Origin of the sequence: Rummeliibacillus pycnus (genome assembly GCF_050459865.1) — a bacterium.
Lineage (GTDB): Bacteria > Bacillota > Bacilli > Bacillales_A > Planococcaceae > Rummeliibacillus > Rummeliibacillus pycnus_B.
The window spans coordinates 1-40,506 of sequence record NZ_JBCMNM010000097.1 but is presented as its reverse complement, the minus strand read 5'-3'; the positions used below and the strand labels follow the sequence as shown (position 1 = coordinate 40,506).

Sequence of the window (40,506 nt, the reverse complement as noted above, 5' to 3'; positions counted from 1 at the left end):
GAGTAGGACGTTGCTAGGCATACTAAGGTACTGCTGATTTTATCGGTAGTATCTTTTTTATATATTTATATAACATAGAAAGAAAAAATTTGGTCTAAAGAATATCAAATCCAAATAAAGATCAATATCTAGTTCTATAGGAATTACATCACTCCAAAACATGTTGAATCTAATTTAACTGAAAATATTTAATATTTTTTATTCAAAATCACTTGCAAGTTTTTAATATCCTGTTATAATAATGAATATATTAATGATAACATCATAATATTGTTCCGAAGTAGCTCAGTTGGTAGCAGCATCTGACTGTTAATCAGAGGGTCGCAGGTTCGAGTCCTGCCTTCGGAGCCATTTTTTTGTCTGTGCTTCCATAGCTCAGCAGGTAGAGTGCTTCCATGGTAAGGAAGAGGTCACCGGTTCGAGCCCGGTTGGAAGCTTAGAAATTTTTAAAGTGTATAAATAATAATTTCTAAAAAATAAATATTTTTTGTTTTAGGGTTGCAAAACTTATTAAAACATGATAATATAATTCTTGTCCTGTTAAAGACATAAATATTCTTAAATGGCCCCTTGGTCAAGCGGTTAAGACACCGCCCTTTCACGGCGGTAACACGAGTTCGAATCTCGTAGGGGTCACCATTTTTAATAATTACATATTAACATTTTGGAGGATTAGCTCAGCTGGGAGAGCATCTGCCTTACAAGCAGAGGGTCGGCGGTTCGATCCCGTCATCCTCCACCACTGTTTTGGAGGGGTAGCGAAGAGGCTAAACGCGGCGGACTGTAAATCCGCTCCTTCGGGTTCGGCAGTTCGAATCTGCCCCCCTCCACCATTTTGGGGTATAGCCAAGCGGTAAGGCAACGGATTTTGATTCCGTCATGCCCTGGTTCGAATCCAGGTACCCCAGCCATTTTTATGTAATGAGTCATTAGCTCAGTTGGTAGAGCATCTGACTTTTAATCAGAGGGTCGCTGGTTCGAATCCTGCATGACTCATCATTCATAAAATAAAACCTTCTTCTAGAATATTAGAAGAAGGTTTTTTTTGTTTTTTGGGATTTTTTTATATTAAAGAATACTTTTGATCCTTTTTGAAAGAAAATTTTAAATTGAATAAAAATACAAAAAAATGTCGTGTTGAGCCATTCGTATTGCTAACGTTACAATGGGGATAGTTAGCAAAGGGGGAAATAATATGGAAACATTTAAAATCTCAATTATTGGAGTTCCTATGGATTTAGGTCAATTACGTAGAGGCGTTGATATGGGGCCAAGTGCCATTCGGTACGCAGGTGTTGTAGAACGTTTAGAAATGATTGGTCATACAGTTGTAGATGAAGGGGATATCTGTATAGACCATTCTAAAAAAGACCAATCTCAGGATACAACATTACGAAATTTAGATGCAGTAGTTGATGCTAGTACAGAGTTAGCTAACAAGGTACATGAAGTAGTAGTGAGAGGAAGCCTTCCATTAGTGTTGGGTGGCGACCACAGTATTGCAATCGGTACATTGGCAGGAATATCAGATCACTATGAAAATTTAGGGGTTATTTGGTACGATGCTCACGCAGATATGAATACAAGTGAAACTTCACCATCAGGGAACATTCACGGTATGCCATTAGCTGTTAGTATGGGACTTGGCCATGAAAGATTAGTTAATATTAGAGAATTTGCACCAAAAGTAAAACCGGAGAATATTGTTATTATTGGTGCACGTTCGATTGACCAAGGTGAGAAAGAGTTAATTCACAAAAAAGGAATAAAAGTATATACAATGCATGAAATTGATCGCCTTGGCATGACGGATGTTATTCAAGATGCCATCATATATTTAAAAGGTCAGAATGTAGACGGAGTTCATTTATCTCTAGACTTAGATGGTATTGACCCAATCTATACACCAGGTGTTGGAACGCCAGTGCCAGGCGGAATTACGTATAGAGAAAGTCACTTAGCGATGGAAATGTTACAGGAATCAGGTTTAATCACTTCAGCAGAATTTGTAGAGGTAAATCCAATCCTTGACGAAAAAAATAAGACAGCTGACGTGGCCGTTGCTTTAATGGGATCATTATTCGGAGAAAAGCTAGTATAAAAAGATAAAAAGATGAGCGAACTGCTCATCTTTTTTTTACCCAATAATTGTACGAATCGCATGTTATATTAACGTTATTTTCCTTAAATGTATCAAAAGTGAAAAAGTTCCAGAAACAAAAGGAAAGTATTGGTATAATAATAAATAATAAGATTATTAAAAATGTGAAATAAAAATGAAACCAAATGAGGAATCCACTCGTATATAATAGGCAGCCGTATGGCGGAAGGGAAGTCACATGGACGCATTAATCAACAAAAGAATAAGGCAAGTGCTGAAAGGTGATCAACATGCGTATTCAGATATTGTGAGCCTCTATCAGCAAAAAGTATATCAAGTATGCTACCGTATGCTCAATAATCAACATGAAGCAGAAGATATAGCACAGGAAGCTTTTATCCGTGCATATACAAATTTGCACACCTTCGATTTAAATAGAAAATTTTCTACCTGGTTATTTCGTATTGCAACGAATTTGTGTATAGACCGTATAAGAAAAAAGAAACCGGACTATTACTTAGATGCAGAAGTTCCAGGTACGGACGGGCTCGATATGTACTCCCAGATTTCTTCATCAGATCGACTCCCTGAAGAAGAGATTGAAAGAATGGAACAGCAAGAAAGAATTCAATATGAAATTAGTTGCTTACCAGAAAAGTATCGAACCGTCATTATTTTAAAGTATATTGAAGAATTGCCACTGCAAGAAATTAGCGAGATTTTGGATATGCCACTGGGTACTGTAAAAACACGTATTCACCGAGGGCGTGAAGCGCTAAAAAAGCAATTAAGCAATGTGTAAGGGGGGTTCACTATGAGTACATGCCCTGAACATATCGTGCGATACATGCATGAATATCTAGATGGGGATATTAGTCGCGAACATGGGCAAGAGCTGAAGGCGCATATGCGAAATTGTGAGGATTGCCAAAAGCATATGCAAGAGTTAACAAGTACAATCGCGTTCGTGAAAAGTGCAGCCGTTATTACAGCACCTCCAAATTTTGTAGAACAAGTAATGCAAAAGCTTCCTAAAAGAAAAATGCGTACTGGTGTACAACGTTGGTTCCGTCGACACCCAATTTTAGTAGCAGCAGCAATGTTTTGCATTTTTATGAGTGCATCACTCTTTTCAGGTTATAACAACGATCAAGAATTTTCATTTACAAAACAACCTAACTTACAAGTGGAAGGTCAAACTGTAATTGTTCCTGAAGGAGAGACTGTAAAAGGTGACATCGTTGTGAAGAATGGTGATATTGTCGTAAACGGTGAAGTTGACGGGAATATAACCGTTATTAATGGTAAATATATGGCTTCTACTGCAAATGTAACCGGGCAAATCGAGATAGTTGACGAAGCTTTTGAATGGCTTTGGTATAAAATTAAAAGTAGCGCAAAAAGTGCTTGGTCTTTTATCGATAAAAATGAATAAACTAATTGAAAAGTCTACTATCTTAATAGTGGACTTTTTTACTTCGGACGGGCAGAAAGTAAGGTAGTTGTGCTATACTTGACGTATACTTACTCGCTAGAAAAGTGGGGGATCCACATGTCTTTTATTAATGAATTTACACAGTTCACCAACAACCAATGGATAAGAATGGTATTAAACGTCATTGATATTTTATTAGTATGGTTGGTCTTTTATAAAATACTTACATTGATTCGAGGTACAAAGGCCGTTCAGCTTTTAAAAGGTATTTTTGTGATCGTAATCGTTCGAATTATAACCGTTTATTTAGGACTAACTACTTTAGGGTGGATGACGAAACAAGTTATTAATTGGGGCTTCATAGCAATTATTATTATTTTCCAACCTGAATTGCGTAGAGGGTTAGAACAATTAGGACGAGGAAAGTTGTTTGCTCGAAGTAATTTACAAGAGGAAGAGGAACAAGCTCGGTTAATTTCTGCCATGTCTAAGTCAGTTAGTTATATGGCAAAACGTCGTATTGGAGCACTTATTTCAATTGAAAGAGATACAGGATTGAATGATTATATAGAAACTGGTATACCAATGTACTCTGAAATTTCATCAGAGTTAATTATCAATATCTTTATTCCAAATACTCCACTTCATGATGGAGCAGTGATTGTACAAAAAAATAAAATAGCAGCTGCTGCCTGTTATTTACCTCTCTCAGAAAGTCCATTTATTTCAAAAGAACTTGGTACACGTCATCGTGCAGCAATAGGTATTAGTGAAGTAACGGATGCTGTAACAATTATAGTGTCTGAGGAAACAGGTGCTATTAGTTTAACCATAAATGGAGATTTGCATCGTGATTTATCAATTGAAGAGTTTGAATCACGATTACAACGGGTATGGTTTGGGGAAACAACTACAGCAATAGCTACCTCCAAATGGAATTGGAGGGGGGATAAGAAATGATGGATAAACTAGTTGACAGTCCATGGTTTTTACGTATTACAGCTCTCGCATTAACATTTTTAATGTTCTTTACAGTACGATCTGAAACAAGTACAGAAAATAATACAACGACAACCTCCGACAGCCAAACTGCGGTAATTCATGATGTACCTGTAAAAATACTTTACGATAATGAGAACTTAGTTGTTTCAGGTGTTCCACAAACGGTAGATGTTTCTATTAAGGGACCATTAGCTCTTGTATATCAAACTAAAGCATTTAAGGATTATCAAGTTTACTTAGATTTAAGTAAAGCTACAATCGGAAAGCACAAGGTAAAATTTAAATATAAGGGCTTTAACGATAAGCTCAATGTTCAAATTGAACCATCAACAATAAATGTATCTATAGAAGAAAAAGTAACAAGGACGTTTAAAGTAGATCCTGACTTTAACGAAGGCCAATTAGCTTCCAATTATTTTGTGAAAGCAATCACTGCAGATCCTAATGAAGTCACAGTTACTGGTGCTAAAAGTGTAGTCGATAGTATTGCTTATGTTAAAGCAATGGTATCAGGAGAATCAGGAGTTACAGAGTCATTTTCTAAGGATGTCCCAGTAAAAGTGCTGGATCGTGATATGAACAAATTAGATATTACAATTAGCCCTTCAACTGTGCCAGTGAGAGTTGACATTGGGGAGTATAATAAGGAAGTGCCGATTTCATTAAATGTAAAAGGTAGTCCAAAAGATAATTTAAGGGTAAAATCGTTGAAACCTGAGACGAGCCATATTACATTGTTTGGAGCAAAAGATGAATTAGAAAAAATAAATTCATTGCCAGTCGATGTAGATGTTTCAAAATTAAATAAATCTGATAATGTCACAGTTAATTTACCGAAACCAACTGGCGTGACGAAACTATCAATTAATCAATTAACAGTCCATGTGACACTAGATGAATCGCAGCTGAACAACAAAAATGAAATTGATGAAACAACAGGTAATCAAGAAACAACTGGTGCAATGGCATCTACAGCTACTGTTGAAAATGTTAAAGTAAATGTAAAAAATCTTGATAAAGAACAATTCGCAATTGACGAAGAAACCAGTTATTATGTTTCAGTATTTGTTACTGGTGATGAGCAAACAATTGCGAACGTGAAAGCATCGGATATTCAATTATATGTAGATGCAACAAATGTGAAAGAAGGAATGAATACCCTGAAGATATTTGGTAGTAGTCCTTCTGGAACGACATGGAAGGCCACTCCAAGTTCTATTAAATTAAAAGTTAGTCAACTTTCATAAAAAAGTTCGTTAAAAAATTGCAAACAGTTTTGAAGGAGAGAATGACAAAATGGGTAAATATTTCGGAACAGACGGCGTCCGCGGAGTCGCCAATAGTGAGCTAACACCTGAGTTAGCGTTTAAATTGGGACGTTTTGGTGGATACGTTTTAACGAAAGAAACCACAGATCGCCCGAAAGTATTAATAGGACGAGATACTCGTATTTCGGGTGAAATGCTAGAGGGAGCACTTGTTGCGGGTCTATTATCAGTAGGAGCAGAAGTAATGCGTTTAGGTGTCATTAGTACACCAGGTGTTGCCTATTTAACACGTGTTATGAGTGCTCAAGCTGGCGTGATGATTTCAGCATCTCACAATCCTGTGGCAGATAACGGCATTAAATTCTTTGGACCTGATGGCTTTAAACTTTCAGATGCACAAGAAGCAGAAATTGAAACTTTATTAGACCAAGAATATGATGATCTACCTCGCCCTACTGGTGCAGATTTAGGCACAGTGAGCGATTATTTTGAAGGTGGTCAAAAATACATCCAATATTTAAAACAAACAGTATATGAAGATTTTACAGGTATCCATATTGCATTAGATTGTGCTCACGGTGCAACATCTTCTTTAGCGACACATTTATTTGCAGATTTAGAAGCAGACTTATCAACGATGGGGTCTTCACCTAACGGTTTAAATATTAACGATGGTGTTGGTTCAACACATCCAGAAAAACTAGCAAATTTAGTAATTGAAAAAGGTGCGAATATAGGCTTAGCATTTGATGGAGACGGTGATCGATTAATCGCAGTTGACGAAAATGGACAAATTGTCGATGGGGATCAAATTATGTATATCTGTGCAAAGCATTTGCATGAAGAAGGCCTACTAAAGCATGATACAGTCGTATCAACAGTAATGAGCAACATGGGCTTCTACAAAGGTTTAGAAGAACATGGCATGCATAGCGTACAAACAAAAGTAGGTGACCGTTACGTTGTAGAAGCAATGCGTGAAGGAAACTACAATGTTGGTGGAGAACAATCAGGTCATATCGTATTCTTAGATCATAATACAACAGGTGATGGTTTACTTACAGGGTTACAATTAGTCAATACGATGAAAGTAACAGGCAAAAAATTATCAGAACTTGCTTCTGAAATGGCGATCTTCCCTCAAAAATTGATCAATGTTCGTGTTACTGATAAGCATGCTGTAACTGAAAATGAAAAAGTAGCAACAATTATTGCGCAAGTTGAACAAGAAATGAATGGTGATGGACGTATCTTAGTCCGACCTTCAGGTACAGAACCATTAGTTCGCGTTATGGTAGAAGCATCATCAAGTGAACTGTGCGAAACATATTGCACACGAATTGCTGATGTTGTTCGTGCTGAAATGGGATTACAAGACTAGTCTATTTATAAATAATTGGAAAGAAGAATCACATAAGATGAGAAATCCATTTATGTGATTCCTCTACATACTAATCAAGAAGAAAAAAGGAGATATTCTCAAAAGAGATTTTGAGGATATCTCCTTTAAAATATATGTTGGTCATTATGGATAAGAATCAACCGTATCCTAAAGTAAAGCCTTATGTATAAAAGTTTCCAAATATGAAATGTTATAAAGTATAGAATTAAAGTTTACTTTTGCCTAAAGCAGTATAGTAGTACAAAGGGCTCTTTTTTATTAAAAAGTGCAACAAAATTGGCATATGTTGCGTATTATATAATGATTTATTATTTTTTGAAATTGTAAACCTTTTCAATGCATGTTTGTAATTGACTATGGAAAGTGTTTTCAGTATGATGAAAATGCTAATGAATTTAATAGGTCTAACCTTTTATTTTGATTAGTAAATTGCTAAGGAGGATCGTAGTGAAGCATTAAATCGGAAAACAGTTATAGCGCCAGTACTGAAGAAATAGAGCGTAGAATCTTCAGTAGACGAGGTGGAGGAGTATCGAATTTTTCGGCGGATACCTCCCGATCGCCCAATGCCCGATCGTAAGCTTACTTTTAAATAACTCAAGTGATTGAGTAGACAGAGAGAGTAAGAAGGCAAAATAACAGCAGCACGATTTGAGTACTTCGCCTATTTGAGGGGAAGGCTACTTTTATGCGGCTAATTTTGCAAAGTTCGGAGGAAAAATAATATGTGTGGAATCGTAGGTTATAATGGCTTTCTTGATGCCAAAGAAATTTTATTAAAGGGTTTAGAAAAATTAGAATATCGCGGATATGATTCTGCTGGTATTGCGTTAAGTAATGCTGAAGGTGTATCCGTTTTTAAAGAAAAAGGTCGTATTGCAGATTTACGTGAAGTAGTAGATACGACAGTAGAAGCTACTGTTGGAATAGGACATACACGTTGGGCAACACACGGTGTACCAAATCGCCGCAATGCTCACCCACATCAAAGTACTTCAGGTCGTTTCACTTTAGTACACAATGGGGTTTTAGAAAATTATCACTTATTACAAGATGAATTTTTACAAGGTGTTGAGATGCAATCTGAAACAGATACAGAAGTGCTTGTACAACTTGTAGAAAAATTTGTGAAGGACGGCATGACTACGGAAGAAGCTTTCCGTCACACATTGTCACTTTTACACGGTTCTTATGCACTTGCATTATTGGATGCAGAAGATCCAGAGACAATCTTTGTAGCGAAAAACAAAAGCCCATTACTTGTAGGTGTAGGTGAAGGTTTTAATGTTGTTGCATCTGATGCAATGGCTATGTTGCAAGTAACAAACCAATTTATCGAATTACATGACAAAGAAGTTGTTATCGTAACGAAAGAGTCTGTAACAATTAAAAAACTAGATGGAACTGTAGTAGAACGTGCTCCATTTACAGCTGAGCTTGATATGAGCGATATCGAAAAAGGCACATATCCTCACTACATGCTAAAAGAAATTGACGAACAGCCAGGTGTTGTCCGTAAAATTATTCAAGCGTATGAAAATGAAAAGGGCGAATTATCCATTCCTTCTGAAATCGCAGCGGCATTACATGAAGCAGATCGTTTATATATTATTGCTGCAGGCACAAGCTACCATGCTGGCCTTGTAGGAAAGCAATATTTTGAAAAGATTGCAGGCATTCCTGTAGAAGTTCATATTTCAAGTGAATTTGGCTACAACATGCCGCTATTATCGAAAAAACCATTCTTTATCTTCATCTCACAATCAGGCGAAACTGCAGACAGCCGCCAAGTGCTAGTGAAGATTAAAGAACTTGGCTACCCAGCATTAACAATTACAAACGTACCTGGCTCTACTTTATCTCGTGAAGCAGATTACACATTGCTATTACATGCAGGTCCTGAAATTGCCGTAGCATCAACAAAAGCGTACGTTGCTCAAGTGGCAGTGTTAGCAATTGTTGCTTATGTGGAAGCCCAATCACAAGGTAAGCAACTAGACTTTGACCTAAAAGCGGAACTTGCAATTGCTGCAATCGGTATTCAATCAATCGTTGATGATAAGGATGGTTTGAAAAAGATTTCAAATGCATTCTTAGCAACAACACGAAATGCGTTCTTCATTGGTCGTATCGTAGACTTCTACGTAAGTCTTGAAGGTGCATTAAAACTAAAAGAAATCTCTTACATCCAAGCAGAAGGATTTGCAGGTGGCGAACTAAAACACGGTACTATCGCGCTAATTGAAGATGGTACGCCAGTATTCGCTCTAATCACTCAAAAAGACGTGAGCCTAAACCTTCGTGGAAACGTTAAAGAAGTCGTAGCACGTGGCGCAAACCCATGCATCATCTCTATGGAAGGTATGGAAGAAACAGGTGACACAATCGTCCTACCACTAGTGCATCAACTTCTAACACCACTTGTATCTGTAATTGCCCTACAGCTAATTAGCTACTATGCAGCACTATACCGTGGCTGTGATGTGGATAAACCACGTAACTTGGCTAAATCAGTTACGGTTGAGTAGTTTGTTTTTTTAAAGCTGATGTTGATTGACAACAAAGTCGGTTACTGATTTGAAAATTGTCGCTCAACAACATTCATAAAAATTTGATCAAGTAAGACTCAATCCAATTTCAGCGATTGGGTCTTTTTTTTTCCATGGATGATAAGGAAAATAGATTGTGGAAGAATGTACTTAAAGTAACGAAGAAGGTTAGTGAAAGAAGGAATTCGCTTTTAAAACTAGAATTCACATTTGCAACCCTTTTTAGGTGAAAATAATCGATATTATATAGATATAACAATTATCGCTCTACATAAATACCGTCCGGACGGTATAGTAAATTTAAAGTGAGTGAATAACTCATTTCCGACTGATAATGGAGGTCATTTTTGATGAGCAACTCAAAACGTAAAGAAATATTAGCAGCTGCTGCTTTTATTATTGAGAATTATGGTATGGAAAAATTGACATTAGAGGCTGTCGCGAAACAGGCTGGTATCAGTAAAGGAGGATTACTCTATCATTTTCCTAATAAGGACGCAATTATAAAAGGTATGATTGATGAATATTCGTCAGCATTTTTAATGGATATTCGGGATAAGGTAAGCAATTCTTCGGAATCCATAGGAAAATGGCATCGTGCTTACTTGGAATCAGCAATAAACGATACGGCTTTATCAAACGGGCTTGTTTCTGCATATATCGCAACTTTGTTTAGTAACCCACTTCTTCTTTCCAAGTTCCAAAGTGATTGTCAAGAATTATTCGAAGAAATGGAAAAGGATGGAATCAATCTAATAAAGGCTACAATTATTAGATTAGCCATCGATGGATTATGCTATTCGGAAATTTTTAAGGTAGGGAAGATTGATGAAGGCTTAAAACAAAAAGTAATTAAACAATTAATAAGTTGGACTAAAGAATATGAGTGAAAAATTAAAGTTGAATATTAAATAATTTCCTTTATAACTTCAAGGAGGATAAAAATGAGAGAAGAACAGACAGGCGGGATTCCACAACCCAAAACATTTGGACCACTCGGCAACTACCTTTTTTCGACATGAGTCAACCTACTATGTTCTAATAATGACTTTGTTGATATTCGAGGAATTTTACAGCTGTGGGTATCAAATGAATTGAGTGAAAAACCGGAATTATTGGGTACCTTCTTCCCAACATTTAGTCGACATGTTTAACTAGTGTATGAGTACAATTTCGATAGGAAATACTAGCTCTTTCATTGTAAACTCTAGTATAGTTATATCGGCATTATTAATATTATGTGTATTTCAAATGAATATAGTTACTTAATGCGAGTAGATAGAGTTTAATTTATATGAAAAAGTGGTGGATTTTATTTTGAATGAGAAGTATTTTAAAATAATCGGATTACTGGTTTATGGCTTAGTTCTAAGTGGAATAATCGGTTTTATATCTTCTGTTTTTTTGATTTTAGTTAATGGCTTGGCAGATTTTTTATGGAATGACCTATCCAATACCTTAAAAGTACCCGCTATTTATACATTATTATTATGTATTTTTGGTGGTGTTTTAGTAGGTGTTAGCAGGTATAAGTGGGGGAACTTACCTAAAACTGCTAATGATGCTATCGTTGAATTAAAAACAACTCAAAGAATGGACTATTCAAATATATATATCAATTTTTTAATTGCTTTTTTAATTTTAATCTTTGGTGCAAGTGTAGGTCCTGCAGCAGCCGTATTAAGTTCTGTTATTGCGTTATCGGTATGGCAGGGAGATAAAATGCGTTACTTTTATTTTTCCTACAACGAATTGAAAAAGGAATCTTGGTTAATTAGGCTAAAAAAATTAGCTTTACCTCATAAATACCTTATTCCCTATAATCCTGATCAGGCTCCTAAAGAGAAAAAACTACTATTATTTAAGAAATTATTCTATATGTTGTTTATCGTTAACGGTATAGTGACCTTTATGTTTTTCATGAAAATATCAGATCAGCCCCCTTTTGTATCAAAGTTAGGGGAAACTAATTGGGGTTTGGATGAATTGTTTCTTTTTATTCCTTTAGTTTTGTTTGGTATTTTGTTTAGTAAACTTTATAAACTAATGGAAATAGCGATGAATAAACTCTTTTCTAAAATAAACAATAAAATTATTTTAAGTGCTGTTATCGGTGGTATTGGTATTGGTTTAATGTCTTTAATCGCTCCTAATCTACTTTTTTCGGGCCAACTTTCTATGCGAGACTTGCCTAGTTTAGTACCGACACTTTCGATTGCTACTTTAATTTTGGGTTCTGTTTTAAAACTGATTTTTTTGGAGTTTTGTTTAAAGTCAGGTTGGGTTGGTGGAAATGTTTTACCAGTTATATTTGCTTCCATTTTACAAGGCTACGCTATCGCGACTATTTTTCCACAACTAGATATGCTCTATATCGTAGCTGTTATAGGTTGTAGTGCTTCGATTGCTATTTTAAAGACACCTTTACTAGTAGGAGTGGCTCTAATGCTATTTTTCCCGAAAGAGTTAGCCCCGGTTATATTAATCATTGTGGCTTTATTTATTTGGTTAAGTAAAATGAGAAAAAAATTGCCGAAAAAAATAACTGCTTAATTTCAGTTGGAGATTCTGGTTCGAACATAGTCTGGATAGTGCGCTCATTATAAAATATTGAATACAACTTAAGTGTGAAGTGAAAAACTGGTTAGAATTTCTAACCAGTTTTTTTATTTTAGTGTCCTATGTACAAATATTTGTAAAAATAAAATTACAAATGTATCTTATTTTAGTTTTTATTGTATACAAAGTGAAATATTTGTAATACAATTGTAACATAAATAAGAGGATTACTTATCTAACTTTAAAAATAAGGTGGAATTTCAATGAATAATTTAACTAAAACAAAAAAGGTATTAATCGCTACTACACTTTCTGTAGCACTGTTAAATGGAGTAAGTAATGTAAGTTTTGCATCTGCTGTTGATCATAAAACTAATAATTCTAATCATCAAACTAAAGAGTCTAAACAAGCAGCTAGTTTAAAACAAGTTATGAAACTAGCAAAAAAAGGTGAAAATAAACACGATAAAGCTGTACTAGCAATTCGTTTAAATACAGTAAAAGAGACTTTAGGAAAACCAGCAAAAGAAATTGAATATAAGGGAGCACATTTTGTTACATATAAAGCTGGAAATTATGAACTAAATTTTGAATTCCCTAGTGTATACAGTTATACGAATGATAAAAATCCGAAAGTAACAAGTTATAATGTCCATCAGACAAAAGCATCTAAACAAGCAGCTAGTTTAAAACAAGTAATGAAACTAGCAAAAAAAGGTGAAAATAAACACGATAAAGCTGTACTAGCAATTCGTTTAAACACTGTAAAAGAAACTTTAGGAAAACCGGCAAAAGAAATTGAATATAAGGGAGCGCATCTTGTTACATATAAAGCTGGAAAATATGAACTAACGTTTGAATTCCCTAGTATATACAGTTATACGAATGATAAAAATCCAAAAGTAGTTAGTTATAATGTCCATCAGACAAAAGCATCTAAACAAGCATCTAGTTTACAGCAAGTAATGAAATTAGCAAAAAAAGGTGAAAATAAACACGATAAAGCTGTACTAGCAATTCGTTTAAATACAGTAAAAGCGACTTTAGGAAAACCAGCAAAAGAAATTGAATATAAAGGAGCACATCTTGTTACGTATAAGGCTGGAAATTATAAACTAACGTTTGAATTCCCTAGTTTATACAGTTACACGAATGATAAAAATCCAAAAGTAGTTAGTTATAATGTTTATAAGTAATAATTTTTAATCAAGTGAAGATTAGCTAAATAAAAATTCTTTAACTAAAAATGAGATGTTTCTTATTAAGAAACATCTCATTTATATTTATCCTTTAATTTTTAGTAATCTTATTGCATTTAAAATAACGATTAATGCAGCACCTGTATCACTTAAAACAGCCATCCAAAGTGTCAGTGAACCTGTAAAGATCAAGACTAGTGCAATGACTTTAATAATGATACTGAACCAAATGTTTTGTTTAATAATTGTTAGAGATTTTCTACTTAGCTTCATTGTGTGAGGAAGTTTATCCAGATTATCTGCCATTAACACGATATCAGCTGTTTCCATTGCAGTGTCAGTTCCTGCACCACCCATAGCTATACCTAAATCTGCTGTTGCGAGTGCTGGAGCATCATTAATACCGTCTCCAACCATTGCCACTTTATATCCTTCGTTTTGCAATTTCTTGATGGCAGATACTTTATCTTCTGGGAGTAATCCAGCGAAATAACGATTCACATTCGCCTCTGAAGCAATCAATTTTGCAGTTCCCTCGTTATCCCCCGTCAACATAACTGTTTGGCTTACTCCACTTTGTTTTAAAGCATTTAAAGCTGAAACTGTTGTTTTACGGATTGTATCTGAAACCGTAATAATCCCGATAATCTCACTCTGTTGTCCTATAATTACAACGGTTTTCCCTTTGTTTTGCATCTCTTGAACTTGATTTTTTAATGAATCACTAATTTTTTCGAATAACTTTAAATTACCAGCGTAATAAATTTCACCTTCAATGGTTGCTTGAACGCCTTTACCAACGATATTTTTGAATGACTCACCATTCTTAGGTTGAATTCCTTTTTCGATAGCATATCGAACGATCGATTTAGCGATAGGGTGTGTTGAGTAATCTTCTAATGTGAATGCTATTGAAAGCAATTCTTCTTCTGTTACCGATAAAGCTTTAATTTCTGATACTTTAGGCTTTCCTTCAGTCAAGGTTCCTGTTTTGTCAAAAGCAATCGCATTAATGACACCTGCTTTTTCTAAGAAAGTACCGCCTTTAATTAAAACCCCGTTCTTCGCAGCGTTACCAATCGCTGATACGATTGCAACAGGAGTAGAAATAACTAAAGCACAAGGACAAGCTACAACTAGTAGTTCTAGACCTTTATAAAACCATTCTCCCCAAGTACCCAATCCAAATAGGGGAGGCAGCACCATCATTACTAACGCTAAAATGAATACAATCGGTGTGTAAATACTTGCAAATTTATCTACAAACGCTTCTGTTGGTGCTTTTTGTTCTTGTGCATCTTCAACCAAATGAATAATTTTTGAAATAGTTGTATCTTCTACTAACTTTGTGATTTTAATTGTAAGGGAACCATGTTCATTGATTGTTCCTGCATACACAGTATCACCAATTGTTTTATCAACAGGAATCGATTCTCCTGTAATAGGAGCCTGATTAATACTTGATTCACCTTGAATGATTTCACCATCTAATGGAATTTTATCTCCAGGTTTAACAATGATCATTTCACCAACTGTAATATTCTCAACAGGTTTTTTGATAATCTCTGAACCCATTTGGACCCAAGCTTCTTGAGGAGCTAAATCCATAAGATTACGAATTGAATTTCTTGTTCGTTCAATTGATTTTGTTTGTAGGAAATTACCGATGGCAAATAACCAGACAACAGTAGCTCCTTCAAACCATTCTCCAATAATAGCAGCACCAATAGCTGCAGCAGACATGAGAACATTCATATCCAGTGAACGACTTTTTATGGAATAAAATGCACTCTTTACAGGTTTAAATCCACTGATGATCATCGCAATGGCATATAGAATTGTGGATATCCATGTAGAAATATTATATAAAGATCCAATAAAACCAAGAGCAATTAAAATACCTGAAAATACGATTAGGTTATTTTCACCTTTAATTTTTTTCTTCTCTGCCACTTTATTTACTGAGGATAATGAAGCCTTGTAACCAATTTTTGATACCTCAGAAATAATGTCATCCACATTACCCGAATGTTCGATTTTCAGTTTCCCAGTTGAAAAGTTAACACTGGCACTTTTTACGTAATCAAGGGTGTTTAAGTGATTTTCAATACTCTTAGCACAGCTACTACAGTCCATACCTGTAATATCATACGTTTTAATATTGCTTTTCTGCTTTAATAGCTCTGCAGAATATCCAAGTTTTTTAATTTCACTCTCAATAGGGATGAATGCATCAAGGTTAGTAGCAGCCACCTGCATTTTGGCAGTACTAAAGTTAACTGTGACCTCACTAATATCCTTTAGTTTACTTAAACCTTTTTCAATGGTTTTAGCACATGCTGCACAATCCATTCCATACACTCTATATGCCATCTTTTCTACAGAAGAAATTGAATTAGAATTTGCTTCTTCTGTAGATTGTTCATGATCACAACAAGAGTTTGATGTTACTGAACAATTATCAATTTCTTGATTAGTCTTAGAAGGGGAAGTGCTACAGCAATTTGTTTTTTCTAATTTATTTACCGAATCCTTTGATGAATTATTGCTACAACAACTATCTCCTTCTTGTTTTGTATTTAATTTTTCAGAAGAGCTACAACAACTATCTTTATTATTATCAGTTGGTTTATTTGAGCCACAACTTTGATCAGCCAATTTAATCACTCCTAGTCTATATGGTGTTTACAACATGCTACATCAGTTTGAACATCCTCAAGAACTACATCGAACATTGTTAATAAATCTCTAATTTCTTGATTTCTTAAACCGTAATAACAATATTTTCCTTCATTTCTTCCAATGATAATTCCACAACCTTTTAAACAGGCAAGGTGTTGTGAAATGTTCGACTGATTTCCTTTAATTTCTTCTACAATTTGAGAAACAGTTTTTTCTTGATTTTTGATACTTTCTAAAATTTGAATCCTTGTTTTATTAGAAAATCCATGAATTAGTTTGGCTTTCATGTCTACATTTGCAGTCTTCATACTTTTCCTCCTAACATATTAGCCAAGACTAATGTGTTTTGTTATTATTATATTAGTTCTGACTAATATGTGTGTCAATAAAAAAAATTATAACTAAGTTGGAAAAGAAAAAAAGAATGAAGGAGCTAAAGAAGGATGAGAAAAGGATACATAACATTATGCCTTTTATTAATTGCAACAGTATTGTTAACTGCGTGTGGTAATAAATTTGAGGCTGAAACAGACTGGAAAGTTGAAAATTTCCACTCTACGAATCAAAATGGCGATAAAGTTTCTTTAGATACCTTAAAAGGGAAGCCTTGGCTTGCAATGTTTATCTTTACAAATTGCGAAACAGTTTGTCCCCCGATGACAGCGAATATGACGGATATTCAAAAAGCATTTGAGGAGAAGGGTTTGAAAGACTATAACATAGTTGGCTTTAGTATCGACCCAGAAAACGATTCACCAAAAGCGTTAAAAAAATATTTGGCGCAGTATCCAGTACCAGATGATTCAAAATGGAATTTACTTACTGGTTATTCTCAAGATGATATTGCTGATTTAGCAAGAAAGTCCTTCAAGACAGTAGTAAAGGATGATCCAAATTCTAACCAGGTAATTCATGGTACGAGCTTTTATTTAGTAAATCAAGAGGGTACAGTTGTGAAAAGCTATAGTGGCTATCAAAATGTAGCTTTGGATACTATTGCAACGGATATGGAAGCATTAATTGAGGATGGAAAATAATTTATATTTTTTCAAATGAACTTTCTAAAAATAACTATTATTAGTCAAACTAACAGGGGGCGTTGATCCAAGAAGGATTAATGCTCTTTTTTGTTAAAGTTATGGAGCTTAAAGGGAGAATAGGTAAATAAGAAGGAATAAAAATAACCCATTCGTTTGAATGAGTTAATTATTTTTCAAATAATATTCCAAAATGATAGGGAGGAAGTTGAACTTGTTTAATTAATTTTAATCCTGAATATTTCCCCCACTTAATAATGTCTTCTGGTTTAGGACGAATATCTAATGATGGACCTCTTGGTGTGTCTTCATAAATCCAATGGATAACTCCAATTTTCCCACCTTTCTTTAGAAGTTTTATAGATTGCCCAATTAATTTAAGGGGTTCTTCACAATGAAGGATATTAAACATGGTGATATAGTCAGCATCTTGAAACATGCTCATCGTGTTATTATCAAAATTTGAAATATCTCCGTTAAATAAATGGATGTTTGCGATATTGTTGTCCTCGCCCCGTTGTTTGCATAAAGTTAAATAGTCTTTGTCAATATCAACACCTATTGCTACTCCAGAAATTATTTTAGATGCAGGAATTAAAAAAGTACCATATCCACAACCTATATCAATAAATTTCTTAATATCATTCGTTACTTCTAATGATTGTAATATTTGTTGGGGGTTAAAAAATTCTTCCCATATTTCTTCATTGGGCATTCCTGATTCTCTATATTTCATATAATTAAACTCCCATCATGTACTATGTATTATTATCTTAATAGAAGTTTGCTGCGTCAAACTTCATTTGTTTTAAGGGTTGCATTTCTAAAAGAACGTTTTTACTAAAACGAGCAGCATAGTTCATTGAATTTAATTTAAAATTTCCTTTACTCTGTACCATAGTACAGGGTTTATAATTTATATGGGGTGATTAGTTGAGGTATCGTATTAGTGAACTTGCTGAGAAGTGTAGTATCAATAAAGAAACAATCAGATATTACGAAAGGATAGGATTACTATCTGAACCATCCCGTACAAATGCAGGTTATAGGGTTTATTCAGATGATACTGTTAATCGAATACATTTTATCAAACGAATACAAGACTTAGGGTTTTCTTTAACAGAAATAAATAAATTACTTGGAGTTGTTGATAAAGATAATGAACGATGTAGGGATATATATGACTTTGTAATCCAAAAAATAGATGAAGTACAAAATAAAATTAGAGATTTAAAACGAATCGAACACATGCTTATTAATTTGAAAGAATGTTGTCCTGATGAAAAATCTCTACATGAATGTCCTATTATTGAAACTTTAATGAGTAATGAGTAAAGGTGGGAGAAAGATGGATTGTTGTAGTAGCAACCTTAAAGAAGCAAAGATTGAAAATGATGGTGTTTGTCCATCATGTAAAAATAAAGCTAAAAATGTAAAATTGATTACACTAAAATCATTGCTTAAACCATCTGCATTAGAAACGTTAAATGCTAAAATGGATTATTATTTTTGTTCGATGGAAGAGTGTGATGTAGTTTATTTTAATGCCAATAATGAAAAGTACCTTGTATCGGATATAAAGGTACCAGTACATCAAAAAGATGCCTCAACAGCTACACCTATTTGCTATTGCTTTGATTGGACAAAAGAGAAAATTGGGGAATATTTAAATCAAGAATTTTCCCCAGATCCAATTGAAAATATTCGAATAAACATAAAGGAAAACAGATGTGGTTGTGAGGTAAATAATCCTCAAGGTAGTTGTTGTTTAGGAAATGTTACAAAGTATGTAAAAAGCATAAAAAAGTAATATGAATTCTCAACTAACCAGCTAATAGAATGTAGAGAAAAACATTTAAAATCAAAAATTATAATCGTAATTAAGGGAATTCACCCCCTAATTACGATTTTTTTATAGAAATAAATAGAGTATATTTTATATATAATTGGAAATCCATAGAAAGTAGGTGGAAATTAAGAATGAAAGTATTAATCATAGATGATGAAGAAAAAATTACAAATGTATTGGCATCTTATTTTGAAAAGAATGGTGATACCATTTATGTTGCGCATACAGGTGAAACAGCAATTCAAATAGTGGATAAGGTGCCTCTAGATATGATTATTTTAGATTTAATGTTACCAGATATGGCAGGGGAGGATTTGTGCGAATACGTAAAGTTGAATTATGAAATTCCAGTCATAATGCTAACGGCAAAAGTCTCAATTGATGATAAATTAAAGGGATTTGAGATAGGTGCTGATGATTATGTAGTAAAACCATTTCACCCTAAGGAAATATTAGTGAGAGCTGAAAGGCTATTACCTAATTCACACAAAAAGCAAATGATCCAATTTGGACAGCTAAAAATTTACAAGGATGAAAGACGAATATTATTAAATCAAGAAAGTATTCAGCTAACACAGCATGAATTTAGTATTTTACTGCTATTAGTTGAAAATCCTAAAAAAGTTTTTAGCCGAGATGATATTATAAAAAAAGTTTTTGGATTTGATACAGATATTAATCCTCGTGTTGTTGACCAGCATATTAAGAATATCCGCAAAAAAATAAAGAATGAATATATACAAACCGTTTTTGGTCTTGGTTATAAGATGGATGAAAAGGTTGTGGAAAATGAAATTTAACATAAAAGTTGCATTCATCATAGCGATTTTCACTTTAAGCATGCTTTTAATTATCACGGGTATTTTGCTTTATAAAGGTCATGAACATTTAATGATGCTCCATATCACTGATTCTCAAGAAGTCATACACCATTTTGACATGGCATTAAGAGAAACTGCATTTTGGTCTATAGCACTATTACTCATCGTTATACTAATTTCTAGTTTATTAATTGCTCGTGCATTAGCAAGACCCGTTCAGGAAATGAATAATTTTGCCTTATTCCTTGTTCAAGGAAAACGTAACTTAAGGATCAACTATACAGTCGATGATCAGATTGGCCAATTAGGACAATCCTTATTAAAACTAGATGAAACATTAAGAACTTATGAGCTTCGACGAAAGGAAATGACCCAAGATCTTGCTCATGAAATTCGAAATCCACTAGCATCGCTTAAAAGTTATTTAAGTGCATTCGAAGATGGTGTTTGGACAGCTACTCCAGAACGTTTGCAGGCTTGTGTTGAAGAAATTGATCGACTCATAATCCTTGTTGGTGAATTGGATACCTTAAACGATATTAATAGCCCTACATTTAAAGTAGTTAAGAAAGAACAAACAATAGCAAATCTAATAGAGAAATCTGTGATTGGAATTGCAAGTGAGTTACTTGAAAAAGAAATACAACTAGAATTGGAATTAGATCAGACTATCCATGCACATGTAGACGAGCTTAGATTGAATCAAATTCTTCATAATATTATTAAAAATGCCATGCACCATGTTCAAAGAGAAGGCTCTATTTTTATCAAATTATATAAAGAAAGGAACTACTTTAAGATTCGTATACACGATAACGGAATAGGTATGGATTTAGAAACAAGTAAAAAGATCTTTGAGCGAAATTATCGGGGGAAAAACCTCTATACTGGCAGTGGAATTGGGATGACAATAACCAAGAAACTTGTTGAGGCACATGGAGGTACGATTTCAGTAAAAAGTCACATAAATGAAGGAACGACTTTTTATATAAAGATGCCTCTTTCTACATAATTTCTACACAACTGTTTTGTATGATGATTGCGAAAGGATGTGTTGATGTATGAAGAAGGTGGCACTTGCGAGTATTATTGTTAGTCTAGGGTTACTCGGTGCATGTAGTCAAGGTAGTGATAATTCTTCCAATAAGGATATGAAGGGAATGGATCATTCCTCTATGAATATGGGCGGGATGAATCATTCTTCTATGGATATGGAAGGCATGAGCCATGAATCAATGACTGAATTAAAAAGTAGTCTGGGAGAAAATGAATTAACTTTTCCGCATGTATTAAAACCAGATCAAATGATTAACAATACCATTTCATATACAATTCGAGCTCAACAAGGTACCTCTGAAATATTTGATGGAATTAAAACAAAAACATATGGTTATAACGGCGATTTTCTAGGGCCTGTAATTCGAGTGCAAAAAGGAATGAACGTTACAATTCATTTAGTGAATGATTTACAAGAAGATACAACTTTTCATTGGCATGGACTTGAAATACCTGGAAACGAAGATGGAGGGCCACATAAAGTATTAAAACCAGGAGAAACAGAGACTATTCACTTTACCGTTCAGCAAGATGCAGCAACACTTTGGTTCCATCCACATCCAATGCATGAAACAGGAAAACAAGTATTTAAGGGCTTAGCAGGATTACTTTATATTGATGATAAGAATAGTGAAACGTTGAACATTCCTAAAACATATGGTGTAGATGATTTGCCAATTATTCTACAAGATAAAACGTTCACAGCTGATAAACAACTTGATTATGACAAAGTAATGAACGAAGACGGTACTACAGGGAATACGCTTCTGATTAATGGAGTTGTAGACCCAAAATTATCAGTAGACCGAAAAAAAGTTCGCTTACGTTTTTTAAATGGTTCCAATATGAGAAGTTATATGCTGCATTTTAGTAATGATATGGAATTCCAACAAATTGCTAGTGACGGTGGCTTCTTAAATGAACCAAATACAACAAAAGAGATTGAAGTTGCACCTGGTGAACGAGCTGAAGTAATTGTAGATTTAACAAAAGTGAATGGAAATGAAGTTTCTCTAGTAAACGAAGATAACAAAACAATTTTGCCAATTCATTTAAAAGGAACAGTAAATAATTCCGAAACAACAGAAACTATAAAGCAATTAAATTCCATTAAAGCTACCGATGAATTGAAAAATAAAAAGGTCACTAAAACAATAAAATTGGCTGGTATGATGAACAATGTGACCATTAATAATAAGAAGTTTGATCCAAATAGAATAGATTTCACACAAAAACAAAATGAAACTGAAGTTTGGGAAATAGAAAATGTAAAAGATGTAATGGGGGGGATGAACCATCCATTCCACATTCATGGAACACAATTCCGAGTTATTTCAATTGATGGTAAAGAACCGCCGGCAAATTTATCAGGTCTAAAAGATACTATTTCATTAAAGCCGGGGCAAAAGGCAAAAATTGCTGTTAAGTTTACGCAAAAAGGGATCTATATGTACCATTGTCATATTCTTGAACATGAAGATAATGGTATGATGGGACAAATTAAGGTGGAATAAATAAACAATATATTTAGAAATACAAAGCATGAAGCTATTTTGAATTAACTTTTTTCAAAATGGCTTTTGCTTATTTATTACTTAAAACGATTAAAGTTGATATATCTTTTATAAAGATTTAAAGGATATCCGCATACCTTTAGGGGGTATGAAATATAATGAATTATATATTAGTAGAAAAACATTTAATAAAAAGGATGGATTAATGGGGCAATATCAAATTTTCATATTATGTTCTTTGGGTGTATTAACCTTAATAGTTGTTATTTTAACTTTTAATTTCAAAAGATTGCTTAATCTTATGAACCGTATGATAATTTCTATGTTTTTTGGAATGAATATGGGATTGACTGTAGGTTTATTATTAGGTTCAACATTCCAAGGAAACCTATTCTACTCAACAATTCTTTCGATTGCTATAGCATTATTAGCAGCTTCGTTAAGTAGTATCAGTTTTGGAATAATGCCGATTTTAGAAGGATTAATGGCTGGTTTAATGGGTGGAATGATGGGAGCGATGTTAGGAGAAATGATGAAAATAGAACAGTCGATTTTTATAATAAGAATTTTTCTGTTCTTATCTATTTCTACAGTTTTTTTATTTCCACTGTTACAAAATGAAAAAAGTCAAAGAATAAAAAATAAAGTATGGTTAATAAAACCTGTTGTTTTAACATGTTTTATTATTTTATTTATAGTTATGGAAACCAACTTAGCTCAAAACCAATTTAATACCCTATCAAAATCTTCACAATCTCATGCTCATCATATTGAAAATACCTCAAAAAATGTAAAAAGCGATTCCAAAGTTATAAGTATTCAAGCACAAAATATGAATTACTCGCAAAAAGAAATAATCGTAGAAAATAATCAACCAGTAACATTGATCCTAGAAAATAAAGATCAAATAGAACATGATATTGAAATTAATCTTCCGATTCGAGACAATAAAAGTTTAAAGAAACATCACGGAACAAATGAAAATTCAGTACATCTACATGTAAAACCTAAGAGTACAGAACAAATTAACTTTACACCTATTGCATCTGGTATTTATGAATTTATTTGTACCATTCCAGGCTACAAAGAATCAGGAATGGTTGGTCAGTTTATTGTCAACAAGAGCGTAGCATTTTAATACTATATCCCAATTCATTCACAGATTTCGAACAAAGAAGTCAGGGAATTTGATTTTAATTAGATTCTTCAAAATGGCTTCTTTTTGTATGTAGAGAATAAAAGACATGGTGATGCCAGAATTGACTGACTCCACCATGTCTTTCAATATATTTGATTAATCAATCTCACCACATTTTTACCGATTATGCTTTATTATACCGGTTGGAAATGTGATCTTTTTAAAGGACTAAGAAAGTTATTGACGTTTTGAAAATCGTAATATCTCAAAACCTTGAAACAATCTTTTTCTCTCCTATCCTTTTATTGATAATTGTAAATTAGCTAGACGAAAATCATTCTATACTTGAAAATGTTGCTAAGTCATCTCTATTTCCAATCATCACTAATAAATCGCCCTTTTGAATAATCTCATCTGGAGAAGGAGAGATGATAATATCACCACCAGCTCTAAGTAAAGCAATAGCACTTATATTATATTTAGCGCGAATGTCCAGTTCTCGGAGAGTTTTTTCAGCCATAGTTGATGGAATCATAATTTCTTCAATATTATATTCCTTTGACAGTTCAATATAATTCATCATATTAGGGGATAGTAGTTGATTGGCAACTCGTTCCCCCATATCTCTTTCAGGATAGATAATCCAATCTATTCCTATCTTATCCAAAAGTTTTCCATGCCGTTTACCCAGAGCCTTAGCAATGATTTTTTTTACGCCAAGGTCCTTTAAAAGCATGGCAGTTAATATACTGGATTGTAAATCATCTCCGATAGCTATGATTACACAATCAAAATTGCTAATCCCCAATGAAGTAAGTGCTTTTTCTTCGGTAGCATCTGCAATGACTCCATGAGTAACAAATTTTTCAGCTTCTTCTACCCGTTCCTCACTCACGTCAATTCCTAGAACTTCTTGTCCAGCCTCAGTTAATCTTCTTGCTATACTAGTTCCAAATCTTCCTAATCCAATAACTGCATATTGTCTTATGACCATTTCATATCTACTCCCTCTATGTTAATTAACCAATCATGATATCTCCTTTTGGATAACGGAATGCTTCTTTTTTACGTTTCTTCGTAATGGCAAATGCAAGAGTTAAAGGCCCTAATCTCCCTACAAACATCGTGAAAATAATGATCAAACGACCAATAGGAGATAGTTCAGGTGTTAATCCCATAGATAAACCGACGGTACCAAACGCAGATGTCGCTTCAAATAAATACATAATAAAGTCGTGATTCTTCTCAGTTATACTGAGTAAAAAAGTGACGAGTATTACTATAAATAAACCACACATAGCAACCGTAATTGCTTTTAATATCGTTTCGGTTAAAATTCTACGTTTATATAAAACAACATCTTCTCTGCCTCTAATTTGAGAAAAGACAGTTTTCATCAAAACAGTGATGGTAGTAATTTTAATCCCTCCAGCTGTTGAACCTGATCCAGCACCAATGAACATGAGTATAATTGTTAGAAATAAAGTAGAGTGAGTTAAATCTGCTATTGGTAATGTATTGGCCCCAGCTGTTCTGGGTGTAACTGCCTGGAATAATGCCCCTAAAGCTTTACCGCCTATAGATAAAGGACCTAACGTTTTATTATTACTGTACTCAAATAAAAAGATTAGTGATGTTGCTCCCGCTATTAAAAAGAGGGTTGCCGTTAACATAACTTTCGTATGTAGGGATAACCGGTGTGTATTACGATATTCATAAAGCTCATTTATAACAATAAAACCTAATCCACCTATTATGATCATAGAGCAGACAGTTAAGACAACAATTGGGTCGTCTACATAAGGTGTTAAACTACGATATCCACCCATTAAATCAAAACCTGCATTATTGAAATTTGAAATGGCATGGAAAAATCCAAAATAGATGGCTTTTCCCACTGGCATATCGAAAGAAAAACGAATCGAGAGTAGAATACCACCAATAATTTCAGTCACTGCAGTGAAAATCAATATTCTTTTTACTAATTTTACAATTCCAGCAATGGAGGTAGCATTAAATGCCTCCTTTAATAATAGCCTATCTTTTAAAGAGATTTTTTTACCTAACAAAATAAATAAAAAGGATGCAAATGTCATAAATCCTAATCCGCCAACTTGAATAAGCGTTAATATTGTCAACTCACCAAACGTTGAGAATGTATCTCCAGTATCTACTACAATAAGCCCTGTCACACATGTGGCTGATGTAGCGGTAAATAAAGCATCTAATACCGAGAGTCCTTTTCCGTCTTCTGTAGCGATGGGAAGAGTCAATAAAAATGTTCCAATTAGAATGACCATTGCAAAACCTAATACAAGAATTTTGGAAGGATTTAGTTTGTCTTTTATTTTATTCATCGATTTCTCCTTGTAATTATGATGAAAAAAAGGTTAGTTTCTATATTTCTACCTTCTTCATTTATCCTACAGTAATTGAAGAAAAACAAGTAATTTTTTCAAATGCTTCAAAGTGATTTTAACATAAATATCCAATAAAAAATCACCTAACTCTAAGAAGACTATAGTGGCGGGGTGATTTTAATCAATCTTTATTATAAATAATCAGTCTTATGGTTGGGTTTGGTCGAGCAGCAGATCATTCGCCATCTTACCCGTCAAAATCAACTAACTTCGTAGGCTAAAGCGAAGGAAGTCAAAGACCACCTTTTGAAAGGTGGTTTTTTTGTGCTCTTTTTTGTTTACTTAGAAATCGAAAGGGAGAAAAAGGAAAATAGAACGCGGAAAATTGTTGGTTCCATTATGGAATTTATAAAGACTTTAATAATTAGTCCATCTTAAATAAAAGTTATCATGTTTGTTCAAACTATGGAGATACTGATTATGTAAGGTTTAGTAAGTATTCTATCTTCAGAGGATTTCTCAATTTAATTTCATTGGAAATTTTCTTATTTATAAAAAATCGAACCTTTATTTAGGGGGAAGTAATAATGACAATTAAAAGACTATTATTTGGTCGTCCATTAAAATCGGAGGAAGCGGAAGCAGAAAAAATGCCAATGTGGAAGGCATTACCTATTTTATCGTCAGATGCCCTTTCATCTGTAGCATACGGTACAGAAATGATTCTACTTGAACTTGCTACTGTTGGAGCATTTGCGTTCTCTTTCTCATTACCTATTGCAATTGCAATTATTTTATTAATCACAATTCTTATTATCAGCTATAGACAAGTGATTGATGCGTATCCTCAAGGTGGGGGAGCCTATATGGTCGCAAAAGAAAATTTAGGAATGACGTGTGGTCGTTTAGCAGGAGTTTCGTTACTTATTGATTATACGTTAACTGTTGCAGTTTCTGTATCAGCGGGGGTACTAGCAATTACTTCAGCCCTCCCTTTTGCTACGCCATATATCGTCCCTATTGGACTTGTTTTTATCTGGTTTATGGTTTGGATGAACCTTAGAGGGACATCTGAATCTGGTAATGTATTTGCATTACCTACTTATTTATTTATTTTTTGTATGTTAGCTCTTGTAGGTAAAGGTTTATTCGACTGGATAACAGGCGCAGGTCAGGCAACTCACCAAGTTTCGATTCCTACAGCATTACCTACAAGCTTGACATGGTTTGTTTTGTTAAAAGCATTTTCTTCAGGGTGCTCTGCTGTTACAGGAATTGAAGCAATTTCTAATGCTGTTCCGTACTTTCGAAATCCTGCCCAAAGAAATGCGAAACGAACTATGTTTACATTAGGCATAATATTAGCAGTAATATTTGGTGGAGTAACCCTACTTTCACAAGTTTATAGTGTTCAACCAGACCCGACAGGCACTAAAACGGTTCTTTCTTTAGTCGCAGAAGATGCCTTTGGACATGGAATATTTTATTATATTATTCAATTGGCAACTATGATGATATTGGTATTAGCAGCCAATACTAGCTTTAATGGATTTCCGATTTTATCATCAATCATGGCACAAGATAAAAATATGCCACGAATGTTTAGTAATAGAGGTGAACGTTTAGCTTTTAATTATGGAATAGTCACACTAGGAGTACTAGCAAGTGTTTTATTAATTGTATTTCATGGTAGAACTGAAGCATTAATACCTCTTTATGCTATTGGTGTTTTTTTATCTTTTACTTTGGCGCAAATAGGTCTTGTCCTGAAATGGCGTAGAGAAAAATCACGAGGATGGCATAAGAAAGCAATTATTAATGGATTTGGTGGAGTTGTAACTTTCATAGTTGTCATTATTTTTAGTATCACCAAATTTAAAGAAGGTGCTTGGATCGTAATTATTGTGACACCGTTATTATTATGGTTAATTACAAAAATCAGTGAACACTATGATAATGTAGCTGAGCAATTAAGATTTGAATTGAGTGAGAATGTTCTTCCAAATAAAGAAACAATAGTAATTGTTCCGGTAGCTGGTATTCATAAAGTAGTGGCATCTACAATTGTGTATGCAAAAGCTCTCACTCCAAAAGTTGTAGCTTTTTATGTTGCTTTTTCATCTGAAGATGCTAAAAAGATGGAGGAAAAATGGGCAATTTGGAATCCAGGTGTTCGTTTAGTTGTTGTAGTGTCACGTTACCGATCAGTGACAAAGCCATTAATGGAATTTATTAACCGAGTCGAAAATCGATACGGAAATGGAATGCGAATAACTGTCCTATTACCTGAATTTATTACCCATAAGTGGTGGCATCGTCTACTACACAATCAATCAGGCTTTCTTATCCGTACTTTACTTTTAAGAAGAAAAGATGTTGTGGTTTCGACTGTTCCATTTCATTTAAAAGACTAATCCGAACTTTATGCAATTTAAAAGTCCAATGAAAAAAATCATTGGACTTTTTTGCTTATTTTTTTAGTTGCTCGGTTATTGAATCCCCAGTGTTCACGTTTTACTTGTGGTGGAGTCATAGGGCATCTATCTTTAGCATCCTCACATTAAGTAATAACTAAATCCATATGGTTTAGATACTCGAGATTAATTATTTTGGACTGTTGTTAATTTTGAAGGTGTTAGATCTTACCGACGATTAGATATTTTGTGGAGTATGCAAGAAAGAATAAACTCATGTACTTTCTAAAAATATTTTTAAATATTTACCTATTTAGCATAAATATGTTAACCTGAATTTATCATACGTTTACTAAGGGTGGTTATATGTTTAAATCATTAAAAATGCAATTAATTTTGTCATCAACTGCTTCAATTCTTTTTATTATCTACACCTTCATAAATATAAATAACCCTGATTTGAAGATTAGCGAACTAATAGAAAACTTATTTTATTTCATTACAGTGTTCTCTGTATTTAACACTGGACTTCTTACACAAAAATATATTCAGTCAAAAAAAGAAAATTAAACAAAAAATAGAAATAATTAAAATAAAAAGCTTAAGATTTTATCATATTAATATAATTAAAAATCACCACTAATTATTCTTAGTGGTGATTTTTTTGTACATTCTTTTACCTTGAGATTTGACCCCCGCAAAATGAATATTTGATTTTTCCTATTCTAACTAGAGCTTTAGTACATAAGTAAAATGGGCTGAGAATATATTGTGGATGGGTTATGACTTGGATGGGATAGGAGTGAATAAGAAATTATGCGTGTCCTTATTTCTGGTGCCAGCATTGCCGGTCCTGCACTCGCATACTGGCTTCATCGATATGGCTTTCATGTAACGGTAGTAGAACGTGCCTCCTTTTTGCGCGAAGGGGGATATGGAGTTGATATCCGCGGAGCAGCTGTAAAAGTACTTAGACGGATGGGGATTCTCGATTCGGTCCGTGCAGCTGATACATGTATTACAGGTGTTTATTTCGTCAATAGTAAAGGGAAAATTGAAGGTCAAATAAGTGAAGCGAGTATAGCAAATCAGCAGGGGTTGGACATCGAAATTATGCGTGATGATCTTTGTAACATTTTGTACGATTTAACGAAAGATAAAATCAACTATATTTGGGGAGATTCAATTACTGCATTACATGAGACTGAAGATGCTGTAGAAGTCCATTTTACTCGTTGCAAGCCACAAACATTCGACCTCATTATTGGTGCAGATGGGCTCCACTCAAATGTACGTGCCTTAACCTTTGGAGACGAAGAACAGTTTAAACGGACTCTTGGTTGTTATATCTCGATTTTTACTCATGAGAATTATCTTAACATCGATCATCGCCAGTTGCTTTATATGATCCCAGACAAAACTGTAGGTATGTTTAGTGCTCGTGGTAATTCAGAGGCAAAGGGAATATTCTTATTTAAATCAGAAGCATTGAATTTTGATCGTTATGATGTAGAAGCTCAAAAGGGACTTATAGAAAATGCATTCGAAGGACAAATAGGATGGGAGACAGCAAGCCTACTCCAGTTTATGAAAGAATCAACAGACTTTTACTTCGATGAAGTCTGCCAGATTCACATGCCAAAATGGTCAAAGAACCGCGTTGCATTGGTAGGTGATGCTGCATATGGACCATCTCCACTTTCTGGTCAAGGTACTAGCCTAGCGATTGTTGGAGCTTATGTATTAGCAGGTGAGCTCAAAGCTTCGGACGGAGACTTTGAACGAGCTTTTGATGCATACGAACAGGAGATGAGAAAGTTCGTTGAGAAAAATCAAAAAATAGGGCTAATGGCTGCAGGAGGTATGATTGAAAGCTCTAAATTTAAAATTTCATTACGCAATTTAATGCTGCGAGTACCTATTCTTATGAATGTAAACTTTAAAATAATCACGAAAATAGTGGCAAAAGCCGCCAACAAGATCGAATTAAAAGATTATTGATCCAGAATTATTTTCATCAAAATTTCCTTAGTGCAACAAAAAGCTTCCTCCACTACTACGTGAAATATAGTATAAAGTACTGAATGGAGTATAGGTGCATCAATTGAATTGCAAAAATGGAATATATAAATTAAGGCACCATTTCAAAAAAGAATGGTGCCTTCTAATTACCTTAAGCTTTTTCCTTAATATAAGTTTTCACAGATGGTGGCTCATATGTAGATAATTGATCGAGCAGTTCCTTTGGCTCTTCATTTACAAGTGCCATTGAACGGTATTGTTCATGCAAAAATTTCTCATCAGCCATATGATTAAATAACGTGATAAGCGGATCATAATAGTGATTAATATTTAAGAGACCACATGGTTTACGATGAAGTCCTAATTGAGCCCAAGTAAAAACTTCAAAGAACTCTTCTAAAGTTCCTGGACCACCAGGCAAAGCTATAAATCCATCTGCCAAATCTGCCATTTTTGCTTTTCTTTCATGCATAGAATCTACGACGATTAACTCTGACAAGTTCTTATGAGATATCTCTCTCTTTTCCAAAAAACTTGGCATGACACCAATTACATATCCGCCTTCTTCTAAAACGGAATTTGCAACAGCACCCATAACTCCAACACTGGCACCACCATAAACAAGTGCAATATTTCGTTTAGCTAGTTCTTTACCAAGTTTTTTTGCACCTTCAATATAGACATATGATGCACCATTACTTGATCCACAAAATACAGCTAACTTTTTCATTACATCGCCTCCTAAAAATACCAGACAATATTATACAAAACTTTCAGGACTTTGTTAAACTAATAATTGAATTGGAGGTTAGATAAAAATGAATGTAACTGAATTTCAGCAATGGGTAAAGAGTTATTACGAAAGTAGGGGCTGGTCTGAGTTAGACATTTTTATTCGTATAGGATTTTTAGCAGAAGAAACGGGTGAGGTTGCACGAGCAATAAGAGCCCTTGAAATAGGTAGGGATAGACCTGATGAAGTAAAGGGAACTTATGAGGAAAATAGACAGGAGTTAACGGAAGAGTTAGGCGATGTATTAGGTAATCTAATTGTGATTGCAAACAAGTACGATATCCCTCTAGAAGAAGTATTTAACTCACATAAAAAGAAACTATCAGATCGTTATTCTGATTGATAGATAAGGTTATGTATTCTCTGAGTATTGTTGTCTTCTATATTTTTATATTTTGCGAAGAACGGATACTTATCAATCTAAAGGATGGGGAAAAATGAAGAAAATATATGTAGTTCGACACTGTAAAGCAAATGGACAGGAATTCGATGCATCATTAACTAATGAAGGAAAAGAGGAAGCTAATAACTTAGTAGAATTTTTCAATGATAAAAATATTCAACAAGTGATCTCAAGTCCTATGGCAAGAGCCATTCAATCAATCGAGCCTTTTACGCAATCCCAAAATATAAACATACAAAGAGATGAGAGATTATCAGAACGCGTTTTAAGTGATCAAAATTTTCCAGACTGGATGGATAAGTTAAAACAGACATTTGAACAGCCGGAGTTAAAGTTTGAAGGAGGAGAGTCGAGTAAAGAAGCGAGTAAGCGCATTTGGAATGTCGTAGAAGAAGTAAAAGAATCAGATATCGATCATACGATTATTGTAAGTCACGGGAATATCATCTCCTTGCTTTTAAAACAAATAGATGAAGGGATTTCATTTGATGCTTGGAAAAAGCTAACGAATCCAGATGTTTTTCTGATTGAATATCATGATGAAAATGTATGGTCCTATAAGAGAGTATGGAATTTAAATGAAGTCGTTTAATAGAATCAAAATAGATTGAATGATTTAACTTAAACAAAAAGAAAGAATCAATAATGTAAGAGTTTTCTTGCAAGAGTGAAAAATTAAAATATACTACACAATTAACTGTCTTATGTGGACAGTTTCTTTTTTTGCTCTTGTAGGGTTGTCGTTTAATAGAAATATTGATAAGATACTGAAATTACTATATAAAATAAAAAATTTAGGCAATAAGGAGATTTAGCCATGACATCGAAGATACCTTTTTCAACATATGCGGTAATTGGAACAATGCTTTTTGGAATGTTCTTTGGAGCAGGTAATTTAATTTTCCCAATCCAACTTGGTCAGTTATCGGGAACACATTTTTGGCTAGCACTTATCGGTTTCTTAGTTACGGCAATCGGTCTACCATTTATGGGTATTCTAGCAATTGGTTTATCAGGTAGTAATGGTTTACGTGATTTAGGTAATCGTGTTCATCCAGTGTTTGGGCTTGTTTTTTCATTAGCGCTTTACTTAACGATTGGGCCATTCTTTGCGATTCCTCGTACAGCTACAGTACCATTTGCAGTAGGTATTCAACCCTATGTAGCATCAAATCATGTCACTTTAGCTCTTGGTTTGTTTAGCTTAGTGTTCTTTGCAATCGTGTATTACTTCTCGTTAAATCCAGCGAAAATTATGGATTATATCGGAAAATATTTAACACCTGCATTTTTAGTATTTTTATTTATTTTGATTATTACAAGTATTATTTTCCCAATGGGAAGCTTCAAAAATCCGGTAGGTGATTATGTTAATCAAGCATTTATGACTGGTTTTAAAGAAGGGTACAATACCATGGATGCTCTTGCATCATTAGCTTTTGGTATTGTCGTGATTAATGCCATCAAGAGTAAGGGTATTACGAGTACCAAGGAAATTGCGAAGGCAACTTGGAAATCCGGAATCTTCGCTATGGTACTTATGATGCTTATTTATGGCTTTATCACATTTATGGGGGCAACAAGCGTCGATGCTGTTGGATCATTTGAAAATGGAGGCTTAATCTTTGCAGCTGTTGCGAAGCATTACTTCGGTTCATTCGGTGGTATTCTATTAGCAATTATTATTGTTTTAGCATGTTTAAAAACAAGTATTGGTTTGATTACTTCATGTAGTGAATTCTTCCATGAAGTGTTCCCGAAAGTAAGTTATAAATGGTTTGTATTCATCTTATGTTTCATATCATTTGTAATTGCAAACTTTGGCTTAGATAATATTATTAAATTTGCCGTTCCAGTCTTAATGTTCTTATATCCATTAGCAATCGTTCTTATCTTATTAACATTAATTGCACCATTATTTAAGGCACGCCGTAGTGTATATGCAGTTTCAATATTCTTAACATTCTTTGTCAGTCTGATTGACGGGTATAAAGCATTAGTGGAGAATCTACCAAAAGCGCAAGTTGGCTTTTTAGATTCAATTGAAAAATTTTATGCAAGTGTGTTACCGTTCTATGAAATTGGCTTAGGTTGGGTAATCCCAGCGATTGTCGGGGCATTGATTGGTTATGCCTATGCACTTATAAAGAAAGCATAAATATCCCAACATCTATTAGATTATTACCTGTTGAATTTCTAGATGATGATCGTGAGATAAACTATGGATATTGAAAAAATAATAGGAATCTAGAAAAAGCCTCTTGGAATGTACTTCTAAGAGGCTTTTCTATTAGATTGAAGATAGTAAATTTAATTTCTCTTCGAAGAATTAGTCGAATTCAATCTTGTGTAACTGTTGATCTGCAAATTCACGGTACAAATTATGTGATTGATATAATTCCTGATGCGTTCCGCTACCTGTAATTGTTCCTTTTTCAAGGAAAATAATTTGATCTGAATCGATTACAGTTGATAAGCGGTGAGCAATAACAATTGTCGTGCGGCCTTTCATTAAGTCATTTAATGCTTCCTGAACTACTTTTTCAGATTTACTATCTAGGCTTGAAGTTGCTTCATCAAGCATTAGTAGTTTGGGATTTCTCAAAAATGCTCGAGCAATCGCTATTCTTTGTCGTTGTCCACCAGATAGTTTCATACCTCTTTCGCCAACTTCTGTGTCATACCCATTTGGAAGGTCAGCGATAAATTGATCTGCATATGCCATTTTCGCAACTGTATTAATCTCTTCATCCGTTACTTCACGATTTATACCATAGCAGATATTGTCGCGAATTGTTCCTGATACAATAGGGCTTTCTTGTGAAACATATCCAATCTGACTCCTCCAAGAAAATAATGAGAAATCGTTGATTGATTTGCCACCGATTGTAATACTTCCGCTATATGGCTGATAGAAGCGTTCAAACAGGGAGAATAGAGTTGTTTTACCACTACCGCTTGGTCCGACGATTGCTGTTACTTTTCCCTGTTCTATGGTAAAGTTAATGTCTTTTAAAATTTGATCTTTCGAGTTGTAGCTGTAGTTTACATGTTCCACTTTAATGGATTCATCCATGTTTGGCGCTACTTCAGTTGCATCAAGTTCTATATCCGATTCTAAAATCGTAATGATTCGTTCAGTTGCACCTGTTGCTTTTTGGAAATGAGTAAAGAAAGTGGCCATTTGAGCCATTGGCATAATGATTTGAAATAAATACATGATAAAAGCTACTAAAGAACCAGCAGTTAACGCACCAGAAGAAACGCGCATACCACCATAGCCTAATATTAAAACAAGAAGTGTCATCATAACGAGGCTAATGACAGGACCAATCAAAGAATGAACTTTTGCTTCTCTTAAACCAAAGCGAAATAGATTAGTAATACCTCGTTTACCATTTTTGTACTCAATTTCTTCCGCATTAGAAGATTTAACAAGGCGAATTTCAGATAACACTTGTTGAAGTATAGTAGTAAATTTTGCTGTTTCGTCTTGTGTACCTTTTGAAATTTTGTACATTGTTTTCCCAAGTGGTACTAAGATTAATGCTGCTACAGGAATTGCGATGAACATCATTAGTGTCATCTTCCAGTCAAGAATGAACAATACAATAATCGAACCGACTATTGCTATAATTCCTGATACAAAGTTTGCTAAATGCTCCGAGATCAATTCTTTAACGACTGCTGTATCATTAGTCATGCGACTAACCGTTTCACCTGAAGGATGTTCGTCAAAATAACTAACTGGTAATACAAGAAGCTTCTTCCATAGTTTATCGCGAATACCTGCGACAACCGATTGACCAATTCGATTTAATAGATAAATTGAAAATCCACTTGCTAATGCTTGTGCAAGAATAGCAATGACTAAAATCGAAATATTTCTAGCATTTAATGCACTCATCGAAAAATCATTGACGAGATCTTTAGTGAAAAGTGGCACTAATAATCCGACACCTGTGGTAGTTAAACTTAATAGTAGAGCGATTCCTATCATCAATTTGGAAGGTTTCGTTTGCTGGACTAATTGCAAAAACTGACGCCATCCTTTTTGTTCTTTATCTTGCTTCATATTTTATATACTTCCTTTCTAACTCTGTTATAAATAGTATACAAAAAAGTTATGAATTGAATATGAATTGGTAGATATTTTAAATTTTTACTTTATTACAGAGCTCATTTATTAGAAAATAATGAAAGAGAAGGATTATGTATAATTAGTAAAGTGAGACAAAAATCATATAATATCGGGATGGTGAACTATTCATGATTAAACGATGCACGTGGGCAAAAACAAAAGAACCGTTATATATTGAATATCATGATAAAGAATGGGGAGTACCTGTTTATGATGATCGGATATTGTTTGAAATGTTATGCCTAGAAGGGGCACAAGCAGGACTTAGTTGGTGGACGATCTTACAAAAAAGAGAAAATTATCGAAATGCCTTTGATCAATTTGAAGCAGAGAAAATTGTTATGTATACAGAAGAGAAATTACAATCATTGATGGAAAATAAGGGGATTGTCCGCAATAAAATGAAAATCCAGAGCGTCGTAACAAACGCAAAGGCATTTTTGAGAATTCAAAAAGAATATGGTTCATTTTCTAGTTATATCTGGGGCTTTGTTGATAACAAGCCAATTATAAATAATTGGGAGACAGAAAAAGAAGTTCCTACTTCAAACGAAATAAGTGATAAAATGAGCAAACAGTTAAAAAAAGATGGATTTAAGTTTGTTGGAAGTACGATTTGCTATTCCTATATGCAAGCCGTGGGAATGGTGAATGACCACACATTGGAATGTTTCTGTCATCCTACTGCCAATTAAAAAACCCAGCTATTAGAGAAATCTATGTAACAATGTGAAAAAAGCAGAATGAAGAGAAAATCTTCGTTCTGCTTTCTAATATATAAAAAGGCTGGATATATTTCTCCGTTTTTTTGATGCTATTGCATAATTAAAAACAATACTTATTATTTTCCCTGGAATTTACAGGTACTGAAGTTGCTCCAAAGGTATTCTTGCTACGACTTCATAGCCATTACCTCTTCCAAGAGGTTTCACAACCACAGTCCCCATATAAGGGATTTTTCCTAAACCAACACCACTTGGAAAGTCATGAGCAATAATGACTTTATTAGTCCCCATGCTTGGTGGCGTTTCCAGCATTGATTGAAGCTTGTTTAAAATCCTTTCCTGTTCCACCTGGCTCAAGTTTTTACTCAACTTATAAATATCAAAACCAAACGGATCTACTTGGACATTCATTCCACCGAAAGCGAGTGCAGCTGTTTCTCTTGTCCTGCATAAAGGGCTGGCTTGTATAGGATATTCTATGGGAATGTGTAGACTCCGTAAGACATTGCCATAATATATTGCTTGGCTTCTACCTGTATCAGTAAGATTTCTTTGGGTATAGCAATTATTGAGGTCGAGGTAGGATTGATCCGTTCCTACTTTAGCTTCGCCATGTCTAGCATACAAGATATATCCACCTTGTTGGAGAGAATTCAGTAACGAATGTTCTCCAGCTACGTATTGTGGGTAGTTCAATTTTATTTCTCCCTCCGATTGAATGCATATCATAATATATTACTTTCGCCCGGAATTGTTCATGATAATAGCCTAATTGAAAATTTTCTACGCTTTTATAAAAAGGCTAACGATATAATGATTATTATTAAGATAGAAGCTTATGAGGAAGTGAATGAATTGTTTAATGCAATACTATTATTTATTTTAGCTGGTTTAGCAGAAATAGGTGGAGGCTATTTAATCTGGTTAGCGTTAAGAGAAGGAAAGCCTTTATCTTGGGGGCTTTTAGGAGGAATTATTTTAGCCATATACGGAATCATCGCTACATTTCAAAGTTTCCCATCTTTCGGTAGAGTCTACGCCGCATACGGTGGGGTATTTATTGTCTTATCTATTTTGTGGGGATGGGGAATTGATCGAAAAACGCCTGATCTATATGACTGGATTGGAGCAGCTATATGTTTAATAGGTGCTGCTGTAATACTATTTGCACCTAGACATTAATAGAACCAAGTTATAGAAGTCGTTTAGAAGCAAGATACTTATTGGAGTGCTAAGATGGAATTTTTTTATGCAATTGAAGGAAAAATGTTTATAAGGGATCGTTATTATAAGGTTTATATCAAAGAGGAAGAACTGTGGTTAGGGCGAATAGGTAGACAACTATATGGTATGAAGCAACTAAGTGGAAAATCAATTGTACTAAATATATTATTTTCCCTGTTTAGACGTGTATGGATTGTACCAAGAGGAAAGAAAAGAGAAAAAGAGTTAGATGCTATTTTTTCAGGTAAACTGTTCTTAAAGAAAAAAGGGAATGTCATTATTAGGTTTGATGAAATCAATGATGTCACAATTAATGAGTTACAATCATTGCATACTTGGGATGAAAATGGTGGTACTTTAACCTTGAAGCTAGTTGATGGAAAAGAGATACAGCTTATCCTAGAAGCAAAAACCAGTTTAAATCATGTAGAGGCTATTTTTCATCAAATACCTGTAAAACGGATTGACTATTGGTGGTAACTTCTATTGTATTAAATGGACGTGAGGAATACCTAATATGTCAGAACAACAAAAGGTTAAGAAAAAGACTTACATAAAAGATATATTAAGGGAGATTGGTGACTCCATAATCGGAGAAGTGATAATGAATTTACTACTGTTCATACCAAGAATCATTGGTAAATTGTTAAAGGCTATTTTTTCATAAATATATGTTCGCCAAAATTGAAAGTCGACACTCAAATAAATAGTGTCGACTTTTTATTGCTTAAGTTACAATAATAGGTAATTGTATATTTTCTCTTTATAAAAATCTTATTTTAATAACCTAAATAACGAATAGTAATAATAATGAGAAAGAAAAAACACATAACAATATGATGTGAAAAGTGAATCTTGTTAAACAGTATTTTCCCATTGAATATACGAGTTGTTATTACAAGAATTATCGGAATAATCAAAATTAAATAAGTGTTATTGTGTAAGATGGTTATAGCTAGAAATAGACAATGTACGATTACAAAATAAGAAATAGCAACAAGCTTAATAATATTCAATTTTGAGATGTTTTGTTGATAACAGTAAATAAAGATTGATACTAAACTTATACAACAATAAGTAAGAATTATGAAAGTACTAATCATGATATCTCCCCCTTAGTCCTTGTTATAGACAGCATAAAGTATGGGGTTAACCCCACAGCAATAAGAAAAGGAGGATTTTATGAAAATAAGTGAATTTATCGAGATGGTAAATACTACAAAGGATACTGTTCGTTATTATGAAGAGTTAGAAATACTTAGACCATCATGGATAGATCATAGAAGAAACTATACCGAACAAGATATTACAGACTTTGAAGTGATTAAGGAAATGAAGAATTTGGGGTTATCGATGAAGGATATTCAAATGATATTCAAGATAAAAAGAGAAACAGATTGTAACTCTAAAGAATTAATATCTAGTATCTTACTAAAACTGAATTCTAGTAAGGAACACTTTGAAACAGAAGTGTTAGATATTCAAAATAAGCTTCAGATGATAGAGGAGTTAATCATTCAAATTAAGAAATTAACAAATGCGTAGTTCCAAATATTTTGGATAGTGGTATTTAAATTAACTTTGAAGGGGGCTTTTATGGCTAATTATCAATTAGTAAGCGACTACAAGTTCAATAAAACGTATAGAGAAAGTTTTAATGAACTGGCGAAATTGGTTTTTGGCATTGACTTTAAAAAGTGGTATGAAGAAGGGTGGTGGAATGACAATTATATTTGTTTTTCATTCGCTGATGGTGATCAGATTATCACAAATGCTTCGATAAGTAAAATGTCCATTGTATCGAATGGTAAGGAATATCATGCAATTCAAGTCGGTACAGTGATGACACATCCTGATTATCGTCATCAAGGTTTATCAGGGAAACTGATGAATCATATTATTAATCAATATGAAAAAGAGTATGATTTTATCTACTTGTTTGCCAATGATACAGTACTAGATTTCTATCCTAAATTCGGATTTAAAAGGGTAAAAGAAAGTAGTTTTTCGTTAAATATTTCAGATCTTAAAAGACAAACAGAAAAGACAAATATGTTACGTCGCTTAGATATAAATAATGAAAATGATTACAATATGTTAAAAAATTTTGCTGCTGAAAGAACGCCTATATCCTCAATATTGGGAGTAAAAAATAATGATCATTTATTAATGTTCTATTTTATCTTAGCATTTAATGACGCTATTTATTATATCGAAGAGGAGGATGTAATCGTGCTATTTAAGCAGGAAGGAACCCATCTGCATCTCTTTGATATAGTAAGCAAAATAAGAGTAGATATCGATACAATATTAAATTGTATTGTTTCTAATGGTGGTATAGAAACTGTTCATTTTTATTTTACACCTGATTATGAAGATAAAAATATGCAGACAGATTTTATAACAGATAGTGTAGATGTATTGTTCGTAAGACCTTTATTAAAAGTTCCGACAAAGCATTTTCTTTTTCCAGTAACCTCACATGCATAAAATTAGCTTTCATAATGCAATATTCATATAAAACATACGAACAATTAATAATATCTATGTTGTTCATTGTGGAGCGAAAGACGGCGAGTCCTACGGGAAAATCTTGAGCTGAAAGCCTAACATGAACATAGCGGAGGGCGCTGAAAAAGTAAATAAAGTTGAAAATTTAATAATAAAATCTTGTATAGCTATCTTTGTTGATGTGGAATTAGCGAAGACTCCTGCGGGAAAGCGAGACAGGTGAGACCCCGCAGAGAAGCACGGTACGGGCTTCCGAGGAGGCTCAACGCTCGCCCGCGGAAAGCGAAGCTAATTCCACATC

The 40,506-nt window shown here is 34.0% G+C and carries 35 protein-coding genes, 7 tRNA genes and 1 pseudogene; 34 read left to right on the top strand and 9 right to left on the bottom strand.

Features of this window, described 5'->3' with window-relative positions; all coding sequences use genetic code 11:
• Nucleotides 1–274: 274 nt before the first annotated feature.
• The 17 genes from ABE048_RS17745 (at nt 275) to ABE048_RS17665 (ending at nt 13,512) form a co-directional block, all read left to right on the top strand.
• A tRNA-Asn gene (locus ABE048_RS17745) sits at nt 275–351 on the top strand.
• Nucleotides 352–364: 13 nt separating this feature from the next.
• Nucleotides 365–437: transfer RNA gene (locus ABE048_RS17740), tRNA-Thr, on the top strand.
• A gap of 127 nt (nt 438–564) precedes the next feature.
• Nucleotides 565–639 (top strand) — tRNA-Glu (locus ABE048_RS17735).
• A gap of 27 nt (nt 640–666) precedes the next feature.
• A tRNA-Val gene (locus tag ABE048_RS17730) sits at nt 667–742 on the top strand.
• Between the two features lie 7 nt (nt 743–749).
• Nucleotides 750–833 (top strand) — tRNA-Tyr (locus tag ABE048_RS17725).
• A 3-nt stretch (nt 834–836) separates the two neighbouring features.
• A tRNA-Gln gene (locus ABE048_RS17720) sits at nt 837–911 on the top strand.
• A gap of 12 nt (nt 912–923) precedes the next feature.
• Nucleotides 924–996 (top strand) — tRNA-Lys (locus ABE048_RS17715).
• A 199-nt stretch (nt 997–1,195) separates the two neighbouring features.
• Nucleotides 1,196–2,101: an arginase gene (gene rocF, locus ABE048_RS17710; protein WP_430312601.1), complete on the top strand. Its 906-nt coding sequence runs from the start codon at nt 1,196–1,198 to the stop codon at nt 2,099–2,101.
• A gap of 238 nt (nt 2,102–2,339) precedes the next feature.
• Nucleotides 2,340–2,903: an RNA polymerase sigma factor SigW gene (gene sigW / locus ABE048_RS17705; RefSeq protein ID WP_430312600.1), complete on the top strand. Its 564-nt coding sequence runs from the start codon at nt 2,340–2,342 to the stop codon at nt 2,901–2,903.
• A 12-nt stretch (nt 2,904–2,915) separates the two neighbouring features.
• A complete protein-coding gene (locus tag ABE048_RS17700) occupies nt 2,916–3,536 on the top strand; it encodes a zf-HC2 domain-containing protein (RefSeq protein ID WP_430312598.1) in 621 nt (206 codons plus the stop codon).
• A 117-nt stretch (nt 3,537–3,653) separates the two neighbouring features.
• On the top strand, nt 3,654–4,496 hold the full coding sequence (cdaA, locus tag ABE048_RS17695) for a diadenylate cyclase CdaA (protein WP_430312597.1): 843 nt from the start codon (nt 3,654–3,656) through the stop codon (nt 4,494–4,496).
• Entirely contained in the window at nt 4,493–5,785 is a 1,293-nt protein-coding gene (locus ABE048_RS17690; protein ID WP_430312596.1) for a CdaR family protein, read from the top strand. Before cdaA ends, ABE048_RS17690 begins: the two co-directional genes overlap by 4 nt.
• A gap of 49 nt (nt 5,786–5,834) precedes the next feature.
• Entirely contained in the window at nt 5,835–7,187 is a 1,353-nt protein-coding gene (gene glmM / locus ABE048_RS17685; RefSeq protein ID WP_430312595.1) for a phosphoglucosamine mutase, read from the top strand.
• A 746-nt stretch (nt 7,188–7,933) separates the two neighbouring features.
• Nucleotides 7,934–9,736 (top strand): glutamine--fructose-6-phosphate transaminase (isomerizing), encoded by a 1,803-nt coding sequence (glmS, locus tag ABE048_RS17680; RefSeq protein ID WP_430312594.1) that lies wholly within the window; start codon nt 7,934–7,936, stop codon nt 9,734–9,736.
• A 371-nt stretch (nt 9,737–10,107) separates the two neighbouring features.
• Complete coding sequence (locus tag ABE048_RS17675) at nt 10,108–10,647, top strand: TetR/AcrR family transcriptional regulator (protein WP_430312593.1); 540 nt, start codon at nt 10,108–10,110, stop codon at nt 10,645–10,647.
• A 427-nt stretch (nt 10,648–11,074) separates the two neighbouring features.
• Complete coding sequence (locus ABE048_RS17670) at nt 11,075–12,310, top strand: chloride channel protein (protein ID WP_430312592.1); 1,236 nt, start codon at nt 11,075–11,077, stop codon at nt 12,308–12,310.
• Nucleotides 12,311–12,579: 269 nt separating this feature from the next.
• The gene (locus tag ABE048_RS17665) at nt 12,580–13,512 is read left to right on the top strand and encodes a DUF4309 domain-containing protein (protein ID WP_430312591.1); all 933 of its coding nucleotides are present in this window, start codon (nt 12,580–12,582) and stop codon (nt 13,510–13,512) included.
• Nucleotides 13,513–13,599: 87 nt separating this feature from the next.
• Here ABE048_RS17665 and ABE048_RS17660 read toward each other — a convergent pair whose 3' ends face one another.
• On the bottom strand, nt 13,600–16,173 hold the full coding sequence (locus ABE048_RS17660; protein ID WP_430312590.1) for a heavy metal translocating P-type ATPase: 2,574 nt from the start codon (nt 16,171–16,173) through the stop codon (nt 13,600–13,602).
• Nucleotides 16,174–16,184: 11 nt separating this feature from the next.
• Nucleotides 16,185–16,505, bottom strand: a complete 321-nt coding sequence (locus ABE048_RS17655) for an ArsR/SmtB family transcription factor (protein WP_430312589.1) — start codon at nt 16,503–16,505, stop codon at nt 16,185–16,187.
• Between the two features lie 135 nt (nt 16,506–16,640).
• Here ABE048_RS17655 and ABE048_RS17650 point away from each other — a divergent pair, with 135 nt between their 5' ends.
• Nucleotides 16,641–17,234: an SCO family protein gene (locus ABE048_RS17650; protein WP_430312588.1), complete on the top strand. Its 594-nt coding sequence runs from the start codon at nt 16,641–16,643 to the stop codon at nt 17,232–17,234.
• 169 nt (nt 17,235–17,403) lie between these two features.
• Here the strand turns inward: ABE048_RS17650 and ABE048_RS17645 are convergent, their stop codons facing one another.
• A complete protein-coding gene (locus ABE048_RS17645) occupies nt 17,404–17,970 on the bottom strand; it encodes a class I SAM-dependent methyltransferase (protein WP_430312587.1) in 567 nt (188 codons plus the stop codon).
• Nucleotides 17,971–18,167: 197 nt separating this feature from the next.
• Between ABE048_RS17645 and merR the strand changes: the two genes are divergently transcribed.
• The 6 genes from merR (at nt 18,168) to ABE048_RS17615 (ending at nt 23,612) form a co-directional block, all read left to right on the top strand.
• On the top strand, nt 18,168–18,569 hold the full coding sequence (gene merR / locus ABE048_RS17640) for an Hg(II)-responsive transcriptional regulator (protein ID WP_430312586.1): 402 nt from the start codon (nt 18,168–18,170) through the stop codon (nt 18,567–18,569).
• A 13-nt stretch (nt 18,570–18,582) separates the two neighbouring features.
• Nucleotides 18,583–19,044: a putative iron-sulfur cluster-binding metallochaperone gene (locus ABE048_RS17635; RefSeq protein WP_430312585.1), complete on the top strand. Its 462-nt coding sequence runs from the start codon at nt 18,583–18,585 to the stop codon at nt 19,042–19,044.
• Nucleotides 19,045–19,214: 170 nt separating this feature from the next.
• Nucleotides 19,215–19,883 carry a response regulator transcription factor gene (locus tag ABE048_RS17630; protein ID WP_430312584.1) on the top strand — a complete coding sequence of 223 codons (669 nt, stop codon included), beginning with the start codon at nt 19,215–19,217 and terminating at the stop codon, nt 19,881–19,883.
• Entirely contained in the window at nt 19,873–20,916 is a 1,044-nt protein-coding gene (locus tag ABE048_RS17625) for a sensor histidine kinase (protein WP_430312583.1), read from the top strand. The genes ABE048_RS17630 and ABE048_RS17625 overlap by 11 nt, the downstream gene beginning before the upstream one ends.
• A gap of 49 nt (nt 20,917–20,965) precedes the next feature.
• Nucleotides 20,966–22,474, top strand: coding sequence for a multicopper oxidase domain-containing protein (locus ABE048_RS17620; protein WP_430312582.1), 1,509 nt, complete (start codon nt 20,966–20,968; stop codon nt 22,472–22,474).
• 148 nt (nt 22,475–22,622) lie between these two features.
• Complete coding sequence (locus tag ABE048_RS17615; RefSeq protein WP_430312581.1) at nt 22,623–23,612, top strand: cupredoxin domain-containing protein; 990 nt, start codon at nt 22,623–22,625, stop codon at nt 23,610–23,612.
• 334 nt (nt 23,613–23,946) lie between these two features.
• Here the strand turns inward: ABE048_RS17615 and ABE048_RS17610 are convergent, their stop codons facing one another.
• Together ABE048_RS17610 and ABE048_RS17605 are read right to left on the bottom strand one after the other, a co-directional pair.
• On the bottom strand, nt 23,947–24,606 hold the full coding sequence (locus tag ABE048_RS17610) for a potassium channel family protein (RefSeq protein ID WP_430312580.1): 660 nt from the start codon (nt 24,604–24,606) through the stop codon (nt 23,947–23,949).
• 25 nt (nt 24,607–24,631) lie between these two features.
• Entirely contained in the window at nt 24,632–25,969 is a 1,338-nt protein-coding gene (locus ABE048_RS17605) for a TrkH family potassium uptake protein (protein ID WP_430312579.1), read from the bottom strand.
• A 590-nt stretch (nt 25,970–26,559) separates the two neighbouring features.
• Here ABE048_RS17605 and ABE048_RS17600 point away from each other — a divergent pair.
• Complete coding sequence (locus ABE048_RS17600; RefSeq protein WP_430312578.1) at nt 26,560–28,386, top strand: APC family permease; 1,827 nt, start codon at nt 26,560–26,562, stop codon at nt 28,384–28,386.
• A gap of 68 nt (nt 28,387–28,454) precedes the next feature.
• Here the strand turns inward: ABE048_RS17600 and ABE048_RS17595 are convergent.
• Nucleotides 28,455–28,592, bottom strand: a pseudogene (locus tag ABE048_RS17595) (arsenate reductase); the annotation flags it as partial.
• A 610-nt stretch (nt 28,593–29,202) separates the two neighbouring features.
• On the opposite strand from ABE048_RS17595, the gene ABE048_RS17590 reads away from it, so the two are divergent.
• A complete protein-coding gene (locus tag ABE048_RS17590; protein ID WP_430312577.1) occupies nt 29,203–30,387 on the top strand; it encodes an FAD-dependent monooxygenase in 1,185 nt (394 codons plus the stop codon).
• A 172-nt stretch (nt 30,388–30,559) separates the two neighbouring features.
• On the opposite strand, the gene ABE048_RS17585 is transcribed toward ABE048_RS17590, so the two are convergent.
• Nucleotides 30,560–31,138 carry a TIGR00730 family Rossman fold protein gene (locus ABE048_RS17585; RefSeq protein WP_430312576.1) on the bottom strand — a complete coding sequence of 193 codons (579 nt, stop codon included), beginning with the start codon at nt 31,136–31,138 and terminating at the stop codon, nt 30,560–30,562.
• A gap of 88 nt (nt 31,139–31,226) precedes the next feature.
• Between ABE048_RS17585 and ABE048_RS17580 the strand changes: the two genes are divergently transcribed.
• From ABE048_RS17580 to brnQ, 3 genes are all read left to right on the top strand, one after another.
• Complete coding sequence (locus ABE048_RS17580; RefSeq protein WP_430312575.1) at nt 31,227–31,544, top strand: MazG nucleotide pyrophosphohydrolase domain-containing protein; 318 nt, start codon at nt 31,227–31,229, stop codon at nt 31,542–31,544.
• A gap of 94 nt (nt 31,545–31,638) precedes the next feature.
• Nucleotides 31,639–32,196 (top strand): histidine phosphatase family protein, encoded by a 558-nt coding sequence (locus ABE048_RS17575; RefSeq protein ID WP_430312574.1) that lies wholly within the window; start codon nt 31,639–31,641, stop codon nt 32,194–32,196.
• Nucleotides 32,197–32,421: 225 nt separating this feature from the next.
• Nucleotides 32,422–33,762, top strand: a complete 1,341-nt coding sequence (gene brnQ, locus ABE048_RS17570) for a branched-chain amino acid transport system II carrier protein (protein WP_430312573.1) — start codon at nt 32,422–32,424, stop codon at nt 33,760–33,762.
• Between the two features lie 171 nt (nt 33,763–33,933).
• Here the strand turns inward: brnQ and ABE048_RS17565 are convergent, their stop codons facing one another.
• The gene (locus ABE048_RS17565; protein WP_430312572.1) at nt 33,934–35,679 is read right to left on the bottom strand and encodes an ABC transporter ATP-binding protein; all 1,746 of its coding nucleotides are present in this window, start codon (nt 35,677–35,679) and stop codon (nt 33,934–33,936) included.
• Between the two features lie 197 nt (nt 35,680–35,876).
• On the opposite strand from ABE048_RS17565, the gene ABE048_RS17560 reads away from it, so the two are divergent.
• On the top strand, nt 35,877–36,440 hold the full coding sequence (locus ABE048_RS17560; RefSeq protein WP_430312602.1) for a DNA-3-methyladenine glycosylase I: 564 nt from the start codon (nt 35,877–35,879) through the stop codon (nt 36,438–36,440).
• Between the two features lie 162 nt (nt 36,441–36,602).
• Here ABE048_RS17560 and ABE048_RS17555 read toward each other — a convergent pair whose 3' ends face one another.
• Nucleotides 36,603–37,166 (bottom strand): histidine phosphatase family protein, encoded by a 564-nt coding sequence (locus ABE048_RS17555; protein ID WP_430312571.1) that lies wholly within the window; start codon nt 37,164–37,166, stop codon nt 36,603–36,605.
• Nucleotides 37,167–37,283: 117 nt separating this feature from the next.
• Here ABE048_RS17555 and ABE048_RS17550 point away from each other — a divergent pair, with 117 nt between their 5' ends.
• The 4 genes from ABE048_RS17550 to ABE048_RS17535 all read left to right on the top strand — a co-directional run bounded on the left by ABE048_RS17550 (nt 37,284) and on the right by ABE048_RS17535 (nt 40,184).
• Entirely contained in the window at nt 37,284–37,652 is a 369-nt protein-coding gene (locus ABE048_RS17550) for a YnfA family protein (RefSeq protein WP_430312570.1), read from the top strand.
• A gap of 54 nt (nt 37,653–37,706) precedes the next feature.
• Entirely contained in the window at nt 37,707–38,174 is a 468-nt protein-coding gene (locus tag ABE048_RS17545) for a hypothetical protein (RefSeq protein WP_430312569.1), read from the top strand.
• Between the two features lie 702 nt (nt 38,175–38,876).
• On the top strand, nt 38,877–39,239 hold the full coding sequence (locus ABE048_RS17540) for a MerR family transcriptional regulator (protein WP_430312568.1): 363 nt from the start codon (nt 38,877–38,879) through the stop codon (nt 39,237–39,239).
• A gap of 51 nt (nt 39,240–39,290) precedes the next feature.
• Nucleotides 39,291–40,184, top strand: a complete 894-nt coding sequence (locus ABE048_RS17535) for a GNAT family N-acetyltransferase (RefSeq protein WP_430312567.1) — start codon at nt 39,291–39,293, stop codon at nt 40,182–40,184.
• Nucleotides 40,185–40,506 lie beyond the last annotated feature (322 nt).

What these genes read in the sequence shown, in the direction of transcription:
- sigW (WP_430312600.1), top strand. Translation starts at nt 2,340, where the DNA reads ATGGACGCATTAATCAACAAAAGAATAAGGCAAGTGCTGAAAGGTGAT.
- ABE048_RS17625 (WP_430312583.1), top strand. Translation starts at nt 19,873, where the DNA reads ATGAAATTTAACATAAAAGTTGCATTCATCATAGCGATTTTCACTTTA.
- cdaA (WP_430312597.1), top strand. Translation starts at nt 3,654, where the DNA reads ATGTCTTTTATTAATGAATTTACACAGTTCACCAACAACCAATGGATA.
- ABE048_RS17630 (WP_430312584.1), top strand. Translation starts at nt 19,215, where the DNA reads ATGAAAGTATTAATCATAGATGATGAAGAAAAAATTACAAATGTATTG.
- glmS (WP_430312594.1), top strand. Translation starts at nt 7,934, where the DNA reads ATGTGTGGAATCGTAGGTTATAATGGCTTTCTTGATGCCAAAGAAATT.
- ABE048_RS17540 (WP_430312568.1), top strand. Translation starts at nt 38,877, where the DNA reads ATGAAAATAAGTGAATTTATCGAGATGGTAAATACTACAAAGGATACT.
- ABE048_RS17650 (WP_430312588.1), top strand. Translation starts at nt 16,641, where the DNA reads ATGAGAAAAGGATACATAACATTATGCCTTTTATTAATTGCAACAGTA.
- ABE048_RS17635 (WP_430312585.1), top strand. Translation starts at nt 18,583, where the DNA reads ATGGATTGTTGTAGTAGCAACCTTAAAGAAGCAAAGATTGAAAATGAT.
- ABE048_RS17615 (WP_430312581.1), top strand. Translation starts at nt 22,623, where the DNA reads ATGAAATATAATGAATTATATATTAGTAGAAAAACATTTAATAAAAAG.
- ABE048_RS17545 (WP_430312569.1), top strand. Translation starts at nt 37,707, where the DNA reads ATGGAATTTTTTTATGCAATTGAAGGAAAAATGTTTATAAGGGATCGT.
- ABE048_RS17550 (WP_430312570.1), top strand. Translation starts at nt 37,284, where the DNA reads ATGATTATTATTAAGATAGAAGCTTATGAGGAAGTGAATGAATTGTTT.
- ABE048_RS17535 (WP_430312567.1), top strand. Translation starts at nt 39,291, where the DNA reads ATGGCTAATTATCAATTAGTAAGCGACTACAAGTTCAATAAAACGTAT.
- ABE048_RS17690 (WP_430312596.1), top strand. Translation starts at nt 4,493, where the DNA reads ATGATGGATAAACTAGTTGACAGTCCATGGTTTTTACGTATTACAGCT.
- ABE048_RS17655 (WP_430312589.1), bottom strand. Translation starts at nt 16,505, where the DNA reads ATGAAGACTGCAAATGTAGACATGAAAGCCAAACTAATTCATGGATTT.
- ABE048_RS17675 (WP_430312593.1), top strand. Translation starts at nt 10,108, where the DNA reads ATGAGCAACTCAAAACGTAAAGAAATATTAGCAGCTGCTGCTTTTATT.
- glmM (WP_430312595.1), top strand. Translation starts at nt 5,835, where the DNA reads ATGGGTAAATATTTCGGAACAGACGGCGTCCGCGGAGTCGCCAATAGT.
- ABE048_RS17620 (WP_430312582.1), top strand. Translation starts at nt 20,966, where the DNA reads ATGAAGAAGGTGGCACTTGCGAGTATTATTGTTAGTCTAGGGTTACTC.
- ABE048_RS17580 (WP_430312575.1), top strand. Translation starts at nt 31,227, where the DNA reads ATGAATGTAACTGAATTTCAGCAATGGGTAAAGAGTTATTACGAAAGT.
- ABE048_RS17665 (WP_430312591.1), top strand. Translation starts at nt 12,580, where the DNA reads ATGAATAATTTAACTAAAACAAAAAAGGTATTAATCGCTACTACACTT.
- brnQ (WP_430312573.1), top strand. Translation starts at nt 32,422, where the DNA reads ATGACATCGAAGATACCTTTTTCAACATATGCGGTAATTGGAACAATG.
- ABE048_RS17575 (WP_430312574.1), top strand. Translation starts at nt 31,639, where the DNA reads ATGAAGAAAATATATGTAGTTCGACACTGTAAAGCAAATGGACAGGAA.
- ABE048_RS17590 (WP_430312577.1), top strand. Translation starts at nt 29,203, where the DNA reads ATGCGTGTCCTTATTTCTGGTGCCAGCATTGCCGGTCCTGCACTCGCA.
- ABE048_RS17585 (WP_430312576.1), bottom strand. Translation starts at nt 31,138, where the DNA reads ATGAAAAAGTTAGCTGTATTTTGTGGATCAAGTAATGGTGCATCATAT.
- ABE048_RS17605 (WP_430312579.1), bottom strand. Translation starts at nt 25,969, where the DNA reads ATGAATAAAATAAAAGACAAACTAAATCCTTCCAAAATTCTTGTATTA.
- ABE048_RS17565 (WP_430312572.1), bottom strand. Translation starts at nt 35,679, where the DNA reads ATGAAGCAAGATAAAGAACAAAAAGGATGGCGTCAGTTTTTGCAATTA.
- ABE048_RS17600 (WP_430312578.1), top strand. Translation starts at nt 26,560, where the DNA reads ATGACAATTAAAAGACTATTATTTGGTCGTCCATTAAAATCGGAGGAA.
- ABE048_RS17645 (WP_430312587.1), bottom strand. Translation starts at nt 17,970, where the DNA reads ATGAAATATAGAGAATCAGGAATGCCCAATGAAGAAATATGGGAAGAA.
- ABE048_RS17700 (WP_430312598.1), top strand. Translation starts at nt 2,916, where the DNA reads ATGAGTACATGCCCTGAACATATCGTGCGATACATGCATGAATATCTA.
- ABE048_RS17610 (WP_430312580.1), bottom strand. Translation starts at nt 24,606, where the DNA reads ATGGTCATAAGACAATATGCAGTTATTGGATTAGGAAGATTTGGAACT.
- rocF (WP_430312601.1), top strand. Translation starts at nt 1,196, where the DNA reads ATGGAAACATTTAAAATCTCAATTATTGGAGTTCCTATGGATTTAGGT.